The following is a 48,718-nucleotide window of genomic DNA, read 5'->3' as shown; positions in this document are numbered from 1 at the left end:
GCGGCCGGCCCCCGGGGCGCCTCCCCCCCCCACCCCCGCCCCCCCGCGGGGGGCCCACCCCCCCCCCCCGGGCCCCCGCGGCGCCGGGGGGGGGGGCGGGCGCGCGGCCCCCCCCGACGGCAAAACGCCCCGGCAGGGATGCCGGGGGGGTCGACGTGACGCGGGATGTCGGACGGGCGGGCGGGCTTCGTTTCAGCGCCGCGGCTGGAACAGCGGCTGAGCCAGGGCCTCGGCCCGGGCCATCCATAGGTCGCGCTCGGCGCGCAGCTCCTCGGCCTTGTCGACCTCGTGCTGGACATGGGCGCGCAGGGAGCGCAGCTCGTCGGCGAGCAGCGCCTGCAGCTCGTCGTAGCGCCCGTGCTCCTGCCGCAGCCGGGCCTTGAGCATCATGTTCTCGGCCATCAGCGCCGCGAGGTCGTCCTGCTCCGCCGCCGGGGGGGCCGGGGGCGCCTCCGGCTCGGCCATCAGGGCGGGTTCGGCCGGGGCGACGATGCGGGGCTCCCAGGTCGGCTGTGGCTCGGCCGACCGGCGCGGCGCGGCGCGGGCCTGGTCGGCGGCGTCGATCCGCGACAGGGTCGCGAGCCAGTCCTGCAGCGGGCCCGAGGGCTGCCGCGCCCCGGCGGTGGTCTGCGTCTTCAAGGCCGGTTCGGACACGCCGCATCTCCTCGCGAATCTTGACCGCCAGTTAACCTCCCGCATGGTTAAGAAGCGGTAAATGCGGCCCCGGGATCGCGAGGCCGGATCTCGGACATTGACATCGCCGGCGCAGGGGGCTAGGCCCCGGCCTTCAAGGACGAGGTCTCGTCTCGACGCCGACCGGCCCCGTGAGGCCGGAGGTCAACGCCCGACAGCGCGATGCGCCCTCGGGCGCGACTGGCGTTGCGCGCGACCGCTCCACCCGCCGCCCGCGATCGGGCGGCCTCGCAGGAGACCGGATGACCAGGACCGACCCCACGCCGTTGCGCATCGAGGACGCGGTGAACGCGCTCTGCCCCTGGTCGGGCAAGCCGATCGCGGCCGACTCGCTGACGCTCTACAACGGCGCGGTCGTGGGCTTCTGCAATCCCGATTGCCGCGACAAGTTCGAACGGGCGCTCACCCATTTCGAGGGCGCCCTGCAGGCCCGTCGCGCCGCGTCCGCGGGCGTGAACGAGTAGATCCCCGGAGACGACGCGCATGTTCGAAGGCCTCTCCGACCGCCTCTCCGGCATCCTGTCCGGGCTGACCCGCCGCGGCGCCCTGACCGAGGCCGACGTCACCGCCGCCCTGCGCGAGGTGCGCCGCGCCCTGCTGGAGGCGGACGTCGCCCTCGAGGTCGTGCGCTCCTTCACCGAGAAGGTGCGCGAGCAGGCCGTCGGCGCCGTGGTGCTGAAGTCGGTGACGCCCGGCCAGATGGTCGTGAAGATCGTCAACGACCAGCTCGTGGCGATGCTCGGCGGCGAGGCCGGGGTCATCGATCTCAACGCGCCCGCCCCCGTCGGCATCCTGATGGTCGGCCTCCAGGGCTCGGGCAAGACCACCACCACCGCCAAGATCGCCCGCCGCCTGACCCAGCGAGACAAGCGCCGGGTGCTGCTCGCCTCCCTCGACACCCGCCGCCCGGCCGCGATGGAGCAGCTGGCGGTTCTGGCTAGCCAAGTCGGCGTCGAGTCGCTGCCGATCGTCGCCGGCCAGTCGGCGGTGCAGATCGCCAAGCGCGCCATGGAGGCCGCGCGTCTGGGCGGCTTCGACGTGGTGATGCTCGACACCGCCGGCCGCGTCACCCTCGACGAGGCGCTGATGCAGGAGGCCGCCGACGTGAAGGCGGCCACCGGCCCGCACGAGGTGCTGCTCGTCGCCGACGCGCTCACCGGCCAGGACGCGGTCAACACGGCGCGCGCCTTCGACGGGCGGCTCGGCGTCACCGGCATCGTGCTCACCCGCATGGACGGCGATTCCCGCGGCGGCGCGGCGCTCTCGATGCGGGCGGTCACCGGCAAGCCGATCAAGCTCGTCGGCACCGGCGAGAAGGTCGATGCACTGGAGGAGTTCCACCCGGCCCGCGTCGCCAACCGCATTCTCGGCATGGGCGACATCGTCTCGCTCGTCGAGAAGGCGGCCGAGACCATCGACCAGGAACAGGCCCTTCGCGTCGCCGAGAAGATGCGCAAGGGCAAGTTCGACCTCGACGACCTGTCGATGCAGCTCGCCCAGATGGAGAAGATGGGCGGCATCGGCGGCCTGATGGGCATGCTGCCCGGCATGGGCCAGATCAAGAAGCAGGTCGAAGGCGCCAACCTCGACGAGACGATGTTCAAGCGCCAGCGCGCCATCATCTCGTCGATGACCCCCGAGGAGCGCCGCAACCCCGACGTGCTCAAGGCCTCGCGCAAGAAGCGCGTGGCGAAGGGCGCCGGCGTCGACGTCTCTGAGATCAACAAGCTCCTCAAGATGCACCGCACCATGGCCGACATGATGAAGGCCATGGGCTCGGGCAAGCGCGGCATCGGCCAGGCGCTGGGCAGCATGTTCGGGCTCGGCGGCGGCGGCATGGGGGCGATGGGCAAGATGATGGGCGGCATGCCCCAGCCCACCCCCGAGATGCTCGCCGAGCTGCAGAAGTCCCTGCCGCCCGGCACCACCCTTCCGCCGATGCCCCCCGGCCTCGGCGGTCCCAAGGCGCCCGGCGGCCCCGCCGGCAAGCTGCCGGCAGGCCCTGCCAAGGCGCCCCCCGCTGCCCCCGGCCTGCCGGGCTTAGGCGGCAAGCTCCCGGGCCTGCCCGGCCTCGGCGGCCTCCCCTTCGGCAAGAAGAAGTAGGCGGTCAGGGCAAGGCCCCTCCCCGCCCGCGACGTCGAACGACCCTCGAACCCTAGAAAGACAGGAAGAGACCCATGTCCCTCAAGATTCGCCTCACCCGCGGCGGCGCCAAGAAGCGCCCGTACTACCGCATCGTCGTCGCCGACGCCCGCGCCCCTCGCGACGGCCGCTTCATCGAGAAGGTCGGCGCCTACGACCCGATGAAGCCGAAGGACGATCCGGCCCGCGTCATCCTGGAGACCGAGAAGGTCCAGGCCTGGCTCGCCAAGGGCGCCCAGCCGACCGACCGCGTCCTGCGCTTCCTCGACGCCGCCGGCCTCGCCAAGCGCCCGACCCGCAGCAATCCGCAGAAGGCCGAGCCGGGCACCAAGGCCAAGGAGCGCGCCGCCGCCCGGGCCGAGAAGGCCGGCGCCGCCGCCGACTCGGCCGAGTAAGACCGAAGACCATGGCGCGCCGCCCCGACGCCCGACCCCCGCGCGGCCAGGCCCCCAAGGGGCCTGTCCGGGGGGAGTCCGATCCGCGCCGGGGCGCAGGCGCGCCGGCGCCGCAGCGCGCCAACCCTGCGCCCGTCAGGGCCGAATCCGGGATCGCCACCGATCCCGGATTCGTGCTGCTCGGCGAGTTCGGTCGCGCCCACGGCCTTAACGGCGAGGTGCGGCTGAAATCCTACACTGCCGATCCGACGGCGATCGGGTCCTACGGCCCGCTCACCGGGGCCGACGGCCGCATCGTCGAGATCGCGTCCTTGCGCCCCGCTCCCGGCACTCCCGACATGCTGATCGCCCGCGTCGCGGGCGTGTCCGGCCGCAACGGGGCCGAGAGCCTGAACCGGCTCGCCCTCTACATCGCCCGCGAGCGCCTCGGCGCGCCGGAGGAGGAGGACGAGTTCTTCGCCGCCGACCTCGTCGGGCTGGCGGTGGTCGATCGCGACGGCAACCCGGTCGGGACGGTGCGGGCGGTGCCGAATTACGGGGGCGGCGACCTCCTGGAGATCTCGCCGGCCCAGGGCGGCAGCCCGGCCCTCCTGCCCTTCACCAAGGCCTTCGTGCCCGAGATCGACGTCGCGGGCCGCCGGGTCGTCGTCGACCCGCCCGAGGACCTGTTCGCCCCGGCGGCACCTCGGGACCCCGACGCCGCCTGAACGCCTGCCCGGGCGGGCGGAGCGACTTGCCACCCACTTCGTCATTCCGAGGCTCGCTGCAAGCGAGAACCCGGAATCCATAAGCGCTGACGTGGGAGAACGAAGCGGATCACGGTCCGCCTCGTCCTGCATCGTCAGCGGTTATGGATCCCGGGTTCCGCTTTCGCGGCCCCGGGATGACATCGTGGGTGTCGGCTCGGACCCGGATCGATGGGCACCCGCGCTCGGGACGCCTCTTACCGCCCGCGATTCTTGCGCTGCTGGCCGAGGCCGGAGCTCTTGGCGAGCTCGGAGCGCTGGGCGGCGTAGGTCGCGGCGACCATCGGGTAGTCGTGCGGCAGGCCCCATTTCTGGCGGTACTGCTCGGGCGAGAGGCCGCGGGTGGTGAGGTGCCGCTTCAGCGACTTGTAGGGCTTACCGTCCTCCAGGCTGATGATGTAGTCCGGCGTCACGGTCTTGCGGATCGGCACCGGCGGCGTGGGCTTCTCGGGCTCGGGCGCCGGAGGTGCGGCGACGCGTTCGAGGGACGAGTGCACGGCGGCGATCAGGCTGCCGAGATCCCCGACCGGGACCGAGTTCTTCGACACGTAGGCCGACACGATATCGGCCGTGAGCATGACGAGTTCGCCCGGCTCCTGATCGTGAGTATCCACGTCTGACATTCTAGGGTTTCCGCTTCGAGAGTGTGGTGGACGGAGGCGTTGCAGCGGGGCCGGCCCGGCGCCGTGCCGCCACCCGGTCTTCTTGGGAACCGTCCGCGACCCAAATCCGCCGGCGCGATCACCCGGTCCCTCAGACTTGGTGGCAACTCTCATGCCCGTCCGCAAGCTGGTAGCAGCAACGCAGGGGTCAAATCAGGTAGTTCCTGTGGATTTCAGCGCGATACAACCAAGCTGAATATACTCAAGGTTGCAATTTTTGAGTTCACGTTGCCGATAATTGCATAAAAATCTATTCCGAGGCGGTATTTGAGCGGGGAGCCGCGACGAGAGCTCTGATGCAGGTCCGACCGCCAGCGGCGGCCGGATGATTGGGACGGGCGATCCGGCGTGCCGCGAGCGGTGCGGGGGTTCAGGCCACCTTGTCCGGCTGGCGGGCGGCGGCGTCGTGCCGGGCCTGTATCTCGATGAAGACGCGTCGCACCTTGGGGCTCAGCGCCTTCATCCGCGTCTCCAGGTGACCGACCAGCCGCTCGATCTCGCCGGCGGAGAGGCGGTCGTCCATGTCGAGGCTGACATTGACCAGGATGTCGGCCGGACCGAGATGCTGCGTCAGCACCTCGTTGACGTGCTGCACCCCCGGCTCGGACCGGACAATCTCGTGCAGGCCGGCGACCAGCTCGGGCTCCGCCGCCTCGCCGACGAGCAGGCCGTGGGTCTCGATCATCAGGAAGATCGCCATGCCGATCAGGATCAGCCCGATGACGATCGAGGCGATGCCGTCGTAGGCGGGCTGCGCCAGGGTCTCCGCCAGGATCACGCCGGCGAGCGCCACGACGAGGCCAGTGAGCGCCGCCACGTCCTCGACCAGCACGGTGAACAGGGCCGGGTCCTTGCTGCGGCGGATCGCGGTGATCGGCGGCCGCTCACCCTTCTCGCCCCAGAACGCCTTGAGGGCGACGAAGCAGGAATAGCCCTCGGCCAGGACGGCGAAGCCGAGGATCGCGAGGTTGACGATGAAACCCGGGATGGTCCGCCCGAGGATCACCGCGTCGGCGGCGGGCTCCGGGTGCTGGAGCTTGTGAATGCCCTCGTAGACCGCGAAGGCGCCGCCGCCGAGGAAGATCAGGAGCGCCACCAGGAAGGCGTAGAAGTAGACCTCGCGGCCGTAGCCGAACGGGAAGCGGGCATCCGCCGGTCTTTGCGCCCGCTTCAATCCGACGAGCAGGAGGATCTGGTTGGCGGTGTCGACAACCGAGTGGACGCCCTCGGCCAGCATCGCGCTGCTGCCGGTGAAGAAGGCGCCGACGAACTTCGCCACGGCGATCGCCAGGTTCGCGCCGGCGGCGGTGTAGATCGCGCCACTGCTTTCGTGAGCCATATGCCCTGAGCCTCCGTCGCCCGGCGAGCGTGGCCGTGGCCGACGAGTAACGCCGCGGCTTGGCGAATGGGTCCGGCCGCCCGCGACGATGTTTCTCAGGTGTTACGCCGCATCGCGCAGGGTGATCACGGGATGATCGAGCCCGAAATGCCCGTAGAGCGCCGCGATACTGTCGGTGAGCAAGCCTTCGAGCGGCGCCAGCACCGCCTCGTCCGGCACGCGCCCCTCGACCCGGGCCGCGTGCTCGATCTCCCCTAGATGCGCGGCGAGGGACGCCGCGCCGACATTGAGGCTCATCGACTTGAGCCCGTGCGCAGCCCGGCCCGCGGCGTTCGCGTCGCCCGCCGCCCGCAGGGCCGCGAGACCGTCGGGCCCGTGGGCCGCGAACAATCCGAGCACCCGCCCGACGAAGGCCGAGCCGGAGCCCTCGGCCATCTCGGCGAGCCCGGCCAGGGTATCGGGATCGAGGAGAGCCGTCGGGGCCGGCGCGTCCGCCTCCGGGGCCTCGTCCGGCTCCACTGCCTCGCCCGTCTCCCCGCTCGTGCCGAGGGCCGCCGCCAGGGTGCGGGCGAGATCGGTCAGGGTGAAGGGCTTCGCCAGCACGCCGTCCATCCCGGCCTCGCGCCAAGCCCCGGCCGCCGTGCCGACGACGTGGGCGGTCGCCGCCACGATGTGGATGGGGCCCGAGCCCGTCGCTGCCTCCCATTGCCGGATCGCCCGGGCGGCGTCGAAGCCGTCGAGGCCCGGCATCGAGCCGTCCATGAGGATCAGGTCGAACCCGCCCTCGCGGGCTGCCTCGAGCGCCCCGAACCCGTCCTCCACGGTCATCACCCGGGTCACGCCGAGGCGGCCGAGCGCCTCGGCCGCGACCTCGCGGTTGACCGGGTTGTCGTCGGCCACCAGCACCCGCGCGGCGGGGAAGCGCGGCAGGGCGGCGACCGGGCCGGCCTCGGCACCGATTCCCGCGAAGCTGCCCCCCGTGGCGAGCGCGGCGAGGGCCGGGCGCCACTCGCCTTGCGCGAGCGGCCAGCGCAGCAGGGCGTCGGCGAGGCCTGAGGACAGCACCGCGGCCCCGCTCGGATCGCCCATCGGGGCGATGGCGATGACCCGGCCAGCCCCCGCCGGGCGGCGCCCGGCCCGGGCGAGGTCGCCGGCCTCGACGAGGTGATGCGCGCCTTGCCCCCCCTCGCCCGGCGCGAAGCCGGCCTCGCGGAGGCCTTCCGTCAGGACGAGCCGCGTCGCGGGTCCTGTCACCGCGACGATGACTGCCGGGACGATCCTGCCCGCCCGCAGCACCGGCTCGGCTGGTTCGGCGCCGACGAGGGGGATCTCGGCCCAGAAGGTCGAGCCCCGGCCGACGAGGCTCTCGACGCCGATCCGCCCGCCCATCGCGGAGACGAGGCGCTCGGCGATCGACAGGCCGAGGCCGGTGCCGCCGAAGCGCCGGGTCGTCGAGCCGTCCGCCTGCGAGAAGGCGGAGAAGATGGTCGGCAGGGTCTCGGCCGGGATGCCGATGCCGGTATCGGTCACGCTCAGGCGCAGGGTCGCGCCCCGGTTCACCGCCTCGATCCGCACCAGGACGTGGCCGGTTTCGGTGAACTTGAGGGCGTTGTTGACGAAGTTGCCCAGCACCTGGCCGAGCCGGACGGGATCGCCCTGGATCGTCCGCGGCACGTCCGGCGCGACCAAAGCCGCGAGGTCGAGCCCCTTCCCCCGGGCGCGCTCGCCGAACAGGGTCGCGACGGTGTCCGCCACCTCGGCCGGATCGAGGGCGATGCGCTCCAGGGTGAGCTTGCCGGCCTCGACCTTGGCGAAGTCCAGGATGTCGTTGATGATCGCGAGCAGGCTCTGCCCTGAGCGCGCGATCACCTCGGCGTAACGGCGCTGGCGCGCGGGCAGCTCGGCAGCGGCGAGCAGCTCCGCCATCACCAGCATGCCGTTCATCGGCGTGCGGATCTCGTGGCTCATCGTCGCCAGGAACGACGACTTGGCGCTGTTGGCCGCCTCCGCCGCCTCCTTGGCCTCGCTGAGGTCATGGGTGCGGTCGCTCACCTCCTGCTCCAGCCGGCCCTGGTGCTCGACGAGGCGGTGGTCGCGCTCGCGCACCGCGTCGATGAGGCCGTTGAAGCTCGTCGCCAGCCGGCCGACCTCGTCGCCGGAATCGGCGCCGGACGGCAGCACGGCGCGGCGGCCGTAATCGTGGTTCTCGCGCACCGCGTCCATGGTGCGGGCGAGGGCCGTGAGCGGCCGGGTCAGGGCGCGGCCGAGACGCCAGGCCACCGCGAAGCCGACTGCCATGGCGAGGGCCGCCCCCATCAGGGCGTTGCGCACCACGTCGAAGAGGCGCCCGACGAGATCGGCGGTATCGGCGATCAGGGTCACCCGCCCGACGGTCCGGGCGTTCTCCACCACCGGCACGCTCACCTTCACCGTGCGGGCCAGCACGAGGGCGAGCGGCGTGAGGCCCTCCTCGTCGAGGTCGAGGTCGTCGGCGAGGCGCAGGCCCGTCCCCTGCTCGGCGAGCGCCGTGCCGTCCGCGCGGGTCAGCCCGGCATAGACGATGCCGTCCTGGCGGCCGATCGCCCGGAGCGCCGCGTGGGCGCCGGCGGCATCGTCCGCCGCGGCGGCGCCCGCGGCGGCGGCGGCGAAGACCGAGGCGAGGCCGGTGAGCGCCCGGCGGGTGTCGGCGGCGTAGCGGTCGACCTCCGACCAGGCGCCGAGCGCCGTGCCGGCCGCCAGCGCCACCATCACCGCGCCGAGCACCGCCCGGCCGAGGCGGGCCGCGAGGCTGCGGGCCGGACGGGACGATGCAGGAGACAAAGCTGGCGGAGGGGCGTCATACGATCTCCGATCGATCGCTTCAGGCGATCCTGTCGGATCGCTTTCGCGATGCGGAGATCGGCTTCGCTCAGGCGCCGCGCGGGCTGGTGATACGATCTCCGGAAGCGATTTTCCGGAGATCGTATCAGTTGGAGCGGGCACGGCCGCGATCCGCGAGGCGTCGGCCCGGACGACCTCGGCAGGAATTTCAGCAGGGATTTCAGTAAGGGCTTCAGTCGGGGTGGTTTCGGCACCGGACGTCCGGGCACGCTCCGCCCGAAACCCGGCACGCGACCGCAAGACCTGCCAGGGAGGGCCGGGCGGAGGCTGCGCCGGCCCGCCCGGGTCCGCCGCGCGGATCACCCGGGCGCGCAGGCTCCGGTTCTGTCCCAGCCCGCCAGCGGGGATCGGTTCTCCCGGCACGTCCGTCATCCCGGTCGTCACGGTCTTCGATTCCGTCAGGCGGCGCGGCTCGCGGCCTGGCTGACCAGGTCCGCGACGGCGTCCCAGCGGGACAGGAAGGCGTCGACCACCGCCGGGTCGAAATGCGCCCCGGCCTCCCGCAGCAGGAAGGCGTGGGTAGCCTCCAGGGTCCAGGCGCGCTTGTAGGGCCGGTCGCTGGTCAGGGCGTCGAACACGTCGGCCACCGCGACGATGCGGCCTGGGAGCGGGATGGCGGTGCCGGACAGCCCGTTGGGATAGCCGGCGCCGTCCCAGCGCTCGTGGTGGCTTACCGCGATCTCGGCGGCGAGGCGCACCACGTCGGACGAGCTGTTGGCCAGGATGCGGGCGCCGCGCTCGGCGTGGCGCTCCATCTCCCGGCGCTCCTCGGGAGTCAGGGGGCCGGGCTTGAGCAGGATCGCGTCGGGGATCGCGATCTTGCCGACGTCGTGCATCGTCGAGGCGAGGCTGATCAGCCGGCACTGCTCCGGCGGCAGGCCGAGGGCCTCGGCGATCAGCAGGGCGTAGGTCGCGACCCGGGCGACGTGGTCGCCGGTATCGGTGTCGCGGTGCTCGGCCGCGCGCATCAGCACCGTGACGATCTCGCGCTCGCGCGCCTCGACCTGGGCCACCGCGGCGGCGACCTCCTGGGCGAGCCGGGCCGCCTGGGCGTGCTCGGCCTGATAGGCCCGGCGCAGGGCGAGCAGGTTGGTGACGCGGGCCCGGATCTCGACCGGATCGCAGGGTTTGTTGACGAAATCGGTCGCGCCGGCCTCCAGGGCGGTCCGGCGCAGAGCGCGCTGGTCGAAGCTCGTCACCATCACGATCGGCACGTGCGCGAAGCCCGGCAGCGCCCGCAAGGCCCGGATCACTGCGAGGCCGTCCATCCCGGGCATCTCGTAATCGGTCAGGACGACCCCGATCTCGTCGGCATGGGAGGCCGCGAAGGCCAGCGCGTCCGCCGGCCGGGTGAAGCTCTGCGGCCGGCAATGGGCGATCGGCCGCAAGGCCTCGATCATTAGGAGGTTGTTGAGTTCGGCATCGTCGAGGACGATCGCACGCATGAGGTCTCCTCCGGCGAGAGATCGCCACCGCCCGGCGAACCTGCCGGGGAAACCTTGACAATCCCCTGACCCAAGGTCGTCGTTTTACCCCGATCGGCCGAGGTTCCACCCCTCACTTGGGTGACCGCGGCGTCTTTGGCTTTGAAACCGGACGCCGTCGGCGCTAGAGCACGTGCGACGGCTCCTCGCGCGTGACGCGGGAGCCGGACAGACCATGACGGATCCCGGCGCGATTCCCACGGATGGGCGCGCCTTCGCACGCAGGACGACGAGACGAACACGATGGCCGGCTTCAAGGACCAGAACTTCAACGATCGGCGGAGCACGTCCGCGGACGCGAAGAAGGCCCTGCTGGAGAAGTTCCGGGCCAAGCCCGCCGCCGACGATCCGGAGGTCCAGGCCCGCCTGGCGGAGCGCCAGAAGATCGCCGAGGCCCGTGCCGCCCGCACCGCGGAGCGCGAGGCGGCCAAGCAGGCCGAGGCCGAGCGCCGGGCGGCCGAGGAGGCGGAGGCCAAGGCCCGCGCCGAGCGCGAGGCGGCCGAGGCGGCCGAGCGCGAGGCTGCCGCGGAGGTCGAGCGCAAAGCCGCCCGCGACGCCCGCTACGCCGCCCGCAAGGCACGCCGCAAATAGGCGCGATCCCGCGTCGACCGAAAGCGCCGTCGGCCCCCATCCGGGCACCCGCGACGGTCGTCATCAACCCCCGCCGGATCCGGCGGGGGTTTTTCTTTGTCCGGCGGCCTTGCTGCGCGCCGTGGCGGGTGCGGAACTGCCCGCGACTCAAAGCCAGCCATGACATCCGCCGACTTCGCCAAGCCTCGCGGAGGAGACCGGGACGCGAAAACCCGGCATCGCCTCGTTCAGCCCGGATCCCTCGCGCCCAGCTCCCTCTACCGCGTCATACCAACGGCCCAAGATGCTGACGCATCGACTTCGATCTCGGGCAGGCCCGAGATCGACTGGGCCGTTGAACCATCTCGAAAATTCGAGAACGGAACCAAAGGTCGTTTTCAACGACCGTTGGTATCACTCGCCCTTGCGCGGACGGCCGCGGCGGGCCGGCGCCGGCTCGTCCTCGCCGCCCTGCCCGGCCGCGAGCCGGGCCGCAGCCGCGCGGTCGCGCCGGATCTGGCCGAGGCCGAGGCTCTTGGCGAGCTCGGAGCGCTGGGCGGCGTAGGTCGCGGCGACCATCGGGTAGTCCGGCGGCAGGCCCCATTTCTGGCGGTAAGCTTCAGGGGTGAGCCCGCGGGTCGTCAGGTGGCGCTTAAGCGACTTGTAGGGCTTGCCGTCCTCCAGGCTGATGATGTGGTCCGGCGTCACGGTCTTGCGGACCGGCACCGGCGGCGTGGGCTTCTCGGGCTCGGGCGCCGGGGGCGCGGCGACGCGTTCGAGGGACGAGTGCACGGCGGCGATCAGGTTCGCCAGCTCCCCCACCGGAACCGAGTTCTTCGACACGTAGGCCGACACGATATCGGCCGAGAGATTGATCAATTGCAAGGTCGGTGCCGGCTCGTTCGCGTTCATGGACGCCCCTTATTTTGGAATACTTCTTTGCACATGTCGCCAAAATTCTCTGACAGTCAATGGAAAAATTTTTTTGTGAGTAGAGCGGCGGCGACCGTAGGCCCTGCAGCGGTTCGCGCTGCAGCCGCTGCTTTATCGGCAAGTTCTGATTCACGTATAGCGGGTTGCAGAAGGAATTTTTGCTCGCTTCTTGATCTCACGGTTATCCCGGGCGGGCGGCCCGAGCCTCAGGCGGCCGTCGGCAACGCAGAGGTAGCACGGCACGTCGCGATCTGACGCGATCATTACTTGAGGTTGCGAGACGAAGCGATAACTTCAGCGACGGTGTCGGGATCGACACTGGCGCAACCACAAAAAATTGCAATCATAGATTGTGTTTTCGAGGCCGCCGCGCGATCGGGATAGGGGGCAGTCCAAATGGACTGCGCCCCTCCCACACCACCCGGCATGCGGGTCCGCACCGGGCGGTTCGAGGAGTTGAGGTCAGGCGAGACGGGGCAGGCCGAGCTTGTCCATCCGGGCCAGGGTCAGCACGCCGCCGAGCGCCATCCCGCTGTTGCGCCACCAGCGGCGGCTGTTGGCCGCCACCGGTCGCGCGATCGCGGGTCTGGCGCCGAGCGCCCGCAGCGCCCGGTAGATGGTCGGGCCGCACTTCCACTGCTTGAGCTGGATGGCGCGCACCCGATGACGCACCCACCCGTCCAGCTCACGCCAGACCTTGGGTGTCTGCGCCAGACGGTAGTAGCCCTTCCAGCCCAGCAGGTAGATCCGCAGCCGATCCACCACCGCCGGTATGCTGCGTCCGCCCGAGCGGCGCGTCAGGTCCCGCACCCGCTGCTTGAACCGACCGAGAGACGTCGACGCGACCCGGCGCTTGACCACGCCGCCCGGAGCCACCCAGAAGGTGAAGCCCAGGACCACGCAGCCAAACGCACTGCGTACCGCGCTCTTGGCCTCGTTCAGAGACAGCTTCAGCCGACCCAACAGGCCCCGCAGCACGTCCATCACCCGTGCGCCCGCCTTGCGGCTGCGCACGTAGACGGTCACGTCGTCCGCATAGCGCACGAAGTGGTGGCCAAGCCGCTCCAGGTCCCGGTCCACCTCGTCGAGCAGCACGTTGGCCAGGAGCGGCGACAGGGGTCCGCCCTGCGGCGTCCCGGTCCCGCGCTCCTGCACCACGCCCCCCTTCATGATCCTGCTCGTCAGATACGCCCGGATCAGCCGGATCACGCCGGCATCTCCGATCCGCTTCTGCAACCGGTCGATCAGGATGTCGTGGTTCACCCGGTCGAAGAGCTTCGCCAGGTCCACGTCCACCACCACCCGCCGGCCCGCCTGCACGCAGGTTTGCGCGGCCAGAACCGCATCCTGCGCGCCGCGGCCCGGACGGTAGCCGTAGGAGTGCTCGCTGAAGTGAGGGTCCAGAAGCGGCTGCAGCACCTGCAGCAGCGCCTGCTGGATCAGGCGATCCGTCACCGTCGGGATGCCGAGCTCGCGCTCGCCGCCCCCCGGCTTGGGGATCGCCACGCAGCGTACCGGCTGGGGCCGGTACGTCCCCGACAGCACCTGATCGCGGATCACCGGCCACGCCGTGCGCAGGAGAGCCGCCGTCTGGGCGATGTCCAGACCGTCGACCCCCGCTGCGCCCTTGTTGGCCTTCACCCGCTTCCAGGCGCGCTGAACGTTCTCGCGCGCCAGCGCTGCGTCCAGCAGCCCCGGCCCCGTGGCACCCGGTGCGCAACGCGGGCCGCCGGCTTCGTCGCTGCCGGGACGGCACGGGGCTTCACCCCGCGCCGGCTCCGACCGCCCCGCTCGCGCGGGCATCTGACGCCTTGCCGACTGCATCGTCACGGCCGTGGCCACTCCTCCTCGTTCGGTCCTTCGGGAGCAAGCCGCCCCCTACTACGACCTCGGCTGACGTCTCGCTCCGGCTCGACACCGTCGCCCTTTCAGGCATGAGGCGAGATCTCCCCAGGTAAGAACACGTTCCGTCCCTGCACGACCGCCGGATCTACAGCGCCTCGCCTTGGTCACGAGAGCTTCGCGGTCCATGGCCCGCTCGCCCTGCTCGGCGCTGCCTTCTATCCGGTTCTTGTTCATCGGCCCGCAGGTGCGCTCCACGCTTCCTCCCCACGGTCGGTCGCCCTTCCGCAGTTGCGCTTCGCTTCGCTCGCCATGACCAGCTCACGGAGGGACTCACACCCTCAAGAACGCGCCCATGCTGGGCGCACCACGAAAAAGGGCACCTGCCGCGACCGGCAGGTGCCCTGGAGAAAGCTCACGGAAGACCGCCCACGCCGCGGCGCGGGTCAGTCGCCCGGGCGGCGCCTCACGGCTTCGGCGCGGCGGCCGGCGCCGCCGCGGGCTTGGCCGGCGCCGCGGGGGCGGCGGCCTTGGGCGCCGCGGCCCATTCGGGGTCCGGCCGCGGGCCGTTCGGGGCGCCGGTGGCGGCGGTGAGCTGGCCGGGGGCGACGTCGTTCGCGCGGGTCCAGGTCTGGGAGCCGCACAGGAAGCCCATCAGGCAGCCGCGCACGTTGAGCTCGCCCGGCTCCTCGGTCCAGATCGAGACGTCGTAGAGCTTGCCGTCGTCGGCGTTGTAGATCTGCCCCTCGTAACGGTTATCCGCGTTCGGCTTCAGCCCCATGATCAGCTGGTGACCAAGCGAGGGGCGGCTGCGCTTCTTGGCGTCGGTGTTCTTGAAATCGACCCGGGGCTGGCCCTTGTCGTCGTTGGGAGTCTTGAGCCAGACGGCGTAGCCGCAGATCCGGTCGGTGCGGCCCTGGCACTTCTCGATCCGGATGCGGGCCCGGCCGTCCTCGGTCAACCAAGTCCCGCTCGGGTCTTTCGGTGCCGCGAGCGCTGCGCCCGACGACAGGCCGAGGGCCACGAGCGCCCCGGTCAGGACCTTCTTCATACTATATACCCTCGTCTGGTGCGGCCCGCGCACGTCATCGTCCGTCGCTGATGCCGCATCGCGCGGCCGGACGCCAGAGGCCGGTCCATTGCGTCGGAATCGTGGGCAGTCGATGCGGACATGCTGCCTCACGGCGGGATGTCACATGGCCGGCCGCTCCTGCGGCGAGCTAGAGCAGCACCGCCGGGCGGCAATCGTCCATCCGGCAAGCAACATCGATATTTTCGACTGCCGCACAGCGGCGTCCCCTCACCGCCAGGGCTGCCGCATGTTCACGACCGAGCTCCTCGTGATGACCTCCGCCACCCTCGGGGCGATCGTCATCGTGCTCGCCGCCCGGCCGGGAGCCAGCCTGCCGCGGCTTCCCCGCGCGGCCGGCGCCGCCCGGCGGCCGTTCGGGCGCTAAAGCGCGCGCTCCGGCGGCTCCTCGCCGGATGCGGGGATTTCGGGGAGCGCCGGTGCGTTTTGGTGCGGTGCAGCACCGCGGGAACCCGGAAAGTCTGCTAATCTTCGGAGAATAGGCCGCCCCTGCGGCGCCGCAATCCGAAAAGGAGCTGACCCGACCGTGCCGCACGCTTCCGAGCTGATCGCCATCATCGCCCTCGGGCTCGTTTTCGCGTTCATCGGCGGCATGCTCGCGCAGCGGCTGAAGCTGCCGCCGCTGGTCGGCTATCTCCTGGCGGGCGTCGCCGTCGGGCCGCACACGCCGGGCTTCGTCGGCAACGCGGAACTGGCCGGGCAGCTAGCCGAGATCGGCGTGATCCTGCTGATGTTCGGGGTCGGCCTGCACTTCTCGATCGGCGACCTGATGTCGGTGCGCGCCATCGCGCTGCCCGGCGCGGTGGTGCAGATCGCGGTCGCGACCCTGATGGGGCTGGCGCTCAGCCTGGCCTGGGGCTGGGGCCTGGGTGCCGGCCTGGTCTTCGGCCTCGCCCTCTCGGTCGCCTCGACGGTGGTGCTCCTGCGGGCGCTGGAGGAGCGCAGCCTCCTCGATTCCGACAAGGGCCGCATCGCCGTCGGCTGGCTCATCGTCGAGGACCTGGCGATGGTGCTGGCCCTCGTCCTGCTGCCGGCGCTCGCCGGGCCGCTCGGCGGCGAGAGCGCCGGCGCGGCACACGGCATCGCGGGCGACGGCAACATCTGGCTCACCCTCGGGCTCACGCTGGCCAAGGTCGCGGCCTTCGCCGGGCTGATGCTGGCCGGCGGCCGCCGGGTGGTGCCCTGGCTCCTCGACCAGGCCGCCCGCACCGGCTCGCGCGAGCTGTTCACCCTGGCGGTGCTGGCGCTGGCGCTCGGCATCGCCTACGGCTCGGCCGAATTGTTCGGCGTCTCCTTCGCGCTGGGCGCCTTCTTCGCCGGCATGGTGCTGGCCGAATCGGACCTTAGCCACCAGGCCGCGGCGGATTCCCTGCCGCTCCAGGATGCCTTCGCGGTCCTGTTCTTCGTCTCGGTCGGCATGCTGTTCGACCCGACGATCCTGTTCCGCGAGCCGCTCGCCGTGCTCGCCACCCTGGCGGTGATCCTCGTCGGCAAGTCGCTCGCGGCGGTCGCGATCGTGCTGGCCTTCCGCCACCCGCTCTCGACGGCGCTCACCATCGCGGCGAGCCTGGCGCAGATCGGCGAGTTCTCGTTCATCCTGGCGAGCCTCGGTATCGGCCTGAAGCTGCTGCCGCCGGAGGGGCGCGACCTGATCCTGGCCGGCTCGCTCCTCTCGATCACCCTCAATCCGCTGATCTTCGCGGCCCTGGCCCGTCTGAGCGGCTTCGTCGAGTCGCGGCCCGGGCTCGCCGCCCGGTTCGAGCGCGGCGGCGAAGAGATCGCGGTCTCGAGCCACGCCAAGGGCCGCGAGGGTCACGCGGTGGTGGTCGGCTACGGCCGGGTCGGCGGCGCCATCGGCAAGGCGCTGGCGGCCTGGGAGCTGCCCTTCGTGGTGGTGGAGCGCGACCGGCGCCGGGTCGAGGAACTGCGAAATGCGGGCATCGCGGCGGTGTTCGGCGATGCCGGCGCGCCGGGCATCCTCGAGGCGGCGGATATCGGGCGGGCGCGCCTGCTCGTGGTGGCGAGCCCCGACGCGCACCAGGCCCGCCGCCTGATCGAGATCGCCCGCGAGGCCAATCCGGGGATCGACACGGTGGTGCGCACCCATAGCGATACCGAGCGGCGCAACCTCGAGGAGGACAAGGTCGGGCTGGTGCTGATGGCCGAGCGCGAGGTCGGCTTCGGCATGGCGCTCTACTCCCTGCGCAGCCTGGGGCTGAGCGAGGGCGAGGCGCGCCTGTTCATCGACACCAGCCGGGCCGAGAGCCGGGCCGAGCCCGCGGCGGAGGCCGAGCCCGAGCTCGGCGCCCCGGAATTGCGGCCGCACCGCGAGGCCTCGGCGGAATCGTGACCCGGCTTCGTTACCGAATCGCAATCCTCCGGTAAGCCTCGCCTCAGCTCGGATCCGCCATCTTCCTCACACCCGAGAGGAGTTCGACGATGGCACAGCCGCAGATGGAGCGCCCGGCCGAGCTGATGGTGTGGCACGGCGCCCGCACCGCGCCGGGGCCGCGGGAGACGCGGCGCTATCCCACCCTGCGCGCCGCCCTGGCGGCGGCCGTCGCGGCGGAGGATCCCGAGGCGCTGCCGTGGATCGTGACCGAGGACGGCGCCGTGCTCAGCCCGCGCTGGATCGACGAACACGCCCCCCGGACCGTGGCTCGCCCGATCCGGCTCTCGTCCTGACGGCTTGCGTCGTTCGGCCGGCTCACGTTCCGCCCGCGCGCGTGCTATCGTCGTCCGACGAGCACGAATCGCCATGACGAGCCTGCGCAAGACCGCCCCTGCCCGCCCGGCCACGATCGCGGCGTCCACCCACGGCTACGCCACTGCCGCCGTGAGGCTGCGCCGCGCGGCCAACGACAACCGGCCCCGATCCGGGCGCCGCCGCGTGCTGACGCTGGTCGCCGGCGCTTGGGTCGCCGTGCTGGTCGCGGCGGCTTTGGCATTGTGGCGCACCGGGGGGTTCTGAGGACCTCGTCACGGCTTGAGATCATCGGGACGCCGGTCCAGACCCTCACCTGCGCCCTGAATACGAGCGTCACGGCGTCTTCCGGCCTGTCGAGGTCCACGATCACAGTGCTTTCGGCCTGGCTGCCTGTCGCAAGCCACGGCCCTTTCCCGGACGACGGCAGCGTCAGCGGAAGGAGATCCGGGATCCGGCGCAAGGACTCGCCGCGAAGCGGCTCTGTCTCTCGCAACGGTGCAGACAGGCGGACGCTTCGCGACATCTTGTGCTGGATCCTGGATCTCCTTCCACTTCGTTCCAGTCGTCCGGGAAAGGCAGGAATGAAACTGGGAGGGAATGCGCCCATACCTCGGGACGCACGGCCACGTCGTCCATGACGGACGCTCGTCCTACCCCCCCTGCATCGCCCGCACGATCTCGACGCGGTCGCCTTCCGAGAGCGCCGTCGCCGCCCAGTCGCGCTGGCGCACCACCGCGCCGTTGAGCGCGATGGCGAAGCCCTGCGGGCCGGGCAGGTCCAGGTCGGCGGTCTCCTGGCGCCACAGGGCGTCGAGGCTGGCGGCCTCGCTGTCGCGGATTTCGCCGTTGACGAAGAGCTTCATGCGGTCTCGCTTCGATTGGAGTTTCGCGGGGCGAACCGGGATAGGTCGAACGGCGCGGCCACCGGCAGCGTCTCGCCGCGCAGGATCAGGGTTGCGACGGCCTCGGCGGTGACCGGGGCCAGGAGGTAGCCGTTGCGGTGATGGCCGGCGGCCAGCACCAGGCCGGGCCGGGCCTCGCCGAGAATCGGGGCGTCATCGTCGGAGGTCGGGCGGAAGCCGCTCCAGATGCCCGTGACCCGCATCTCCTCGACCCCCGGCAGCGCCCGGCGGGCGCCCTCCAGCAGGGCGTAGAGGCCGCCGCCGGTGAGGTGCGGGTCGAAGCCGGTCTCCTCGACGGTGGCGCCGACGATGAGCGAGCCGTCGCCCTTCGGCGCCATGTGGACCTGCTCGGTCCAGACCACGTGGGTGAGGAGCCCGCTGCGCGGCGTCATCTGCAGCGCCATCGACTGGCCCTTGAGCGGGCGCACCGGCAGGGCGAGGTCGGGCACCAGACTCCCCTCCCCGGCCCAGGCGCCGGAGGCGAGCACGACGGTACCGGCCGTCAAAGAACCGGCGGAGGTCTCGACGCCGGTGACCCGGCCGCCCTCGCGGATGAGCGCGGTAACCGCGGTCTCCTCGACGAGGCGCCCACCGGCCGCGCGCAACGCCCGGCGCAGGGCGGTCATCACACGGGCGGGATCGACCTGATGATCGTCGGCGCAGAAGATCCCGGCGGTGACGGTGGGACGCAGGCCCGGCTCGCGGGCGCGGATGGCGGGGCCGGACAGCCACTCGACGGACAGACCGTCGCGGCGCTGCAACTCGTGGCGAAAGCGCAGCCGCTCGACCTCGTCGCGGCCGAGCGCGATCACCAGTGTGCCCTCGCGACGGTAGTCGATGGAGAGACCCGACTCGGCCTCCAGCTCGTCGCGGAATGGATGCCAGAGCCGCTGGCTTTCGAGGCAGAGCGGCGAGAGAGCCTCGCCCCCGGGCTCGTGCTCGGCGGCCGCCGCCAGCATGCCGGTGGCGGCGAGGCTGGCGCCGTCGCCGGCGCGGCCGCGCTCGATCACCGCGACGGAGAGACCCGCGCGCGCCAGGCGCCACGCGACCGACAGGCCGATCAGCCCGGCGCCGATCACCGCGACGTCGGCTCGTCCAGGCAACCGGTCACTCTCCGGGCTCGGGCTCGGTCCGCCCCGCCGTCCGATCGTCTGCGCGTGCACCCTCGTCTCCACGGTGGCCCGAAGAGAATGGACTGCGCCCGGTGGCCGGATGATGCGCGCGGATCCACGAGGACCCTGTCCAATCCCTACGCCGGTATGAGCCGGATCAGGTTCGAAGGATTTCCGCGCTGACCGTGCCGTGAAGGGCGGTCCAGCGGTGTCTCAGCCCCTTGTCGGGGATCTCCCTGGAACACCCGCTATCTGGCGAGGGACGGGCCCGCCGTCAACCGGTCTCCAACCGCGCCTCGACCCCGCTTCAGCCGCCCTTGCCCGGACGGTAGATCGCCATCTCCTCGGCGAAGCCGTCGAGAGGGTGGGTGCCGAGCAATTCGGGGTCGCCCCACAGGAAGTCGACGAAGGGCTTCGACATCAGCAGCGGCTCGGACAGGACCTTGTTGAGCTTGGCGAGCCGACTGGCCAGGTTCACGTCGCGGCCGATCACCGTGAAATCGAGGCGCGCGCCCGAGCCGACATTGCCGTAGGCCGCCTCGCCGTGATGGAGCGCGATGCCGACCTCGATGCGGGTGGGGAAGCGCCCGGCGCGGTTGGCCTCCTCGACGCGGCGGAGCGCGGCCTGCGCCGCCGAGAGGGCGCCTTGCGCCGCGCCGCCGAGATCGTCGCCGCTCTCGCGGAAGATCGCCAGCAGGCCGTCGCCCATGTATTTCAGCACCTCGCCGCCCTCGCTCTCGATCGGCGGCACCAGGCAGTCGAAATAGGTGTTCAGGAGTTCCACCGAGGCCTCGGGCGGCAGCGCGTCGGTGAGGCGGGTATAGCCGCGCATGTCGGCGAACAGGATCGCCGAGCGGATCCGCTCGACCTGGCCGCGGCGGATGAAGCCGGCGAGGATCGCCTGGTGCGGCCCGTCGCCGACATAGACCCGCAAGACGTGGTCGAGCCGGGCGTTGAGGCCGCGCATCTCCATCACCGCCGACAGGGTCGGCACGATGAAGCGCAGGATGGCCAGGTCGTCGTCGCCGAATCCGCGCGGATCGCGGGTCGCGAAGGTGACGCCGTTCTTGGTGCCGTTGGTGAAGAACAGCGGCACGGTGATGTAATGGGTGTAGCCCGCCGCCTTCAGCTCCGGGACGATGCTGAACTGGTCGTCCGGCGTCTCGCGCAGGTCGAGGATCAGCCACTGGCCGGTGGCGAAGACGTGGGCGAAGGGAGAGCGGGCGAGCGCCTGCTCGCTGGCCTCGCCGTGCGGGAAGAGGCGGAAGCTGACGCCGTCCTCCCGGGTCCAGAACCGGCCGACGCCGGAATAATCCGAGTGCAGCGCGTCGATGGCGGTGGTGGCGCGGTCGACCGGCACGCCGAGGTCGTTCAGCCGCTCGGCCATGCCGGCGAGGAGGTCGCCGGATTCCGGCAGCCGCGCCCCCTCGCTGAGCAGCCAGTCGCGCAACGCCACGCAGTCGCGAAACAGGCCGATCGGGATGTCGCTCGCCTCCGACCCGTCCGCCGCGGCCGTGGGCGTCGGAGCGGAGTTGTGGCGAGGCTGGTCGAGCATCGCCCTGACATGGGCTTTGCGCCGCGGGACGGCAAGGCTTGATCGTGGAGAAGGCTTGGCTGCGCAGAACCGGCCCGCCGGCCCGGGATCGGACCTCCTTGGCATCGGCCCTCGGTCCTGCTAGAGGAAAGCTCGTCGCCGGGCCATGCTCCGGCCGGCCGTAAGCGTCTCACGTCAAGCAACGCGCTCCCTCAGGTGATTGGCACCGGGCGGGTGCGTGCAGCATCGTCCGGGCCGAGAGCCCGTTCCGAAAGACGTGCCATGTCTCCTTCTTCCTCTCCGCGACGCCTGCCGGCCTCCTCCGCGCCGCTGGTGACTGCGTTCCTGCTCTCCATCCTGATGACCTGCGTCGTTTCCGGCATCTCGACCCTGCTCGCCCACGGGGTCACGCCGGACCTCGTGTGGCACTGGCCGCGCGCCTGGGGCTTCTCCTGGCTCGTCGCCTTCCCGACGCTGCTGCTCGTGCTGCCGCTGGTGCGGCGGGCGGTGGCGCGGATCGTGGCGCCGCCGCGGTAACGAAGAAGGGCCCGGGAGGCGATCCACCTGCCGGGCCCTTCTTCGAATCGGGTCCAAAGCCTCAGTCTAAAGCCTCAGTTGTCGAGGAAGCTCCGCAGCTTCCTAGACCGGCTCGGATGCTTGAGCTTGCGCAGGGCCTTGGCCTCGATCTGGCGGATGCGCTCGCGGGTCACCGAGAATTGCTGGCCGACCTCCTCCAGGGTGTGGTCGGTGTTCATGCCGATACCGAAGCGCATGCGCAGCACGCGCTCCTCGCGGGGGGTGAGCGAGGCCAGCACCCGAGTCGTGGTCTCGCGCAGGTTCGACTGGATCGCCGCGTCGATCGGCAGGACGACGTTCTTGTCCTCGATGAAGTCGCCGAGGTGGGAATCCTCCTCGTCGCCGATCGGGGTCTCGAGCGAGATCGGCTCCTTGGCGATCTTGAGGACCTTGCGCACCTTCTCCAGCGGCATCGCCAGCTTCTCGGCCAGTTCCTCCGGGGTCGGCTCGCGGCCGATCTCGTGCAGCATCTGGCGCGAGGTCCGGACGATCTTGTTGATCGTCTCGATCATGTGCACCGGGATGCGGATCGTGCGGGCCTGGTCGGCGATCGAGCGGGTGATCGCCTGCCGGATCCACCACGTGGCGTAGGTCGAGAACTTGTAGCCGCGGCGGTACTCGAACTTGTCGACCGCCTTCATCAGGCCGATATTGCCTTCCTGGATCAGGTCCAGGAATTGCAGTCCGCGGTTGGTGTACTTCTTGGCGATCGAGATCACCAGCCGGAGGTTGGCCTCGATCATCTCCTTCTTGGCCTGGCGGGCTTCGCGCTCGCCCTTCTGGACCATGTGGACGATCTTCCGGTACTCTTGGATCTCCAGGCCGGTCTCGGACGCGAGCGAGATGATCTGCTCGCGCAGGGTCAGGATGTTCACCGCGCCGCGCTCGGTGAAGTTCTTCCAGCCCTTGCCGCCGAGCTTCGCCACCCGCTCGACCCAGTGCGGATCGAGCTCGTAGCCCTGGTAGTGGCGCAGGAACTCGTCGCGGGCGACGCCGTGATTCTCGGCGAGCCGCATCAGGCGGCCCTCGTGCGAGATCAGCCGCTTGTTGATGTCGTAGAGCTGCTCGACCAGCGCCTCGATGCGGTTGGAATTCAGCGACAGCGACTTCACGTCGGCGACGACGGTGTTCTTCAGCTCGGAATAGCGCTGCCCCTGCGACTCGGAGGCCGCGGCGCCCTTCAGCCGGGTCTCGGCCTGCTCGGCCTGGACCTTGCGCAGCTTGCGGTAGTTCTCGGCGATCGCGTCGAAGGTCTCGAGCACGCGCGGCTTCAGCTCGGCTTCCATCGCCGAGAGCGACACGTTGTTCTCGAGGTCGTCCTCGTCGCCCTCGCCCTCCGGCGGTGTCTCGCCCTCGGCCTCCTCGTCGCCCTCCCCCTCGACCTCGCCCTCGGCGGGGCCGGCGCGGCCGTCGGGGCCGGCATAGGTGGCCTCGAGGTCGATGATGTCGCGCAGGAGCACCCGGCCGTCGACGAGCTCGTCGCGCCAGATGATGATGGCCTGGAAGGTCAGCGGGCTCTCGCACAGGCCGGCGATCATCGCCTCGCGCCCGGCCTCGATCCGCTTCGCGATCGCGATCTCGCCTTCACGCGACAGGAGCTCGACCGAGCCCATCTCGCGCAGGTACATCCGGACCGGATCGTCGGTGCGGTCCGTCGGCTCCTTCGTGGTCTCGGCGCGGAGCGCGACCGGGCGCGCGGCGGCGACCTCGGCCACCTCGCCGCCCTCGCTCGCCTCTTCCTCCTCGGCGGCTTCCTGAGGCGCGTTCTCGCCCTGCTGCTCGTCGGCCTCCTCGGCCTCGACCACGTTGACGCCGAGCTCGGACAGCTGTCCGAGCACGTCCTCGATCTGCTCGGAGGTGAATTCCTCCTGCGGCAGCACCTCGTTCAACTCGTCGTAGGTGACGTAGCCGCGCTTCTTGGCGAGCTTGATCATCCGCTTGACGGAGGCATCCGTCAGGTCGAGGAGCGGGCCGTCGGTCTGCTGCTCGGGGGCCGCCTCGGTCTCGTCTCGTTCCGTTGCCTTCGTCGCCATGCTCAGCCTATGCTTCCCGGTGTCGGCAGTGCCCGGGCGGGGGAGGCTCCCGCCGTGCCGGCACCGTGATGTCTCGTCGGACGGCGCACGAGCCGCCCCAGGAACTCACGCAAATGTGCAAGCCATTCGACCGACTTGCCGTTAACTAGTCCGGACGAAAGCCGCAAGCTGCACCTCGCCCGAGTCGGGTTCGGCGTCAGTGCGATTCCGTCTCTTCGGTTGCCTCCGCCTCGGCTTCGGCGCCCGCCACCACGGAGAGACGGGTCTTCACGTCGCGCAGCCAGGCGAAGTTGGCCTCCGTCTCCTCCTCCGCCAGGGCACGTTCGGCGGCCCGGAGTTCGCTATGTAGCGTTCCGGCCTTGCGGTGCAAGATCACGGCCTGCCGGAGCGCGTCCTCCAGCCGCACGGGATCGGCGTGCGGATCGAGCACCCAGCGGTCGCCGGGGCGCACCAGGCCGGCGATCCGGCCTGCCGCCGCGGCGAGCCCGGCCCGCTCCAGCCGCGCATCGAGCAAGGCCGCGTCGCCCGCCCCGCCCTCCGCCGCGAGATCGAGCAGCGCACCGCGCAACGCGCGCGCATCCGCCCCCTCGAACTCGACCTCGGCCAGCTCCTCGGCCTCGCGGGCGAGGAGTTCCGGATGCACCAGAAGGGCCGCGACGATCAAGGCCTCGCGCGAGGACGAGCCACCGGAGAACAGCGACGAGCGGGCAAGGAGCGGGCTCGCCCGGGCGGTGAGCCGCGGCGAGACCGGCGCCGGGGGCTGCCCGCGCCCGCGCGGGACGAAGGGCGTGCGCTCCCGGTACGCCCGGTCGCCCCCGCCCTCCCGGCGGGCGCCGCCATTGGGGCTCAGGGACCGCAGCCGGGCCTCGATCTCGTCGCGGTAGTAGCGCTTCAGGGTCTCGTCGCGGATGCCGTTGACGATCTCGCGCAGGCGCTGGGCGAGGCCGGCGCGGCGCTCCGGCGTGTCGACCGGGCTCATCTCGGTCTCGCGCGACCACAGGACGTCGACGAGCGGCCGGGCGCCGTCGAGCACCCGGTCGATGGCGCCGGCGCCCCCGGTGCGCAGCAGGTCGTCCGGGTCCTGGCCCTCTGGCATCAGGGCGAAGCGCAGCGATTTGCCGGGCTGGAGCGCCGGAAGCGCCACGTCGAGGGCGCGGTAGGCGGCGCGCCGGCCGGCGCCGTCGCCGTCGAAGCATAGGATCGGCTCGTCGGCCATGCGCCAGAGCAGGGCGAGCTGATCCTCGGTCAGCGCCGTGCCGAGGGAGGCTACCACCTCCGGGTGCCCGGCGAGTGTCATCGCGATGGCGTCGACGTAGCCCTCGACCGCGATCACCCGGCCGGTGTCGTGGGCGGATTTACGGGCGGCGTGGTGGTTATAGAGCATCCGCCCCTTGTGGAAGAGCGGCGTCTCGGAGGAGTTGAGGTATTTGGGCTTGGCGTCCGGGCTCATGCCGCGGCCGCCGAAGGCCACCACCCTGCCCCGCACGTCGCGAATTGGGAAGATCACGCGGTCGCGGAACCGGTCGAACGGCACCTTGATGTCGTCGCCGGTGGTGAGGAGGTTCAGCTCCACCATCAGCTCGGCCGGCACGTCGCGGGCAGCGAGGTAGTCGCGGAGCGCGTAGCGCTCGGGCGGAGCGTAGCCGAGGCGGAAGGTGCGGCCCACCTCGCCGTCGAGCCCGCGGCCGGCGAGGTAGTCGCGGGCCCGGGCCCCGGCACGGCCGGCCAGCTGCTCCTCGAAGAAGACGCAGGCCAGCTCCATCACCTCGAGGGCGCCGCGGCGGCGCGTCTCGCTCTCGCGCGAGGCCTCGCTCGGCGCCGGCAGCGCCACCCCGGCCTCGTTGGCCAGGCGCTCCACGGCCTCCGGGAACGAGACCCCTTCGGTCTCCATCACGAAGGTGAAGATGTCGCCGTGCTTGCCCGAGGAGAAGCAGTGGTAGAACTGCTTCTGGTCGTTGACGTAGAACGACGGCGATTTTTCCGCGTTGAACGGCGACAGGCCGCGCCATTCCCGGCCCGCCTTCTTGAGGCGCACGCGCCGGCCGACGACCTCGGAGGCCGGCAGGCGGGAGCGGATCTCTTCGAGCAGGTGGGGCGGATAGCGCAAGGGTGACGGTCCGATCGAGGGATCTGCCGAGGGATCTGCCTTGTAGCGCGTCTTGGTCAGCGGAGTCCTAACGGATCGGGGATCGGCGGATCGGCCGTCACGCCGCCCGCACGGTGGCGAGGAAGCGCGTCACCTCGGTCGAGAGCTGCTCGGAATGCCGCGACAGCTCGGAGGAGGCCGCGAGCACCTGCGCCGCCGCAGAGCCCGTCTCCTCGGCCGCTCCCGCCACGGCGGTGATCGTGTGCGTCACCGCATGGGTGCCCGAGGCGGCCTCGGCGACGTTGCGGACGATCTCCTGGGTCGCCGCGCCCTGCTCCTCCACCGCCGCGGCGATGCCCACCGAGACGCGGCTGATCTCGGCGATGCGCCCGGTGATCGCCTCGATCGCCGCGACCGCGTCGCCGGTCTTGCCCTGGATGCGGCCGATCTGGCCGGTGATCTCCTCGGTCGCTCGTGCCGTCTGGCCCGCGAGTTCCTTCACCTCCGCCGCCACCACCGCGAAGCCGCGGCCGGCGGCACCGGCGCGGGCCGCCTCGATCGTGGCGTTCAGCGCCAGCAGGTTGGTCTGGCTGGCGATCGACGAGATCAGCCCGACGACGTCGCCGATGCGCGACACCGCCTCGCTCAGCTCGCGCATGTGGCCGGCGGTGCCCGCGGCCTCGTCGACGGCGTTGCGTGCGAGCGCGGCCGAGCTCGAGACCTGGCGGCCGATCTCGTGGACCGAGGCGCCGAGCTCCTCGGCCGCGGCCGCGACCGTGCCGACATTCTCGGCGGTCTGGCCGGCGGCGGCGGCGACCGCGCCGGAGCGGCCGGCGGTCCGCGTCGCGCCGTCGGTCATCACGGCGGCGGTCGCCTGAAGCTCGGTCGCCGAAGCCGCGACCTGGCCGACGATGCCGCCGACGGCGTGCTCGAAGGCATCCGCCATCTGGCGCATGCCGGCCCGGCGCTGCTCCTCGGCCGAGGCGCGGGCGAGGGCCGTCTCCTCTTCGAGGGCGCGGGTGCGGATCAGGTTGTCGCGAAACACCTGGACGGTCGCGGCCATCGCGCCGATCTCGTCGCGGCGGCCTTTCGCCGGCACCGTGACAGTCGCGTCGCCCTCGGCCAGGGCCTGCATCGCGTACGTCATGCGCCGGATCGGCAGAGCGATGCGGAAATGCGCCACCGCGCAGCTCGAGGCCACGAGCAGGAGCGCCGCCCCGAACAGGGCCGCGTTGGCGATCAGCCGCCCCTGCGCCGCCTCGGCCGCCGCGTCCGCCGCCTGCACGCCGGCGGCGAGGGCTTCGTTGGCCACCGCCACGATGGTGTTGAGCTTCGGGGTGACGAATTTCTGCCACTCGGGCAGGGTCATGGCGGGCTCGGCGCCGGGCCCGAAGGCGCGAAGGTTGCGCTGGATCGTCGCCGTCACCTCGGGCGTGAAGTAGGCGCCTTGCGCTGCCGTCACCGCCTCGGCGATGCGGGGCGGCAGGTCGGCCGTCGCAGCCTCGACGAGCTTCCAGGTCGCCTCGTAGCGGCCGCGCAGCATCTGCACCGCCTCGGCCTGCTCAGGGCTGAGCGGCGTCCGACTCGACAGGACGGTATTGACCACCACGGCGAGCGAGCCGGCGGTGGCCCGGGTCGCCCAAGCGTTGTTCTTGGCGCCCGTCAGCACCCTGCTCTCGGGATCGAGGCGGCCCATCTGCCGCTCCAGCGCGGCCGAGACCCGCTCGAGCCGCGCCAGCACCGCGTCGCCGGTCTGCAGCACCCGCGGCGCCAGGGCCTTGTCGCGGGCGCCGGCATCGAGGCCGTAGGCCGCGTCGGCGGCACTTCGCAGGGCGAGCTGGTCGCGGTAGCCGGAATCCAGATCCTTCAGGGTCCCGGCGAGGCCCGGCACGTCGAGATCGGCCGGCGCGGCGAGCAGCGCCCGGATCGCCCCGTCGACCCGGCCGCGATGGCCGTCGATGACCTTGCGCATCGCCCCGACCTGCTCGCCCGACAGGCTCAAGGTCGCGGCAGTGTCGCCGCGCTCGGAGCGGAAGGCCTGCATCGCCTCGAGGATGCGCTGGTCGAGCTTCGCCGCCGCGGCGACGGTTCCGGCGCTGCGATGCCCGTTCCAGGCCTTGACCACCCCGTCGAGCGTCATGGCCCCGACGATCGCGCCCAGCGCGAGCGCGATCCCAAGCACCAGGGCCCGGATGGACAACAACGACCTCACTGCGACCCCCGCATGCTGGAAGCCGCCCAGGCTTCACGTCGATCCGGGTGCAGATAACGACAACTTCCCTAATGAAGGCCTAAATGCCGCAGTGTTCGCACTTGGATCAGGACTTCGAACCGCGAATACCTGGTGAGCCGCGAGAATAATGCGCCGTCTACAAAACCAGCACGGCCGATACCATGAAATGCGATACGGCAGAGCCCGAACCGTCGCGGCGGGTGGCGAAGTCCCGCCGTGGAGGGCCTTCCCGGCGAGGCTCGGAGCCGGGCCCCGCCCTGCGGGGCCCGAACGCGCGCGTCAGGCCAGCATCCCCTTCACCAGGCCGCTCGCCTTGGCGAAGTCCATCCGGCCGGCATACTTCCCCTTCAGGGCGGCGATGACCTTGCCCATGTCCTTCGGCGAGGCGGCGCCAGTCTCGGCGATGGCGGCCTGGATCGCCGCGCGGGTCTCGTCCTCGTCCATCTGCTGGGGCAGGAACTGGGCGATGATCGCAGCCTCGGCGCGCTCGCCCTCGGCCAGCTCGGGCCGGCCGCCCTGGTCGTAGACCGTGGCGGATTCGTTGCGCTGCTTGATCATCTTCTGGAGCAGGGAGAAGATTTCCTCTTCGCCCAGGGGCTCCTTGCCGAGGCCGCGGGCCTCGATGTCCTTGTCCTTGAGGGCGGCCTGGATCAACCGGACGGTGGCGAGCTTCGCCTTGTCGCCGGCCTTCATGGCCTCCTTCATCTCGGCGGTGAGGCGCTGGCGCAGCATGCCGGTCTCCTGGTGTTGTCGTGTGTTACAAGGCACTTGAAAGGCGGGGCACTTGAGGGGATACCGGGGCATCCCCAGATTGACCGGGCCGCCGCCGGCCTCGTAAACAGCCGGCCGCGCCCGTCGGCCGTGCCCGGCCGCGACATAAGCGAGTTCACGATCATGCTGCAAGACGACGCGGCCGCCCCCGCGCAACCCGAAGGCTGGGCCGAGCCCGTCGCGACCGCCCTCCTGGTGCTCGCCGACGGCACGGTTCTGGAGGGTTTCGGCATCGGTGCCACCGGCGAGGCCGCCGGCGAGGTCTGCTTCAACACCGCGATGACCGGCTACCAGGAGATCCTGACCGATCCGTCCTATGCCGGGCAGATCGTCACCTTCACCTTTCCGCATATCGGTAATGTCGGCACCAACGACGAGGACCTCGAGAGCCTCGACGACGCCCCCGCCTCCGGCGTGCGCGGCGCGGTGATCGCCTCGGCCGTCACCAACCCGTCCAACTGGCGCTCCTCGCGCCACCTCGACGGCTGGCTGAAGGCCCGCGGCATCGTCGGCATCACCGGCGTCGACACACGGGCGCTCACCGCCCTCATCCGCGACCGCGGCATGCCGAACGCCATCCTGGCGAACGATCCGCAAGGCCGCTTCGACCGCGAGGCGCTCAAGGCCAAGGCCGCCGCGCTGCCGCCGATGGAGGGCCTCGACCTCGTGCCGCCGGTGACGAGCAAGGCCTCCACGACCTGGGGCGAGACCGTGTGGCAGCACCCCGCCGGCTACGGCAGCCGGCCTGCGGGCGAGGGCCTGAAGGTCGTGGCAATCGATTACGGCGTGAAGCGCAACATCCTGCGCCTGCTCGCCAAGGCGGGCTGCGACGTCACCGTCGTGCCGGCCACCGCGAGCGCCGAGGAGGTGTTGGCGCTCAAGCCCGACGGCGTCTTCCTGTCGAACGGCCCGGGCGACCCGGCGGCGACCGGCGAGTACGCCGTGCCGGTGATCCGCGCGCTCCTCGACCAGAAGGTCCCGACCTTCGGCATCTGCCTCGGCCACCAGCTGATGGGTCTCGCGCTCGGCGGCCGCACGGTGAAGATGAGCCAGGGCCATCACGGCGCCAACCATCCGGTGAAGGACCACACCACCGGCAAGGTCGAGATCGTCTCGATGAACCACGGCTTTGCGGTGGATCCCAGCAGCCTGCCCGAGAACGCGGTCGAGACCCACGTCTCGCTGTTCGACGGCTCGAATTGCGGCCTGTCGCTCACCGACCGCCCGGCCTTCTCGGTGCAGCACCATCCGGAGGCCTCGCCGGGCCCGCAGGACAGCCACTACCTGTTCGACCGCTTCGTCAGCCTCATGCGCGAGACGAAAGGCAGCAACGCGTAACTCCGAAAAAGGTTGCGGCCGGTTCCGGCCGCAGCCACAAAAAACCCGAACTCGCGGCCGATTCTCTCGGCCGTCCACCGCCCTGGAGCGACGACGATGAACGATCGTCGCGGGGCCGCGAATTCGGGGCTTGCCCAGTGACCGACCACGCCGCGACCGACAGCTTCTCGCGCCTGCACCGCGCCTTCACCACCCATCTCGGCATCGCCGTGGGGCTGGCCTGGGTGACCACCCTCGCCGCCGCGACCCAGGCGCCGTGGGTGCGCAACATCCGCGCGCTGATGGACCCGATGGCGAGCCGCGTCGAGAGCACCTGGTCGTTCCTGTTCGCGATGCCGGTGGTGCTGACGCTGGCTTGGCTCGGCGCCTTCTACGGCCGCGAGACCCTGCGCGAGCTGCGCGCCCTGCCGAACGACGCCGCCGAGTTCGCGTTGGCCTCCCTCGTCGCCTTCGCGGTGTTCTACCTCTCGATCGACCGGGCGGTCTCGGTCCTGCTGATCGGCGGCTGAGCGCGCTCCGGGTGGTCACGTCCTGGCGCGAGTTCTGGGACCGCGACACCCCGATCTACGTCAATGCGCGCCACAAGGCCCGGCACTATGCCGGGCTGGCGAAAGACATCGCCGCCCTGGTGCCGCATCCGGACGCGGTGATCCTCGACCATGGTTGCGGCGAGGCTCTCTCCGCCGACCACGTCGCCGGGCTTTGCGGCCGGCTCCTCCTCTGCGACGCCTCCCCGCGCCAGCGCGAGGCGCTGACACGGCGCTTCGCCGGGAACCCGGCGATCGCCGTCCTGTCGCCCGAGGAGGTCGCCCCCCTGCCCTCGGCGAGCCTCGACCTCGTGGTGGCGAATTCCCTCGCGCAGTACCTCACGGCTGCCGAACTCGATGCCTGCCTGCGCGACTGGCGCCGCCTCCTGCGGCCCGGCGGTCGCCTGATCCTCGCCGACGTGATCCCGCCCCATCTCGGCGCCATCGCGGATGCGACTGCCCTCCTCGCCTTCGCCCGGCGCGACGGCTTTCTGCTCGCGGCGCTCCTCGGCCTCGCCCGGACCCTGGTGTCGGATTACCGCAGCTTGCGCCGGCGGCTCGGGCTCGCGCGCTACAGCGAGCCCGGGATGCTGGACCGGCTCGAGGCCGCCGGCTTCGCGGCGGAGCGGATGCCGCAGAACCTCGGGCACAACCAGGGACGGATGGCGTTCGTGGGGCGGGTGTGAGGACGAGATCGGATCCGCGGAATCGTCCGCGTGCAACCGACCATCCGCAGTCGTTCCTGACGTCAGCTGCCGAGCGTAACGCGCCCCGTCAGCGGCTGCACAATCTTACGATCGCTGCGGACCAGATTACGCAGCCAAATCGATGTTAAGATATAATATTATCTATAGTGAAATGGCAGATAGATGATCAAATATCTATGTCTGCATGCGTTGCGATCGCGGCGCTGTTGAAGGATTAACTATCAGGGTCATTTCGTACTCTTCATCAAATCAGAAACTTAAGGCATCACCTTAGTATGATCGTACTAAACCCCTCCTTCTTCTGGGTGAACTGACAGATCTCCGAGGAGAGTGTATGGAAGACACTGGGCCTTGGGCCGGTGTCTCGTACTGGAGGGCGCGATGAGAAAATGGCTTGTTGTATTCGCTGGGGCGATCACCGGAGCAGGCGGGCTGGCTGCAATCCCTGCACGCGCCGCTCCCGGTTCGGATTATGAAGTGACCTACTTCGCCGACCGGCAAATGACAAAAGAAGCTGGTCAGTTCTACAAGCCGTGCGGGAATGGGGCAGCGAGAATGCGCGGCAAGCGCACCCGGTATTTCGTCAAGTCGCAATCAAAGTGCCCGGGCGCCGGCGGTATCCCGAGTGGGTCATTCAGCTGCAATTTCACCAAGGCCGGCTGCACCGACGCGGTGGTGACGCGATTCTTGCCGTTGATCGGCCCGCCACGCAATTGATGCTCATCAGATCTCGAAGAGGGGTTCATTCGCAAGCCGCCTGTTCGGCCAATCTGCCTGTTCGGCATTGCCGATCGACCGCCGTCACCCGTGTCGCAGGGCGAGGACAGCCAGGCGAAAAAGCCCGCCACGCCCACACCGCACACGTTACGACCACGGTCGATGTGCCTCCCGTCCGCTTCCTGTCGTCGCGGCCATTCCGGTACCCGGTCGACACCCTTCGGCACCGGCTCCTGCACAAAGGGGGTGAGGTGGCCGACCGGGCGATATTTCGCCGCGTGAGCCTTGCCGCGACCCCGCCCCCGCCGAAGTGAGACCGGACAGAGAACCCAAACGGAGACCCGGGATGACGCTGTCGCGTCGCTCCCTCTTGGCCGGCGCCGCCATACTCGCTGCCTCCCCACGCGCCCGCGCCGCGGCGGATGCCGACGTCGCGGTGATCGGCGCGGGTGCGGCCGGCCTGGCGGCGGCGGCGGCGATCCGGCGCAACGGCCACAGCGTCGTGGTGCTGGAGGCGCGCACCCGCATCGGCGGACGGGCCTTCACCGAGACAGCGCTCGGGCCGGGGCGCAGCTTCGATGCCGGCGGGCAATACGTGCACTGGGCCGAGCGCAACCCATGGCGCGAGATCGCGGTCGCGGCGCGGGTGCGCACCTCCGACGATGCCACCAGTCCCTGGCCGGTGCTGGTGAAGGACGGCGTCCGGGCGAGCGAGACGGAGCGGCGCCAGCGCCGGTCGGGCTTCGGCCGGGTGAGCGCGCTGCTCGACCATCCGGCCGGCCCGGACCGCTCGGTGGCGCAGGCCGTGGCGGGCGAGGACGAGGCGGCGCGGGCCGCTGCCACCGGGCTCACCCGCCTCACCCTCGGCGAGGAGCCGGACCGGGTCTCGACCGCCGATTACGACCAGCTCTGGTCTGGCGACGACATCTGGATTGACGGCTACGGCGCCCTGGTGGCCGGCCACTACGCCGACCTGCCGGTACGGCTGGACACGCCCGTGACGGGCATCGACTGGCGCGGCCCGGGCGTCGCCGTCGAGACGTCCCGCGGAACCCTGCGCGCCGCCTGCGCCATCGTGACGGTGCCGGTCGGCGTGCTGGCCTCAGGGTCGCTTCGCTTCACCCCTGACCTGCCGGCGGCGACCGCTGAGGCCGCGGCGGGGCTGACGATGGGGGCCTACACCAAGATCGGGCTCGCGCTCGATCTCGCCAAGTCCCGAACCCAGGATCTGCGGGCCCAGGACCTGCGCGACGCGGTGATCCTGCGGAGCGGCACGCCCGGCCTCACCGCCTACCTGGAGATGCAGCCGTTCGGAAAGCCCCTGGCGGTGTTCCATTGCGGCGGCGACGGCGCCCGCGCCCTGTGCGAGGCCGGCGAGGCGGCGGCCTTGAGCGCGGCGACCGACCATCTGGTGAGCGTCTTCGGTGCCGACATCCGCGCGGCGATCACCGGAGGCCGTCTCGCCGCCTGGTGGACGGATCCGTATTCCCACGGCAGCTACTCGATCGCGCGGCCCGGTCACCTCGCCGCCCGCGAGTCCCTGCGGGTGCCGGTGGGAGAGCGGATCTTCCTCTCCGGCGAGGCCTTGGCAGGGGGCGGCGCGATGACCGTGGGCGGGGCGACCCTCGACGGCGAGCGGGCGGCGCGGGACGTGCTCAAGCGGCTCGGATCGTGAGGATCCGGATTGGATCAATGCAGCGTCAGCCGCGGTCCGTCCGCTGGCCGGCGCTCCCAGGCCTGGACCAGGCTGCCGGCGACCCCGCCATCGCACAGGCGGCTGCTGAGATCGCAGAAGATCTGCTCGCTCACCGCGAAGTCGGTCGCCGTCTGGGCGTCGTCCGGCTCGTCCTCGGTCGAGGCGGTGAAGCGGTCGAAGGCGGCGGACATCTCAGCGAAGGCGAAGGCGACCGGCATGGTGCGGAAGATCGTGGCGCCGTCCTCCTCGATGTCGCCGGTGTCGAGGTCGCGCATCCGCACGACGTAGCCGTCGGCATGCTCGACGATCTCGTACTGCCAGTGCCGGCCCTCGCAGGCTGCCAGGATCATCGCGCCCTCCCTCTCGCCTCCGGGAGCGAATGCGGGGGAGGCCGGGAGGGTTCCCGCGGGGCAGGTCGCGGACGGGCGATTTGGCCCGGATCACGACCAAGGGGGGAAGCGAGGTTTCCCCGGGGTTCAGCGTCCCTTGTAGCCGACCTCGTAGGCGGCCCGGCCGCTGACCCGCAGCGAGGTGCCGTTGCCGAGATCGATGAAGCCCGGGGCCGCGGCGCGGACGGGGGCCGGGGGCGCCTCGCGGCATTCGGGCCGGTCCGGCAGGCGGACGCCGGGCGGGGCGTCCTGCGGGCACAGGCGGGGCCGGGCGGCGCCGCGCTCGCCGGCCGCGGCCGGCAGGGCGGCGAGCGCGAGGACGAGGACGGCGAGGAGGCGTGCGGTCACGGGGCGGGCTCCAGACGGATGCGAGCCAGGATAGCGGCTCGGCGCCTTCGGCGCGACAGACGCCTTCAGCGCCGGCGCTGCCCCATATCCGCCGGGGTGACCGCGAGGGTGATCGCCCGCCCGTCGCGCTCGACCTGGAGCGTCACGCGGCTGCCGACGCCGGCGGCCTCGAGCGCCGCGGTCAGGTCGGCCAGCCGCCGCACCGGGCGGCCGTTCACCCCCATGATGATGTCGCCGAGTTCGCCCGTCGCCGGATCGACGCCCTGGAGGCCCGCCTGCGCGGCCGGCGAGCCCGGTAGCACCCGCACCACCACGAGACCGTCGATGCCGAGCCTTGCTGCCGCCTCCTCGCTCGCCGCCACGATGCCGATGCCCGGGTTGGGGGTGCGGCCGGTACGGATCAGGTTCGGCACGACCCGGTTGACCACGTCGACCGGAATGGCGAAGCCGATGCCGGCGCTGGCGCCCGACGGTGAGAAGATCGCCGTGTTGACGCCGATCAGCCGCCCGGCGGAATCGAGCAGCGGCCCGCCGGAATTGCCCGGGTTGATCGCCGCATCGGTCTGGATCACGCCCGACAGCTCCCGCCCCTCCGCCGTCGGCAGCCGGCGCTGGAGCGCGCTCACCACCCCGGTCGTCAGGGTGTGGTCGAGGCCGAAGGGATTGCCGATGGCGTAGGTGAACTGCCCGACCTTGAGGTCGCCGGAGGTGCCGATGGCGATCGGCGGCGGGGCGGCGCTGACGCGGCCGAGCTTCAGCACCGCCAGGTCGTAGTTCGGGTCGGTGCCGGCCACGGTCGCGGGCACCACCTCGCCGGTGGAGAGCCGGACCTGGATGTCGCCGCCGCCCTGGATGACGTGGTTGTTGGTGACGATGTGGCCGGCCGCGTCCCAGACGAAGCCCGAGCCGGTCTGCTCGCCCCCGCCCTGCCGGCGCTCGCCGGTCTCGGGGTCGAACGACACCGCGCCCTGTTGCGCCCGGGCGAAGACGTAGACCACCGACGGCGCCGCGCGCTCGAACAGCGCCACGGTCGAGGCTTCGGCCTGCGAGAGGTCGCCCCGCGCCGTCACCGCCCGTGGGGCGTCGGCGGAGAACAGCAGGCTCGTGACGTAGGGCTGCGCGACGAACAGCGCGAGCAGCACCAGGGCGGCGGTCAGGGCGACCCGCAGGAAGCGATCGGGCACCGTCGTCGTTACTCCGGAAGGGAACCAGCTGGCGCTGGCGGGGAAGTGGGCCGGGCGGGCCTCGCGTCAATGGCCGCGCTCGGGGTGGCGCCGGCGGTGGCGGACGGCTTGGTGAACACTTTGGGGCGGCTCACCAGGGCGACCAGCGTGTAGGAGATGATCATCAGGAGGAACCACGAGCCGAATTTCTGCGGCGACACCGCGGCCCAGCCGGCGGCCTGGTGCGGGTAGATCCAGCCGCGCGTCGCCGTGCCGATGTTCTCGGCGATCCAGATGAACAGGGTGACGAGGACGAGGCCCAGCAGCAGCGGCATGCGCCGATATACCCTCCAGACCCGGAAATGGACGGTCGCCGGGCCGAACAGGACGATCGCCGCCGCGAACAGCCCGAGGCGCAGGTCGGTCACGACGTGCTGGGTGAAGAAGTTGAGGTAGATCGCCAGCGACAGGACGACGAGGGCCGGGAGCGGCGGGTGCCGGGTGAAGCGGAAGTCGAACAGGCGCCACACCCGGGCGAGATAGGAGCCGACGCTGGCATAGAGGAAGCCGCTGAACAGCGGCACGCCGGAGAGACGCAGCCAGCTCGGCTCGGGGTAGAGCCAGGAGCCCATCCGGGTCTTGTACAGTTCCATCGCGGTGCCGACGACGTGGAAGACCAGGATGACCCGGGCCTCCTCCCAGGTCTCGAGGCGCAAGGCCAGCATCGCGACCTGGATCGCCACCGCCGCGAGGGTCAGGACATCGTAGCGCGCGAGCGGCGCGCCGGCCGGATAGGCCAGGTAGGTGACGATCATCAGCCCGCACAGCGCCCCGCCGAACAGGCAGGCCCAGCCCTGCTTCACGCCGAAGCGCAGGAACTCGTAGAGGCCGGCCGCGACCGGGCCGCGGGCCCGCGCCGCGTCGCCGAGGCGCGCGTCCAGGGCGGAGAACCGCACGAGCGGCGCCCAGAGCCGCGCGGCGCTGTCCGGCCGGGGACCCGGTAAGGTTGCAGGCATGGGCGCGGGTCTCTAGGCTTGGCGCCCTCCCCATACGAAAGGTCCGGAATGCTCCGCAAGCCGTCGCTGTCCCCTCGCGCCCTCATCCTCGGCTCCCTCGCGCTCGCGGCACTTGCGGGCAGCGCCGCCGCCTCGCCCCGCGACACCCGGGCGGAAGCCTGCACCCGCGCCCGGAGCGATGGCGAGCGCCAGGCGCTCGGCTGCTGGCGGCTGCGCCAGGAGATCGGCCAAGAGGCCGGCCGCGGCCAGCGCATCCATGGCGGCGCCGCGGTCGCGGATTTCTACGCCACCGTGCCGGCGGAGCGGGAGGCGGCCGAATCGAAGGCCGCCCAGCGGCGGCGCGACTGGGTCCGGGCGCGGGCCCGCGGCCGGGTCGCGGGGGGCGAGGAGGCGCGCTGACGCGCCGTCCCGAGACCGGCCGCCCATCGGACCGGTCGCAAACTTGCTGCATTTCCTTCGCACGTCTTCGTCGAGCCGCTCGTTCCGCCAGATCAGGGACCGGCTCGGGGAGGACATGCGACGGGGCGCGCTGTCATGATGCGCCGTCCGTCCACGCTAAAGTGGAAGGTAATCGCCGATGAGACTTTCGCTGATCGCCGCGATGGCGGTGACGCTCGGCACCCTGCCGGCCCTCGCGGATTCCTACGAGCGGGCCGGCGCCGAATTGCGGACGGGCGAGCCCGCGATCGTCCCGCACCTCGTTCCGAAGGGACCCGAGGTCCCGATCGAATTGCGGGTCACGGCGATCGAGGAAGGGTCGGCGGACGACCTGAAGGGGTTCGAGATCCCCAAGTCCCTGGCGAAGGCCCGGCCGATCTACGTGCGCTACGAGTACAAGAACCTGAGCGACGAGGACCTGTCCGCGCAGCAGGTCGGAGCCTTCGTCGCCATCGACGACCGGGACCAGGCCCATGCGCCGGCCTTAGCGATGAGCGCCGGATCGTTCACGAAATGCACGACGCCGCCGGCCAAGGGGCTGACCAAAGGCCAGTCCGGTCGGGGCTGCCTGCTGTTCATGATTCATGAGAGCGGGCGCCTGAAGGCCGCGGCCTACAAGGGGCATTACCGCAGCGAGGGCGGCGGCACTATGCAGGCGAAATACCCGATCTACTACAACCCGGTGCGCTGGGTCGCGGCCGAGGCCGCTTCCGCCCCGACGGGTCCGCGGCGCGTGATCGTCCAGTAGGGCCGGCGGGGCGGGGCCAATCCGCCGCGCCCCGCCCCTCGACCCATTGGCCGCAGCGGCACCCGCCCCTATAAGTCCTGATCAAGGAACGCCAGCAACGAGAGCCGCAGGCCGATGACCCGCATCCCGGATTTCTCGGAAATCGCCTTCGCGCCGGCCGCAGGCGCCAGCCCCGCCGCGGCGGCCGCCGCCGAGCCGTGGATGACCCCCGAGGGGATCCCGGTGAAGGCGGCTTACGGCCCGCAGGACCGCGAGGGGCTCGACCTCGCCGGCTCGTATCCGGGCATCGCGCCGTTCCTGCGCGGCCCCTACCCCACAATGTACGCGACCCAGCCCTGGACGATCCGGCAATATGCCGGCTTCTCCACGGCCGAGGATTCGAACGCCTTCTACCGCCGGAACCTCGCGGCCGGGCAGAAGGGCCTCTCGGTCGCCTTCGACCTCGCGACGCACCGCGGCTACGATTCCGACCACCCGCGGGTCTCGGGCGATGTCGGCATGGCGGGCGTCGCGATCGATTCGATCTACGACATGCGGACGCTGTTCTCAGGGATTCCCCTCGACCAGATGACCGTGTCGATGACGATGAACGGCGCGGTGCTGCCGGTGCTGGCCCTCTACATCGTCGCGGCGGAGGAGCAGGGCGTACCGCCGGAAAAGCTCGCCGGCACGATCCAGAACGACATCCTCAAGGAGTTCATGGTCCGCAACACCTACATCTACCCGCCGGCCGGGTCGATGCGGATCATCTCGGACATCTTCGGCTACACCTCGGCCCACATGCCGAAGTTCAACTCGATCTCGATCTCCGGCTACCACATGCAGGAGGCAGGCGCCACGCAGGATCTCGAGCTCGCCTACACGCTGGCCGACGGCGTCGAGTACATCCGTGCCGGGATGGCGGCGGGTCTCGACATCGACAAGTTCGCACCCCGCCTGTCGTTCTTCTGGGCGATCGGGATGAACTTCTTCATGGAGGTGGCCAAGATGCGGGCGGCGCGCCTGCTCTGGGCCTCCCTCGTCAAGGACTTTTCCCCGAAATCCGACAAGTCCCTGGCCCTGCGCACCCACTCGCAGACGAGCGGCTGGTCGCTGACCGCCCAGGACGTGTTCAACAACGTCACCCGCACCTGCCTCGAGGCGATGGCGGCGACGCAAGGCGGCACCCAGTCGCTGCACACCAACGCCCTCGACGAGGCGCTGGCGCTCCCCACCGACTTCTCGGCTCGCATCGCCCGCAACACCCAGCTCTTCCTGCAGCAGGAGAGCGGCACGACCCGGATCATCGATCCGTGGGGCGGCTCCTACTACGTCGAGCGGCTGACGCAGGACCTCGTCGCCCGGGCCTCGGCCCATATCCGCGAGGTCGAGGCGCTCGGCGGCATGGCCAAGGCCATCGAGGCCGGCATCCCGAAGCTGCGCATCGAGGAGGCGGCGGCCCGCACCCAGGCGCGGATCGATTCGGGCCAGCAGGTCATCGTCGGCGTCAACCGCTACAAGCCGGACGGCGACCGGGCGATCGACCTGCTGCGCGTCGACAACGGCAACGTCCGCACGCTCCAGATCGACAAGCTCAAGCGCCTGCGCGCCGAGCGCGACGGGCAGGCGGTGGAAGCCCGGCTCGCGGCGCTGACCGAGGCGGCCAAAGGCAGCGGCAACCTGCTGGCGCTCGCCGTCGAGGCGGCGCGGGCCAAGGCCACGGTCGGCGAGATCTCGGAGGCCCTGGAGCGGGCCTGGGGCCGGCACCGGGCCGAGATCCGGGCGATCTCGGGCGTCTACAAGCGGGAGATGGGCGGCATGTCGGCAGCGGTCGAGCGGGTGCGCGGTCTGGTCGAGACCTTCGAGGAGGCGGATGGGCGCCGCCCCCGCATCCTCGTCGCCAAGATGGGCCAGGACGGGCACGACCGCGGCCAGAAGGTGATCGCCTCGGCCTTCGCCGATCTCGGCTTCGACGTCGATATCGGACCCCTCTTCGCCACACCCGAGGAGGCGGCGCGGCAGGCGGTGGAGAACGACGTCCACATCGTCGGCGTGTCGTCGCTCGCCGCCGGCCACCTGACCCTTGTGCCGGAGCTCAAGCGCGCCCTCGACGAGGCCGGCCGCCCCGATGTGATGATCGTCGTCGGCGGCGTGATCCCGCCGGGCGACTTCGCGGCGCTCCGCCAAGCCGGCGCCTCGGCGATCTTCCCGCCCGGCACCGTCATCGCCGAGGCCGCGGCCGAGCTGATCGCCGAGCTGAACGGGCGGCTCGGCTACGCGCCGCGAGCGGCGGCGGAGTAGCGGGAGGGCGTCTCGTCTCAAAACGGTCACGGTTTCGGCGCCAAGGCGGGCCCTCATCACCCGCCTTACGTCCAGGGCCGATTCGTTGTTCGCTTTCGTCGACGCGCCTTCCCCGTCCGGCACCGCCATCGCATCGCGGCCGCCGCGGCAGGCCCTCAACCTGCGCTGGCTCGCCGGCAGCCTGCTCACCGGCGTCACCGGCGCCGGGCTGATCGGCGTCGCGCTCTACCTCGCCGCGGCCGACGGGGTGGTGGCGACGCCGCCGGAGCGGGCGCTGCCGCCTCACGGCGAGGGCACGGCCGGCGACGTCGCCCGCAAGGGCGACCGGCTGGTGCGCGACGAGATGATCGTGGCGGCCAAGACCACCTTCAAGGCGCCAATGACCGAGCGCGCCGGCGAGCGCGAGGTGATCCGCGTCCACGCCTACGTGCAGATCGCCACCGAACTGCCCCTGCGCGCCCCCGACGTGCCGGTGCCGCCCTTCGATCCCATGCGCAGCGCCCGGATCGAGGCGCCGGCCGCCGCCGAGGGCGATTCGGACCCGGCCGAGACCGCCGTGACCCTGGTGCGCAGCCCGCTCGGCCAAGAGACGATCGAGGACGATGCGCCGGCCCTCAGCGATGCCGAGGTCGATTCCCTGGTGGCCGAGACCCAGACGCTCGCTGGCGGGACACTGCCGCCGGCCTTCCCGGCCGAGCGCCTGCTCTCCCGGGCCTTGCGGCCGGCGGCGCTCCCCGACGATCCCGGGCTGGAGGCGCGCTTCCGCAACATCGAGGTCCGGATCCTCCCCGAGAACCTGACCGAGATCTCCGAGACCGGTACCGGTGGGGACGGTGCCCGGCTGGTCGAGGAGCGCGACCTCGTGCTCGCCAAGGACCAGAGCCTCGCGGATCTCCTTAAGCGCAACGGCGCCGAGCCGGCGCGGCTCGCCGCCCTGATGGGGGCGCTCAGCCCCCACGCGCGCGACGACCTCGCGGAAGGCCAGCACGTGCGCCTTCTGATCGCGCCGGAGGGCGACGGCCACGCGCTTGAGCGCCGCGGCATCGCCCGGGTCACCCTCTACGGCGAGGACGGGATCCAGGAGATCGTGGCGGCCAACGACCGCGGCGGCTTCGTCTCGGTGGCGCCGCCCCGGCCAGGCAGCGCGAAGGACGATGACGAGGAAGCCGGCGTCACCCTCTACGAGAGCCTCTACGGCACCGCGCTCAAGAACGGCGTGCCGCGCCCGATCATCGAGGAGATGGTCATGGCGCTGGCGACGAGCACCGATCTACAGCAGCGCACCACCGCGGGCGACCGGGCCGAGTTGTTCTTCACCGAGGACGAGGATGCAAAGCCGGAATTGCTCTATGTGGGCCTGCGCGTCCACGACGAGACCTACGGCCTCTACCGCTACCGGGTGCCGGGCTCGTCCGAGGTCGACTACCTCGACCCGACCGGTCGCTCGAGCCAGAAATTCCTGATGCGCCGCCCGGTGGCGGAGGGGCGGATCTCGTCGCCCTTCGGTCTCCGCCTGCACCCGATCCTCGGCTATTCCCGGCCTCATAACGGCGTCGACTGGGCGGCGACCCGCGGCACGCCGATCATGGCGACCGGCGACGGCACCATCGTGTCGGCAGGCGCGCGCTCCGGCTACGGCAACCGGGTCGAGATCCAGCACGCCAACGGCTACACCACCGCCTACAACCACATGGCGCGGATCGCCCGCGGCATCGCGCCGGGCGCTCGCGTCCGCCTCGGCCAGGTGATCGGCGCGGTCGGCACCACCGGCCTCTCGACCGGTCCGCACGTCCATTACGAGGTCGCGATCAACGGCCGCTTCGTCGACCCGATGAAGATCCGCCTGCCGAGCGCCCGCGAACTGACCGGGCCGGCTCTCGCCGCCTTCCGCCAAGCGGAGGAGCAGATCGACGCGCTGCGCCAGAAGCATGGGGGGAAGACAGTGGCGGAGCGGACGTGAGGGGGCGGCACCCGACTTGACGACACATGACGAGGTGAAGCGCGCCTCCCCTCTCCCGTGTGGGAGAGGGGCCGGGGGTGAGGGTGACACGCTTCCGTGGGAAGCTCTGAGCGTCGTGCTGACAGCTCAACATCTGGTGCCTGACTCAGAACTGTAGCACCCTCACCCCTACCCCTCTCCCACACCTTGCCGCGATACCGGGCAAGCCCGGCATCGCCAGGAGAGGGGATCCCGCGCTTATCTTGAAAGGTCTTCAGCCGAGTTCAGCGAGTGGCACCGTGATCGTTGCCAACTCTTCCGCCTCAGGACGCAGAACCGAGTCCCGGGACAGCTCCGCCACATCGCGATAGACGCCTTCCGCCGGCCTCCGGTGCATCCAGGCACTACGCTCCTGCGCGTCGATCACCCAGTATTCCCGTACGCCATGCCGCGCATAGAGCGCCGCCTTGCGACCCCGGTCGTAGCCGAGGCTCGACGCTGCGACCTCGACGACCAACAGGATCTCCGGTCCCGGAATGGTGCAGAACCCCTCCGCGGACGCCCTGCGGGCGCTCATCGGAGCGAGGAGGAGGTCGAGTTCGAGAAGCAGGCCCGGCTCGAGCTGGAGCGTACTCTCGATGCCGAGATAGATCGAATCCGGGAGGATCGGGGCGAGGCGTCGATTCAGCGCGTTCTTCACGACATCGTGCGCGAAACCCTTCGCCGCCATCTCGACCAGCTCGCCGTCCAGGAGTTCGACCCGCTCGTCCTCGCGCAGGATCCCGGCATCCAGCATCAGTCGCAAATCGCCGGCCGTGAATCGGCGGGGGAGCGGGCTGTCGGGCGTGACGTGGATGGTCATCGCGGCTCGCGGCGTCGAAGGGCGACGAGTCTATCAGACGATGTGCGCGAAGGCACGCCATCGGTGGTTGCTCACACCCCGCTCGCGCATCCGTCAATTGACAGACACAGCCGGCCGCTTCGACATTGGTATCGCTACAAGGTGCGAACCAACGGCCCGACGGCGCCGCCCCACGCGGCCGCTACCTGATCTGCCCAACGAACGGAAGCGCCCATGATACGCCTGAACGTGAACGGCTCCGTGCGCGAGGTCGAGGCGGAGCCCGACACGCCGCTGCTCTGGGTGATCCGCGAGCAGGTCGGCCTCACCGGCACCAAGTACGGCTGCGGCATCGCCCAGTGCGGCGCCTGCACGGTCCATATCGATGGGCAGGCCGTGCGCTCGTGCTCGCTTCCCGTCTCGGCGGTCGAGCCGAACCAGCAGATCGTCACCATCGAGGGCCTGAGCCCCGACCGCTCGCACCCGGTGCAGAAGGCCTGGGCGGCGCTCGACGTGCCGCAATGCGGCTTCTGCCAATCCGGCATGATCATGGCCGCCGCCGCCCTGCTGGCGCAGAAGCCGAAGCCCAGCGAGGCCGACATCCGTCAGGAGATCACCAATATCTGCCGCTGCGGCACCTACAACCGGGTGCTCGCCGGCATCAACCTCGCCGCCCAGGGCGGCGAGACCGGCCGCGGCTGACGGAGGCTCCGATGACCCAGACCGCCTCCCCCGCCCTGTCGCGCCGCTTCTTCCTCGCCGGCTCCGCCGCCGCGGCCGGGGGCCTCGCCCTCGGCTTCGACCTGCCCACCGCCGAGGCCGCCTCCCCGGCGGCCACGCCAGAGATCAACGCCTGGGTGGTGGTGCGCCCAGACGAGACCGTGGTGATCCGCATCGCCCGCTCGGAGATGGGCCAGGGTACGCTGACCGGCCTCGCCCAGCTCGTGGCGGAAGAGCTCGGCTGCGACTGGAACAGGGTCACGACCGAGTACCCGACGCCGGGCCAGAACCTCGCCCGCAACCGCGCCTGGGGCGACTTCTCGACCGGCGGCAGCCGCGGCATCCGCGAATCCTACGTCGCGGTGCGCCAGGGGGGCGCGGCCGCCCGCACCATGCTGGTCGCGGCGGCGGCGCAGGAGTGGAACGTGCCGCCCGGCGAGTGCCGGGTCGAGCGCGGCACGATCAGCCATCCGGGCTCCGGCCGCTCCACCACCTTCGGCAAGGTGGCCGTGGCCGCCGGCAAGATGGAGCCGCCGAAGGACGTCCCGCTCAAGGACCCGAAGGACTGGATCATCGCCGGCAAGCCGGTGAAGCGCCTCGACACGGTCGAGAAGACCGACGGCTCGCAGGTCTACGGCATCGACCTCAAGCTGCCCGGCATGCTCAACGCCGCGATCCGCGACTGCCCGGTGGTCGGCGGCACGGTGAAGAGCGTCGATGCGGCGGCCGTCGAGAAGATGCCCGGCGTGCGCAAGGTGGTGCGGGTCGGCGACAGCGCGGTCGCGGTCGTCGCCGACACGTTCTGGCGCGCCAAGACCGCCGTCGAGGCGCTCCCTATCGTCTGGGACGAGGGCCCGAACGCCAAGGTCTCGAGCGAGACCATCGCGGCGATGCTGAAGGAGGGGCTCGACGCGCCCGAGGCCTTCGTCGGCAACAAGGCGGGCGATGCGGCGGGCGCGCTGAAGGGCGCCGCCAAGGTGGTCGAGGCGACCTACGCCTACCCGTTCCAGAACCACGCCACGATGGAGCCGATGAACGCCACGGCGCGCTGGACGCCGGACAGGTGCGAGGTCTGGACCCCGACCCAGAACGGCGAGGCGGCGCTCGCCGCGACGGCCGAGGCCGCCGGGCTCTCGGCGCGGCAATGCGACGTCACCAAGATCCATCTCGGCGGCGGCTTCGGCCGGCGCGGCGCCACCCACGACTGGGTGCGCCAGGCGGTGCTGATCGCGAAGGAACTCCCCGGGACCCCGGTCAAGCTGATCTGGACCCGCGAGGAGGACATGACCCACGGCCGCTATCACCCGGTCACCCAGTGCCGGATGCGCGCGGCGCTCGACGAGAGCGGCAACCTCACCGGCCTGCACATGCGGATCTCCGGCCAGTCGATCCTGGCCGGCATCATCCCGGGGCGCCTCGCACCCGACGGCAAGGACCCGGTGGTGTTCCAGGGCCTCAATCCCGGCGGGGCGGAGGCGGCGATCGGCTACACGATCCCGAACCTCCTCATCGACCACGCGATGCGCAACCCGCCGATCATCCCGGGCTTCTGGCGCGGGGTGAACACCAACCCGAACGCGATCTACCTCGAATGCTTCCTCGACGAGGTGGCGCATGCGGCAGGCAAAGATCCGCTCACCTTCCGCCGCAAGCTGATGGAGAAGCACCCCAAGCACCTCGCCGTGCTGAACGCCGTCGCCGGGCGGATCGGCTGGGACACCAAGCCGCCTGAGGGCGTACACCGGGGCCTCGCCCAGATCATGGGATTCGGCAGCTACGTGGCGGCGGCCGCCGAGGTGTCGGTCGGTGACGACGGCAAGATCAAGGTCCACCGCATCGTCGCCGCCACCGATCCGGGCGTCGCGGTCAACCCGCAGCAGATCGAGGCGCAAGTCGCCGGTTCCTTCGTCTACGGGTTGTCGGCGGCGCTCTACGGCGAGTGCACGGTGAAGGACGGGCGCATCGAGCAGACCAACTTCGATTCCTATCCGGTGCTGCGCCTCGACGAGATGCCGGCGGTGGAGGCGATCCTGATGCCGTCCGGCGGCTTCATCGGCGGCGTCGGCGAGCCGACGATCGCGGTGGCGGCGCCCGCCGTGCTCAACGCGGTCTTCGCCGCCACCGGCAAGCGGGTGCGCCAGATCCCGGCGAGCCGCACGGACCTGAAGCGCGCGTGAGGGCGGGGGTCCTTCTCCTCCTGCTCGCGACCCCGGCGGCGGCCGCCGCGCCGCCGGGTGCCTCGTCCTGCTCGGGGTGCCACGGCGCCCAGGGCGGGGCGGTGCCGAGCCTTGGCGGTCACGCGGCCGAGGACATCGCGGCGTCGCTCGCCGCGTTCCGGACCGGCGCCCGGCCAGCGACGGTGATGAACCGCATCGCCAAGGGCTTCTCGGAGTCCGAGAGCCGGGCGATTGCCGATTACCTTGCGGGGGGTGGCCAATGAGCGGGATTGGCCGCCGTGCGGTGCTGGCAGGGCTCGCCGCCACCGCCCTCCCCCGTCCCGCCCTGGCGCAGGGCGCGCGCGGGCGCGTGGTCGTCATCGGCGGCGGGTTCGGCGGCGCCACGGCGGCGCGGGTGCTGCACCGGGCGGGCCTCGACGTCACCCTCGTCGAGCCGGCGGAGACCTACTGGGCCTGCCCGTTCAGCAACGAGGTGATCGCCGGCCTGCGGCCGATGTCGGCCCAAGCCTTCGGCTACGAGGGCTTGCAGGCGAGCGGCGTCACGATCGCGCGCACCAGCGCCGAGGCGGTCGACAGCGCGGCCCGGCAGGTGCGGCTCGCCGACGGCCGGACGCTCGATTACGACCGGCTGCTCCTCTCGCCCGGCATCGCGCTGCGCTTCGACGCCCTGCCGGGCTACGACGCGGCAGCGGCCGAAGTGATGCCGCATGCCTGGAAGGCCGGCGCCCAGACCGAGCTGCTGGCCCGAAAGCTCGCCGCTTTGCCGGAGGGCGGCACGGTGGTTTTGTCGGTGCCGGGCAATCCCTATCGCTGCCCGCCCGGACCCTACGAGCGGGCGAGCCTGATCGCGTACTACCTCAAGACGCACAAGCCCCGCGCCAAGCTGATCGTGCTCGACGCCAAGGACACGTTCTCGAAGCAGAAGCTGTTCGAGCAGGCCTGGAAGGCGCTCTATCCCGACCTCCTCGAATACGTGCCGCTCGCGGCCGGCGGCCAAGTCACCGCGGTCGATCCGGCGGCGATGACCGTCGCCACCGATTTCGAGACCACCAAGGCCGACCTCGCCTGCATCATCCCGCCCCAGCGGGCGGCCCCGATCGCCACGCAGGCCGGCGTCGCCGACCGCTCGGGCTGGTGTCCGATCGATCCGGCCACCTTCGAGTCGCGCCTCGTGCCGCGGATCCACGTGATCGGCGACGCCGCCATCGCCGGGGCGATGCCGAAATCCGCCTTCTCGGCCAACGCGCAAGCCAAGGTCTGCGCCGAGGCCGTGACCGACCTACTCGCCGGGCGGACACCCGCGGACCCGAAGCTGATCAACACCTGCTACAGCCTCGTCGCGCCGGGCTACGGCATCTCGGTCGCCGGGGTGTACCACCCGGACAAGGGCATGCTCGCCGATGTCGAGGGCGCCGGCGGTACCAGCCCGGTCGACGCGCCCGATTCGGTGCGGCAGCAGGAAGCGATCTACGCCGAGGATTGGTACCGGACGATCACCTCGGCGGTGTTCGGGTGAGGCGCGGGCTCGCCGTGCTCCTCGCCCTCAGCCAGACCGCCCTCGCACCGGTGACGATCGTCGGCGACGCGATCCCGCTGCCGCTCGACGGCCGGACCGGCGACGCGGGCCGCGGCCGGGCGATCGCCACCGACACCCGCAAGGGCCTGTGCCCGCTCTGCCATACCGGCCTCGGCGGCGGCGCCCCGGCGGGCGATCTCGGGCCGGACCTGTCGGATGTCGGGGCGCGGCTCTCGGAGGGACGATTGCGCCTGCGGCTCGTCGACGGGCGGGTCTTGAACCCCGCGACCCTGATGCCCTCCTACTACCGGACCGACGGCACGCGGGTGGCGAGCGCCTGGCGCGGCCGGCCGGTGCTGGAGACGGGCGAGATCGAGGACGTGATCGCCTATCTCGTCACCCTGAAGGGAGGGCAAGGAACACCATGACGGCTCTCCACCGCCGCACGCTTCTCGCCGGAGGCACCGGCCTGCTCACGGTCGCGCTGGTGCGCCCCGGTCACGCGGCGATCGTCCGGCCGAGCCGGGAGGCGACCGTGGAGGCGATCCGCCGCTTCACCGGCGGCGCGCCCGTGCAGGCCGGCCGGATCCACCTCGACATGCCGCCGCTGGTCGAGAACGGCAACACCGTGCCGCTCGCCATCACCGTCGAGAGCCCGATGAGCGAGGCCGACCATGTCCGCCGCATCGCGGTGTTCAACGACAAGAACCCGCAGCCGCACGTGGTCACGCTGCATCTCGGGCCGCGCGCCGGCCGCGCCGCGGTCAACACCCGGATTCGCCTGGCCGATTCCCAGACCATCACCGCCCTCGCCGAGATGCGCGACGGCACCTTCTGGTCCGCCACCGCCGACGCGATCGTGACGCTGGCGGCCTGCGTCGAGGGATCGTGACGATGGCCCGCGCCCTCATCAACCTGCCGAAGACCGCGAAGGCCGGCGCGGTGATCGAGATCAAGACCCTGATCTCGCACCCGATGGAGACCGGCTACCGCCCCGGCCCGGACGGCCGTCTGATCCCGCGCAACATCATCACGGAGTTCGTTTGTGCTTACGACGGCGAGGAGGTGTTTCGCGCGGAGTTGTCGCCGGCAAGCGCCGCCAACCCGTACCTGACCTTCACCACCGTCGCGACGAAGACCGGGACCCTGACCTTCACCTGGACCGGGGATAACGGGTTCTCGCAGACGGAGGAGGTGGGGATCACGGTGACGTAGGACACCCGACGACCGGCTCGGGAGGAGGCGCGCCGCTCCTGCTGAACCCTCCCCCTCTCTGCGCAGGGCTGTCCAGGGAAAAGAAGTGGCACGGGTTTCCCCCTCTCCCCGCGGGCGGCAGGGCTATCGCATATGGCGAACGAGGCGTTCCAGGAAATCGTCGTTCCAGCCAGCCATCTGCATTTTGGTGTGGAGCGAGGCCTTGGTCGGATC

46 protein-coding genes and 1 riboswitch are annotated in these 48,718 nt (G+C 71.1%); of the genes, 26 read left to right on the top strand and 20 right to left on the bottom strand.

Annotated elements, in window-relative coordinates; translation table 11 throughout:
• Nucleotides 1-192: 192 nt before the first annotated feature.
• A complete protein-coding gene (locus ABZT49_RS22670; protein WP_355289178.1) occupies nucleotides 193-654 on the bottom strand; it encodes a hypothetical protein in 462 nt (153 codons plus the stop codon).
• Nucleotides 655-935: 281 nt separating this feature from the next.
• Here ABZT49_RS22670 and ABZT49_RS22665 point away from each other — a divergent pair, with 281 nt between their 5' ends.
• The 4 genes from ABZT49_RS22665 (at nucleotide 936) to rimM (ending at nucleotide 3,937) form a co-directional block, all read left to right on the top strand.
• Complete coding sequence (locus ABZT49_RS22665; protein WP_355289176.1) at nucleotides 936-1,157, top strand: glutathione S-transferase; 222 nt, start codon at nucleotides 936-938, stop codon at nucleotides 1,155-1,157.
• Nucleotides 1,158-1,176: 19 nt separating this feature from the next.
• Nucleotides 1,177-2,796, top strand: coding sequence for a signal recognition particle protein (gene ffh / locus ABZT49_RS22660; RefSeq protein ID WP_355289174.1), 1,620 nt, complete (start codon nucleotides 1,177-1,179; stop codon nucleotides 2,794-2,796).
• A 74-nt stretch (nucleotides 2,797-2,870) separates the two neighbouring features.
• Nucleotides 2,871-3,230 carry a 30S ribosomal protein S16 gene (rpsP, locus tag ABZT49_RS22655; protein ID WP_048432948.1) on the top strand — a complete coding sequence of 120 codons (360 nt, stop codon included), beginning with the start codon at nucleotides 2,871-2,873 and terminating at the stop codon, nucleotides 3,228-3,230.
• Nucleotides 3,231-3,241: 11 nt separating this feature from the next.
• On the top strand, nucleotides 3,242-3,937 hold the full coding sequence (gene rimM / locus ABZT49_RS22650; protein ID WP_355289172.1) for a ribosome maturation factor RimM: 696 nt from the start codon (nucleotides 3,242-3,244) through the stop codon (nucleotides 3,935-3,937).
• A 236-nt stretch (nucleotides 3,938-4,173) separates the two neighbouring features.
• Here the strand turns inward: rimM and ABZT49_RS22645 are convergent, their stop codons facing one another.
• The 4 genes from ABZT49_RS22645 to ABZT49_RS22630 form a co-directional block, all read right to left on the bottom strand.
• Entirely contained in the window at nucleotides 4,174-4,599 is a 426-nt protein-coding gene (locus ABZT49_RS22645; RefSeq protein WP_355289170.1) for a MucR family transcriptional regulator, read from the bottom strand.
• 409 nt (nucleotides 4,600-5,008) lie between these two features.
• On the bottom strand, nucleotides 5,009-5,977 hold the full coding sequence (locus ABZT49_RS22640; RefSeq protein ID WP_355289168.1) for a cation diffusion facilitator family transporter: 969 nt from the start codon (nucleotides 5,975-5,977) through the stop codon (nucleotides 5,009-5,011).
• Between the two features lie 102 nt (nucleotides 5,978-6,079).
• A complete protein-coding gene (locus ABZT49_RS22635) occupies nucleotides 6,080-8,797 on the bottom strand; it encodes an ATP-binding protein (RefSeq protein ID WP_355289166.1) in 2,718 nt (905 codons plus the stop codon).
• Nucleotides 8,798-9,255: 458 nt separating this feature from the next.
• Nucleotides 9,256-10,302 carry an HD domain-containing phosphohydrolase gene (locus ABZT49_RS22630; protein WP_355289164.1) on the bottom strand — a complete coding sequence of 349 codons (1,047 nt, stop codon included), beginning with the start codon at nucleotides 10,300-10,302 and terminating at the stop codon, nucleotides 9,256-9,258.
• A 282-nt stretch (nucleotides 10,303-10,584) separates the two neighbouring features.
• Between ABZT49_RS22630 and ABZT49_RS22625 the strand changes: the two genes are divergently transcribed.
• On the top strand, nucleotides 10,585-10,932 hold the full coding sequence (locus tag ABZT49_RS22625; RefSeq protein ID WP_355289162.1) for a DUF6481 family protein: 348 nt from the start codon (nucleotides 10,585-10,587) through the stop codon (nucleotides 10,930-10,932).
• 393 nt (nucleotides 10,933-11,325) lie between these two features.
• Here the strand turns inward: ABZT49_RS22625 and ABZT49_RS22620 are convergent, their stop codons facing one another.
• The 3 genes from ABZT49_RS22620 to ABZT49_RS22610 all read right to left on the bottom strand — a co-directional run bounded on the left by ABZT49_RS22620 (nucleotide 11,326) and on the right by ABZT49_RS22610 (nucleotide 14,737).
• A complete protein-coding gene (locus ABZT49_RS22620; RefSeq protein WP_355289160.1) occupies nucleotides 11,326-11,823 on the bottom strand; it encodes a MucR family transcriptional regulator in 498 nt (165 codons plus the stop codon).
• 483 nt (nucleotides 11,824-12,306) lie between these two features.
• On the bottom strand, nucleotides 12,307-13,668 hold the full coding sequence (ltrA, locus tag ABZT49_RS22615) for a group II intron reverse transcriptase/maturase (RefSeq protein ID WP_355289182.1): 1,362 nt from the start codon (nucleotides 13,666-13,668) through the stop codon (nucleotides 12,307-12,309).
• A gap of 484 nt (nucleotides 13,669-14,152) precedes the next feature.
• On the bottom strand, nucleotides 14,153-14,737 hold the full coding sequence (locus ABZT49_RS22610; RefSeq protein ID WP_355289158.1) for a DUF2147 domain-containing protein: 585 nt from the start codon (nucleotides 14,735-14,737) through the stop codon (nucleotides 14,153-14,155).
• Nucleotides 14,738-15,005: 268 nt separating this feature from the next.
• Between ABZT49_RS22610 and ABZT49_RS22605 the strand changes: the two genes are divergently transcribed.
• The 4 genes from ABZT49_RS22605 to ABZT49_RS22590 all read left to right on the top strand — a co-directional run bounded on the left by ABZT49_RS22605 (nucleotide 15,006) and on the right by ABZT49_RS22590 (nucleotide 17,747).
• On the top strand, nucleotides 15,006-15,143 hold the full coding sequence (locus ABZT49_RS22605) for a hypothetical protein (RefSeq protein WP_162596083.1): 138 nt from the start codon (nucleotides 15,006-15,008) through the stop codon (nucleotides 15,141-15,143).
• A gap of 159 nt (nucleotides 15,144-15,302) precedes the next feature.
• On the top strand, nucleotides 15,303-17,126 hold the full coding sequence (gene ybaL / locus ABZT49_RS22600) for a YbaL family putative K(+) efflux transporter (protein ID WP_355289155.1): 1,824 nt from the start codon (nucleotides 15,303-15,305) through the stop codon (nucleotides 17,124-17,126).
• Nucleotides 17,127-17,215: 89 nt separating this feature from the next.
• Nucleotides 17,216-17,461 (top strand): hypothetical protein, encoded by a 246-nt coding sequence (locus tag ABZT49_RS22595; RefSeq protein ID WP_407943547.1) that lies wholly within the window; start codon nucleotides 17,216-17,218, stop codon nucleotides 17,459-17,461.
• Nucleotides 17,462-17,534: 73 nt separating this feature from the next.
• On the top strand, nucleotides 17,535-17,747 hold the full coding sequence (locus ABZT49_RS22590) for a hypothetical protein (protein ID WP_355289153.1): 213 nt from the start codon (nucleotides 17,535-17,537) through the stop codon (nucleotides 17,745-17,747).
• Between the two features lie 386 nt (nucleotides 17,748-18,133).
• Here ABZT49_RS22590 and thiS read toward each other — a convergent pair whose 3' ends face one another.
• The 3 genes from thiS to ABZT49_RS22575 form a co-directional block, all read right to left on the bottom strand.
• A complete protein-coding gene (gene thiS / locus ABZT49_RS22585; protein ID WP_355289151.1) occupies nucleotides 18,134-18,346 on the bottom strand; it encodes a sulfur carrier protein ThiS in 213 nt (70 codons plus the stop codon).
• Nucleotides 18,343-19,560, bottom strand: a complete 1,218-nt coding sequence (gene thiO / locus ABZT49_RS22580; RefSeq protein WP_407943546.1) for a glycine oxidase ThiO — start codon at nucleotides 19,558-19,560, stop codon at nucleotides 18,343-18,345. Before thiO ends, thiS begins: the two co-directional genes overlap by 4 nt.
• A 53-nt stretch (nucleotides 19,561-19,613) precedes the next feature.
• Nucleotides 19,614-19,744: riboswitch (TPP riboswitch) on the bottom strand.
• 60 nt (nucleotides 19,745-19,804) lie between these two features.
• Nucleotides 19,805-21,052 carry an adenylate/guanylate cyclase domain-containing protein gene (locus ABZT49_RS22575; RefSeq protein ID WP_355289147.1) on the bottom strand — a complete coding sequence of 416 codons (1,248 nt, stop codon included), beginning with the start codon at nucleotides 21,050-21,052 and terminating at the stop codon, nucleotides 19,805-19,807.
• Nucleotides 21,053-21,313: 261 nt separating this feature from the next.
• Here ABZT49_RS22575 and ABZT49_RS22570 point away from each other — a divergent pair, with 261 nt between their 5' ends.
• A complete protein-coding gene (locus tag ABZT49_RS22570) occupies nucleotides 21,314-21,568 on the top strand; it encodes a DUF2798 domain-containing protein (RefSeq protein ID WP_355289145.1) in 255 nt (84 codons plus the stop codon).
• Nucleotides 21,569-21,642: 74 nt separating this feature from the next.
• On the opposite strand, the gene rpoD is transcribed toward ABZT49_RS22570, so the two are convergent.
• The 4 genes from rpoD to ABZT49_RS22550 all read right to left on the bottom strand — a co-directional run bounded on the left by rpoD (nucleotide 21,643) and on the right by ABZT49_RS22550 (nucleotide 28,691).
• Nucleotides 21,643-23,640: an RNA polymerase sigma factor RpoD gene (gene rpoD / locus ABZT49_RS22565; protein WP_093564144.1), complete on the bottom strand. Its 1,998-nt coding sequence runs from the start codon at nucleotides 23,638-23,640 to the stop codon at nucleotides 21,643-21,645.
• A gap of 196 nt (nucleotides 23,641-23,836) precedes the next feature.
• On the bottom strand, nucleotides 23,837-25,747 hold the full coding sequence (gene dnaG / locus ABZT49_RS22560) for a DNA primase (protein ID WP_355289143.1): 1,911 nt from the start codon (nucleotides 25,745-25,747) through the stop codon (nucleotides 23,837-23,839).
• Between the two features lie 97 nt (nucleotides 25,748-25,844).
• Entirely contained in the window at nucleotides 25,845-27,926 is a 2,082-nt protein-coding gene (locus ABZT49_RS22555) for a methyl-accepting chemotaxis protein (protein WP_355289141.1), read from the bottom strand.
• Between the two features lie 312 nt (nucleotides 27,927-28,238).
• Complete coding sequence (locus ABZT49_RS22550) at nucleotides 28,239-28,691, bottom strand: GatB/YqeY domain-containing protein (protein WP_099956283.1); 453 nt, start codon at nucleotides 28,689-28,691, stop codon at nucleotides 28,239-28,241.
• A 162-nt stretch (nucleotides 28,692-28,853) separates the two neighbouring features.
• Between ABZT49_RS22550 and carA the strand changes: the two genes are divergently transcribed.
• The 5 genes from carA (at nucleotide 28,854) to ABZT49_RS22525 (ending at nucleotide 33,694) form a co-directional block, all read left to right on the top strand.
• Entirely contained in the window at nucleotides 28,854-30,068 is a 1,215-nt protein-coding gene (gene carA, locus ABZT49_RS22545; RefSeq protein ID WP_355289139.1) for a glutamine-hydrolyzing carbamoyl-phosphate synthase small subunit, read from the top strand.
• A gap of 137 nt (nucleotides 30,069-30,205) precedes the next feature.
• The gene (locus ABZT49_RS22540; protein ID WP_355289137.1) at nucleotides 30,206-30,577 is read left to right on the top strand and encodes a hypothetical protein; all 372 of its coding nucleotides are present in this window, start codon (nucleotides 30,206-30,208) and stop codon (nucleotides 30,575-30,577) included.
• An 11-nt stretch (nucleotides 30,578-30,588) separates the two neighbouring features.
• Nucleotides 30,589-31,281 carry a class I SAM-dependent methyltransferase gene (locus ABZT49_RS22535; protein ID WP_355289135.1) on the top strand — a complete coding sequence of 231 codons (693 nt, stop codon included), beginning with the start codon at nucleotides 30,589-30,591 and terminating at the stop codon, nucleotides 31,279-31,281.
• A 402-nt stretch (nucleotides 31,282-31,683) separates the two neighbouring features.
• Nucleotides 31,684-32,019: a hypothetical protein gene (locus ABZT49_RS22530; RefSeq protein ID WP_355289133.1), complete on the top strand. Its 336-nt coding sequence runs from the start codon at nucleotides 31,684-31,686 to the stop codon at nucleotides 32,017-32,019.
• A 346-nt stretch (nucleotides 32,020-32,365) separates the two neighbouring features.
• Nucleotides 32,366-33,694: an NAD(P)/FAD-dependent oxidoreductase gene (locus ABZT49_RS22525; protein WP_355289131.1), complete on the top strand. Its 1,329-nt coding sequence runs from the start codon at nucleotides 32,366-32,368 to the stop codon at nucleotides 33,692-33,694.
• A 14-nt stretch (nucleotides 33,695-33,708) separates the two neighbouring features.
• Here ABZT49_RS22525 and ABZT49_RS22520 read toward each other — a convergent pair whose 3' ends face one another.
• The 4 genes from ABZT49_RS22520 to ABZT49_RS22505 form a co-directional block, all read right to left on the bottom strand.
• Nucleotides 33,709-34,065 carry a hypothetical protein gene (locus tag ABZT49_RS22520; RefSeq protein WP_355289129.1) on the bottom strand — a complete coding sequence of 119 codons (357 nt, stop codon included), beginning with the start codon at nucleotides 34,063-34,065 and terminating at the stop codon, nucleotides 33,709-33,711.
• A gap of 126 nt (nucleotides 34,066-34,191) precedes the next feature.
• Nucleotides 34,192-34,452 carry a hypothetical protein gene (locus ABZT49_RS22515; RefSeq protein ID WP_355289127.1) on the bottom strand — a complete coding sequence of 87 codons (261 nt, stop codon included), beginning with the start codon at nucleotides 34,450-34,452 and terminating at the stop codon, nucleotides 34,192-34,194.
• Nucleotides 34,453-34,517: 65 nt separating this feature from the next.
• Complete coding sequence (locus ABZT49_RS22510) at nucleotides 34,518-35,636, bottom strand: trypsin-like peptidase domain-containing protein (protein ID WP_355289125.1); 1,119 nt, start codon at nucleotides 35,634-35,636, stop codon at nucleotides 34,518-34,520.
• A gap of 8 nt (nucleotides 35,637-35,644) precedes the next feature.
• Nucleotides 35,645-36,631, bottom strand: a complete 987-nt coding sequence (locus ABZT49_RS22505; RefSeq protein WP_355289123.1) for a DUF817 family protein — start codon at nucleotides 36,629-36,631, stop codon at nucleotides 35,645-35,647.
• A 48-nt stretch (nucleotides 36,632-36,679) separates the two neighbouring features.
• Here ABZT49_RS22505 and ABZT49_RS22500 point away from each other — a divergent pair, with 48 nt between their 5' ends.
• The 4 genes from ABZT49_RS22500 (at nucleotide 36,680) to ABZT49_RS22485 (ending at nucleotide 42,057) form a co-directional block, all read left to right on the top strand.
• Nucleotides 36,680-37,030 (top strand): hypothetical protein, encoded by a 351-nt coding sequence (locus ABZT49_RS22500; RefSeq protein ID WP_355289121.1) that lies wholly within the window; start codon nucleotides 36,680-36,682, stop codon nucleotides 37,028-37,030.
• A 178-nt stretch (nucleotides 37,031-37,208) separates the two neighbouring features.
• Nucleotides 37,209-37,817 (top strand): hypothetical protein, encoded by a 609-nt coding sequence (locus ABZT49_RS22495; protein ID WP_355289119.1) that lies wholly within the window; start codon nucleotides 37,209-37,211, stop codon nucleotides 37,815-37,817.
• Between the two features lie 114 nt (nucleotides 37,818-37,931).
• Nucleotides 37,932-40,097, top strand: coding sequence for a methylmalonyl-CoA mutase (gene scpA, locus ABZT49_RS22490; protein ID WP_355289117.1), 2,166 nt, complete (start codon nucleotides 37,932-37,934; stop codon nucleotides 40,095-40,097).
• A gap of 85 nt (nucleotides 40,098-40,182) precedes the next feature.
• Entirely contained in the window at nucleotides 40,183-42,057 is a 1,875-nt protein-coding gene (locus ABZT49_RS22485; protein WP_355289115.1) for a M23 family metallopeptidase, read from the top strand.
• Between the two features lie 253 nt (nucleotides 42,058-42,310).
• On the opposite strand, the gene ABZT49_RS22480 is transcribed toward ABZT49_RS22485, so the two are convergent.
• Complete coding sequence (locus ABZT49_RS22480; RefSeq protein WP_355289113.1) at nucleotides 42,311-42,898, bottom strand: Uma2 family endonuclease; 588 nt, start codon at nucleotides 42,896-42,898, stop codon at nucleotides 42,311-42,313.
• 213 nt (nucleotides 42,899-43,111) lie between these two features.
• Between ABZT49_RS22480 and ABZT49_RS22475 the strand changes: the two genes are divergently transcribed.
• The 7 genes from ABZT49_RS22475 to soxZ are packed head-to-tail and all read left to right on the top strand — an operon-like array spanning nucleotide 43,112 to nucleotide 48,505.
• Nucleotides 43,112-43,579 carry a (2Fe-2S)-binding protein gene (locus ABZT49_RS22475; RefSeq protein WP_355289112.1) on the top strand — a complete coding sequence of 156 codons (468 nt, stop codon included), beginning with the start codon at nucleotides 43,112-43,114 and terminating at the stop codon, nucleotides 43,577-43,579.
• 11 nt (nucleotides 43,580-43,590) lie between these two features.
• Nucleotides 43,591-45,774, top strand: coding sequence for a molybdopterin cofactor-binding domain-containing protein (locus ABZT49_RS22470; protein WP_355289111.1), 2,184 nt, complete (start codon nucleotides 43,591-43,593; stop codon nucleotides 45,772-45,774).
• Entirely contained in the window at nucleotides 45,771-46,037 is a 267-nt protein-coding gene (locus tag ABZT49_RS22465) for a c-type cytochrome (protein ID WP_355289108.1), read from the top strand. The genes ABZT49_RS22470 and ABZT49_RS22465 overlap by 4 nt, the downstream gene beginning before the upstream one ends.
• Nucleotides 46,034-47,290, top strand: a complete 1,257-nt coding sequence (locus tag ABZT49_RS22460; RefSeq protein WP_355289106.1) for an FCSD flavin-binding domain-containing protein — start codon at nucleotides 46,034-46,036, stop codon at nucleotides 47,288-47,290. Before ABZT49_RS22465 ends, ABZT49_RS22460 begins: the two co-directional genes overlap by 4 nt.
• Nucleotides 47,287-47,718, top strand: a complete 432-nt coding sequence (gene soxX / locus ABZT49_RS22455; protein WP_355289104.1) for a sulfur oxidation c-type cytochrome SoxX — start codon at nucleotides 47,287-47,289, stop codon at nucleotides 47,716-47,718. Before ABZT49_RS22460 ends, soxX begins: the two co-directional genes overlap by 4 nt.
• On the top strand, nucleotides 47,715-48,182 hold the full coding sequence (locus ABZT49_RS22450; RefSeq protein ID WP_355289102.1) for a SoxY-related AACIE arm protein: 468 nt from the start codon (nucleotides 47,715-47,717) through the stop codon (nucleotides 48,180-48,182). Before soxX ends, ABZT49_RS22450 begins: the two co-directional genes overlap by 4 nt.
• A gap of 2 nt (nucleotides 48,183-48,184) precedes the next feature.
• Nucleotides 48,185-48,505, top strand: a complete 321-nt coding sequence (gene soxZ, locus ABZT49_RS22445; RefSeq protein WP_355289100.1) for a thiosulfate oxidation carrier complex protein SoxZ — start codon at nucleotides 48,185-48,187, stop codon at nucleotides 48,503-48,505.
• The last annotated feature ends 213 nt before the right edge of the window (nucleotides 48,506-48,718 follow it).

Origin of the sequence: Methylobacterium sp. EM32 (genome assembly GCF_040593685.1) — a bacterium.
In the GTDB taxonomy this organism is placed as follows: domain Bacteria; phylum Pseudomonadota; class Alphaproteobacteria; order Rhizobiales; family Beijerinckiaceae; genus Methylobacterium.
This window is presented reverse-complemented; position numbering and strand designations above follow the sequence as displayed.

Bases quoted from the DNA above. Each gene is read 5' to 3' on its own strand.
- ABZT49_RS22665 (WP_355289176.1), top strand. From the start codon at position 936: ATGACCAGGACCGACCCCACGCCGTTGCGCATCGAGGACGCGGTGAAC.
- ffh (WP_355289174.1), top strand. From the start codon at position 1,177: ATGTTCGAAGGCCTCTCCGACCGCCTCTCCGGCATCCTGTCCGGGCTG.
- rpsP (WP_048432948.1), top strand. From the start codon at position 2,871: ATGTCCCTCAAGATTCGCCTCACCCGCGGCGGCGCCAAGAAGCGCCCG.
- rimM (WP_355289172.1), top strand. From the start codon at position 3,242: ATGGCGCGCCGCCCCGACGCCCGACCCCCGCGCGGCCAGGCCCCCAAG.
- ABZT49_RS22645 (WP_355289170.1), bottom strand. From the start codon at position 4,599: ATGTCAGACGTGGATACTCACGATCAGGAGCCGGGCGAACTCGTCATG.
- ABZT49_RS22640 (WP_355289168.1), bottom strand. From the start codon at position 5,977: ATGGCTCACGAAAGCAGTGGCGCGATCTACACCGCCGCCGGCGCGAAC.
- ABZT49_RS22630 (WP_355289164.1), bottom strand. From the start codon at position 10,302: ATGCGTGCGATCGTCCTCGACGATGCCGAACTCAACAACCTCCTAATG.
- ABZT49_RS22625 (WP_355289162.1), top strand. From the start codon at position 10,585: ATGGCCGGCTTCAAGGACCAGAACTTCAACGATCGGCGGAGCACGTCC.
- ABZT49_RS22620 (WP_355289160.1), bottom strand. From the start codon at position 11,823: ATGAACGCGAACGAGCCGGCACCGACCTTGCAATTGATCAATCTCTCG.
- ltrA (WP_355289182.1), bottom strand. From the start codon at position 13,668: ATGCAGTCGGCAAGGCGTCAGATGCCCGCGCGAGCGGGGCGGTCGGAG.
- ABZT49_RS22610 (WP_355289158.1), bottom strand. From the start codon at position 14,737: ATGAAGAAGGTCCTGACCGGGGCGCTCGTGGCCCTCGGCCTGTCGTCG.
- ABZT49_RS22605 (WP_162596083.1), top strand. From the start codon at position 15,006: ATGTTCACGACCGAGCTCCTCGTGATGACCTCCGCCACCCTCGGGGCG.
- ABZT49_RS22595 (WP_407943547.1), top strand. From the start codon at position 17,216: ATGGCACAGCCGCAGATGGAGCGCCCGGCCGAGCTGATGGTGTGGCAC.
- ABZT49_RS22590 (WP_355289153.1), top strand. From the start codon at position 17,535: ATGACGAGCCTGCGCAAGACCGCCCCTGCCCGCCCGGCCACGATCGCG.
- thiS (WP_355289151.1), bottom strand. From the start codon at position 18,346: ATGAAGCTCTTCGTCAACGGCGAAATCCGCGACAGCGAGGCCGCCAGC.
- ABZT49_RS22575 (WP_355289147.1), bottom strand. From the start codon at position 21,052: ATGCTCGACCAGCCTCGCCACAACTCCGCTCCGACGCCCACGGCCGCG.
- ABZT49_RS22570 (WP_355289145.1), top strand. From the start codon at position 21,314: ATGTCTCCTTCTTCCTCTCCGCGACGCCTGCCGGCCTCCTCCGCGCCG.
- rpoD (WP_093564144.1), bottom strand. From the start codon at position 23,640: ATGGCGACGAAGGCAACGGAACGAGACGAGACCGAGGCGGCCCCCGAG.
- ABZT49_RS22550 (WP_099956283.1), bottom strand. From the start codon at position 28,691: ATGCTGCGCCAGCGCCTCACCGCCGAGATGAAGGAGGCCATGAAGGCC.
- carA (WP_355289139.1), top strand. From the start codon at position 28,854: ATGCTGCAAGACGACGCGGCCGCCCCCGCGCAACCCGAAGGCTGGGCC.
- ABZT49_RS22530 (WP_355289133.1), top strand. From the start codon at position 31,684: ATGAGAAAATGGCTTGTTGTATTCGCTGGGGCGATCACCGGAGCAGGC.
- ABZT49_RS22525 (WP_355289131.1), top strand. From the start codon at position 32,366: ATGACGCTGTCGCGTCGCTCCCTCTTGGCCGGCGCCGCCATACTCGCT.
- ABZT49_RS22520 (WP_355289129.1), bottom strand. From the start codon at position 34,065: ATGATCCTGGCAGCCTGCGAGGGCCGGCACTGGCAGTACGAGATCGTC.
- ABZT49_RS22505 (WP_355289123.1), bottom strand. From the start codon at position 36,631: ATGCCTGCAACCTTACCGGGTCCCCGGCCGGACAGCGCCGCGCGGCTC.
- ABZT49_RS22500 (WP_355289121.1), top strand. From the start codon at position 36,680: ATGCTCCGCAAGCCGTCGCTGTCCCCTCGCGCCCTCATCCTCGGCTCC.
- ABZT49_RS22495 (WP_355289119.1), top strand. From the start codon at position 37,209: ATGAGACTTTCGCTGATCGCCGCGATGGCGGTGACGCTCGGCACCCTG.
- scpA (WP_355289117.1), top strand. From the start codon at position 37,932: ATGACCCGCATCCCGGATTTCTCGGAAATCGCCTTCGCGCCGGCCGCA.
- ABZT49_RS22480 (WP_355289113.1), bottom strand. From the start codon at position 42,898: ATGACCATCCACGTCACGCCCGACAGCCCGCTCCCCCGCCGATTCACG.
- ABZT49_RS22475 (WP_355289112.1), top strand. From the start codon at position 43,112: ATGATACGCCTGAACGTGAACGGCTCCGTGCGCGAGGTCGAGGCGGAG.
- ABZT49_RS22470 (WP_355289111.1), top strand. From the start codon at position 43,591: ATGACCCAGACCGCCTCCCCCGCCCTGTCGCGCCGCTTCTTCCTCGCC.
- ABZT49_RS22460 (WP_355289106.1), top strand. From the start codon at position 46,034: ATGAGCGGGATTGGCCGCCGTGCGGTGCTGGCAGGGCTCGCCGCCACC.
- ABZT49_RS22450 (WP_355289102.1), top strand. From the start codon at position 47,715: ATGACGGCTCTCCACCGCCGCACGCTTCTCGCCGGAGGCACCGGCCTG.
- soxZ (WP_355289100.1), top strand. From the start codon at position 48,185: ATGGCCCGCGCCCTCATCAACCTGCCGAAGACCGCGAAGGCCGGCGCG.